The organism is Delftia lacustris (assembly GCF_040267515.1).
Lineage (GTDB): Bacteria > Pseudomonadota > Gammaproteobacteria > Burkholderiales > Burkholderiaceae_C > Comamonas > Comamonas tsuruhatensis.
Genome location: NZ_CP141274.1, coordinates 2763949 through 2820517 on the forward strand (window position 1 = coordinate 2763949; position 56569 = coordinate 2820517).

Genomic DNA, 56569 nt, shown 5'->3' on the forward strand with positions numbered 1-56569 from the left:
ACGATGTTGAGCGCGGCCACCGTGCGGCCCTCCATGTTGCGCAGCGGCACGGCCAGGGCCTGCACGGCCAGCTCATGCTCTTCCAGGGCCAGGCAGAAGTCCTGTCGGCGCACTTCGTCCAGCACGCCTTCGAGCGCTGCGCTGTCGGTGACCGTGTGGGCGGTCAGGCGCCGCAGATCGTGCGAGGCCAGCCATTGCCTGAGCTCGGCCGCAGGCAGGGCGGCCAGCAGCACGCGGCCGGTGGAGGTGGCGTGGGCGGGCAGGCGGCTGCCCAGGTGCAGGCCGTGGGCCATGAGGCGCTGGCCGCGCTCGTGCAGGGCGCTGCGCGCCACGATGACCACCTCGTGGCCATCGCGCACCACGCAGGAAAACGACAACTGGGTCTGCGCCGCCAGCCGGTAGAGCACGGGCTGGACGATGCGCGGCAGCCGCGCCGAGGCCAGGTAGCTGCCCGACAGCCGCAGCACCTTGGGCGCCAGCCAGAAATGGCTGCCGTCCGTCTCCAGATAACCCAGGTGCGCCAGCGTCAGCAGATGGCGGCGCGCGGCCGTGCGCGTGATGCCAGAGCGCTCGGCCGCCATGGTGGCGTTCAGGCGCTGGCGCTCGGTGTCGAAGCTCTCCAGCACGGCCAGGCCCTTGGCCAGTCCGGCGATGAAGTCATCGGGGTCGATGGGAAAGGGCTGGTTCATGGGCGGGGAGGGCGGGCATGCAGGTAGTGCGCGATTGTCGCGCAGATTGCGCGATCACCGCGCAACTCATGTGCCAGCCCCTCGTCTTTGCGCTGCCTCAAAACTAGTCTTGGGACCAGGCCATGGCATGAACCGGCCATGACATCGAACAACGCAACGGAGACAGATCAATGCGTACCCAAGTCGCCATCATCGGCGCAGGCCCTGCCGGCCTGCTTCTCGGCCAGCTGCTGTACCGCGCGGGCATAGACAACGTCATCATCGAGCAGCGCAGCGCCGACTACGTGCTGGGACGCATCCGCGCCGGCGTGCTGGAACAGGTCACCGTGGACCTGCTGGAGCAGGCCGGCGCCGATGCCCGCATGCGCGCCGAAGGCCTGCCGCACGACGGCATCGAGCTGCTGTTCGGCGGCCAGCGTCACCGCATCGACCTGCACGGCCTGACCGGCGGCAAGCGCGTCATGGTCTACGGCCAGACCGAGGTCACGCGCGACCTGATGGAAGTGCGCGCCGCCGAGGGCCTGACCACGGTCTACGAGGCCAGCAACGTGCAGCCCGTGGGCTTCGATGGCGACAGCCCCGTCGTGCGCTACGAAAAGGACGGCCAGGTCCATGAGCTGCAATGCGACTTCATCGCGGGCTGCGACGGCTTTCACGGCATCTGCCGCGCCAGCGTGCCCCAGGACAAGGTGCGCACCTTCGAGAAGGTCTACCCCTTCGGCTGGCTGGGCCTGCTGTCGGACACGCCGCCCGTCTCGCACGAACTGATCTACGCCCAGACCGAGCGCGGCTTCGCACTGTGCAGCCAGCGCAGCGCCACGCGCAGCCGCTACTACCTGCAGGTGCCGCTGACCGAAAAGGTCGAGGACTGGAGCGACGAAGCCTTCTGGAACGAACTGCGCCTGCGCCTGGACCCCGAGGCACGCGAGCGCCTGGTGACCGGCCCCTCGCTGGAAAAGAGCATTGCCCCGCTGCGCAGCTTCGTGACCGAGCCCATGCGCTTCGGCCGCCTGTTCCTGGCCGGCGACGCGGCCCACATCGTGCCGCCCACGGGCGCCAAGGGCCTGAACCTGGCCGCCTCGGACGTGGGCTACCTGTCCAGCGCCTTCGCGCAGTACTACCGCGACAAGGCGCCCGAAGGCATCGACGGCTACTCCGAGCAATGCCTGCGCCGCGTCTGGAAGGCCGAGCGCTTTTCGTGGTGGATGACCTCGCTCATGCACCGCTTCCCCGATGCGGGCGGCTTCGACACCAAGGTGCAGGAGGCGGAGCTGGACTACATCGTCAACTCCCGGGCAGGCTCGACCTCGCTGGCGGAGAACTATGTGGGGTTGCCGCTGGTGTGAGCCCAGGGCAATAGCGAGGGGCAGCGCCTGCATTGATGCGCGTCTGTCGCCACAGCATTGCGCAAATTTGCAGCCCGCCTCGCCCGGACGGGTGCGGGCGAGGAGTAAGCTTGTCGGGTTATGGCGCACATCACGTTTCCCCCTCCCTATATCGCCCCCCAGAATGCAGCGCAGTCGCTGCGCGACGCAGGCTATGCGGTGCTGCGCCCCGATGAATTCGCGGCCTGGGCAGGCGTGTCATTGACCGAGCTGCATGCGCTCGATGCCGACTGGGCCCAGCTGCCGCCCGATGCCTTTCTGAAGGACGGCGGGCGCTACCGGCGCCGCCGCCATTCCTGCTTCATCGCCGGGCAGGACGGGCTGCAGCAGGTGGAGCACCGCGCGCACTGGCAGCCGGTGGAATACAACGCCCTGCATGGCGGCATGCTGCGCATGTTCGATCCCATGCGCGACGCCACGGCGCAAAGCGCCACCTGGAGCCGGCTGCTGCTGGCGCTGGCGGGCCTGTCCGACCAGGTGTTCTGCGCCCAGGGCGATGATGTGCAGCACGAGCGCTGGTTCATCGAGTCCCACCAGTTCCGCATCGACACCACGGACGGCATTGGCCGGCCCACCCCCGAAGGCGCGCACCGCGACGGCGTGGACCTGGTGGCCGTGATCCTGGTCGGGCGCGAGGGCGTGAAGGGCGGCGAGACGCGCATCTTCGAGGCCACGGGCCCCAGCGGCCAGCGCTTCACGCTGACCGAGCCCTGGTCGGTGATGCTGCTGGACGATGCCCGCATGATCCACGAGACCACGCCCATACAGCCCGAGCAGCCGGGCGGTGTGCGCGATACCCTGGTGCTGACCTATCGCCGCCAGGGTTTCCAGGGCTCGGAGCTGACGCGTCGCCGCAAGGATTGATGCAGCTCAAGACGCTGGCGCATGATGGGCGCACACTTTGGTTCATCGACCCGGCCGCCCCCGATTCCTGAGGGCGGCCAAGCACAAAGGAGAAAACGCATGTTCAAGCACATCCTGGTTCCCGTGGACGGCTCCAACAGCTCGATGCTGGCGGTCCACAAGGGCGTGGAGCTGGCCAAGGTCTTTGGCAGCACGCTGACGGCGGTCTACGTGGTGGACCCCTATCCGTTCACGGGCGTGGGCGCCGACTTCGCCTACGGCCAGTCGCAGTACCTGAGCGCGGCCACGGCCGAGGCCAACACCACGCTGGACGCCGTCAAGAAGATCACCGACGAGGCCGGCATCACCGCCACCACCGTGGTGGGCGAAGGCCATGCGGTGCACGAAGGCATCGTGCGCGTGCTCGAGAGCACGGGCGCCGACCTGATCATCATGGGCTCGCAAGGCCGCCGTGGCCTGGAAAAGCTGATGCTGGGCAGCGTGACCCAGCGCGTGCTGGGCGCCGTGCGCGTGCCGGTGCTGGTGGTGCGCGAGTAATCACCGGACCGCTCGGCCCTTCGCCGGGTGAAACGTCAACGGCTCCTTCGGGAGCCGTTTTTATTGGTGCGCTGCAGGGGGAGAGGGCGATCAGCGATTGAGCAGCCGTGCCAGCCAGCCCTTTTTCTTGCGCTGCAGTTCCAGCTCCTGCAGCACTTCGTTCTTGAGCCTTTCCTTCTCGGCGGCAGGACTGGACTCGCGCGCCATGCGCAGATAGGCCTTGGCCGAGTCCACGTAGCCGGTGTCTTCGTTGCGGATGTGGTTGAACAGCCAGCGCGAGAGCATGCCGTGCAGCTCGGCGGCCACGTCCTCGCCGGCATCGAAGCGGGTCTGCATCTCGATCACGCGGCGGGTGAACAGCTCGTGCACCTTCTTGTGCGGGCCGGCGAACATGTAGCCGGCGCTCTCGATCAGGCTTTCCTCGAACACGAAGTGCGAGACGGTGTAGTCGATCATCTCGCCGATGACATCGCCCAGGGCCTCGCGGTCGGGCGAGGACCGCAGCTCGTAGAGCTTGTTGATGTAGTCGACGATGCGGCGGTGCTGCCTGTCGATCTCTGCAATTCCGGTGTCCAGCTCGGGGACCCAGACCAGCAATGCCATGGCGTTCTCCAGGAATTCGATGATTTCCGGAGAAGTATTCACGGGACTGTCACATCGCCCCTTGATGCAGATCAGTCTGATCTGCATCAAGGAGACGCGGCGTCACTCGATCTTGGCGCCCGAGGACTCGACGATCTGCTTGGACTGCTTGAAGTCGGCCTGGAACATCTTGTCGAAGTCGGCCACGGTCATGGACTGGGGCTCGGCGCCCTGGGTCTGGATGGCGTCGCGCACTTCGGGCATGGCCAGCAGCTTGTTCACTTCGGCGTTGACCTTGGTCACGATGGCCGTGGGCGTGCCCTTGGGCATGAACAGGCCGTACCAGGTGCTGACGTCAAAGCCCTTGAGGCCCGATTCGGCCAGCGTGGGCGTGTCGGGCAGCGAGGACGAGCGCTTGGCCGAGGTCACGGCGATGGCGCGCAGCTTGCCGGCCTTGATCTGGGCTATGGCCGAGGGCACGGAGGACACCAGCAGGTCCACGTTGCCGGCCAGCGCATCCATCAGGGCCGGGTTGGAGCCCTTGTAGGGCACGTGCACCAGCTGGATGCCCGCCGCCTTCTCCAGCAGCACGCCCGAGAGGTGGATGCTGGTGCCATTGCCCGGCGAGCCGTAGGTCACCTTGCCCGGGTGCTGCTTGGCAGCGGCCACGATGTCGGCCAGGGTCTTGTAGGGCGAGTTCACGCTGGTGGCGATCACGATGGGCGTGTAGGCCACGTGGGCCACGGGCACCAGGTCCTTGACGGGGTTCCAGGGCAGGTTCTTGTAGAGGTAGGGGCCCAGGACCACGTTGTCCTTCTGGCCCATGACCATGTCGTAGCCCGTGGGCGCCGCCTTGGCGGCCTCGGTGATGCCGATGGTGCCGCCTGCGCCCGCGCGGTTGTCGGGCACCACGGTCCACTTGCTGACTTCGGTGAGCTTGTTGGACACCACGCGCGCGAGGATGTCGGTGCCGCCGCCGGGCGGGAAGGGCACGATCATGCGCACGGGCTTGTTCGGATAGTCGGCAGCCGCACCTTGGGCGGCTGCGGAAAAGCTCAGGCCCATGGCGGCGGCCACGGCGGTGCAGGTGATCAGTTGGCGGAACATGAAAGAAGAAACTCCAGGGTCTGATGGGGCGGTGCAACCTTCTCGCAGCGGACCGGCAGCACCGGGCCGCCCATGCGGTGGGTTGTCGATGATCGGGGAGGGTGGTTCCGCCATCTTGCATTGGGAAACCCGCTATTTGGGCGGATTTCCGCAATCTGTGCCACAGGGGCTTCCACCAAGGAGCAGCTTGTGCCTGCTCCAGAGGGAAGCGGGCTATTTTATGCCGCCTTGGTGCCTGGCCGCAGGCCAGGCGCTCAGCCCTGCGCCAACTGCCTGTCCAGCACGCGCACCGTCTCGTACAGCACCCGGGTGCCGTCCAGCAGCTGGGACGGCTCTATCCATTCCTCGGGCGCGTGGCTGCGGCCGTGGAGGCAGGGGATGAAGATCATGCCCATGGGGCCGGTGGGCGCCATGTAGACGGCGTCATGGCCGGCGCCGCTGGGCATGCGCATGTGGGCGTAGCCCAGGTTGTCGCAGGCCTGCTCCACGCCCTGCATGACCAGGCCAGCGCAGTCCGTGGGCTGGGAGCGGCTCACGTCGGCCATCTCGGCACGCACGCGCAGGGCGGCCAGGCCGGGCAGGACTTCGGCCAGCAGTTCCTCGGGGAAGCGCTCCAGCACGCCGGCGTGGTCGCTGCGCACTTCCATCATCATCTCGACCAGGCCGGGCACGGCATTGGAGGCATTGGGCGTGAGCGAGAGCCGGCCCACGGTGGCCACCACATAGTGGGGCTGGCCATTGAGCGCAGCGGCCTTGCGGTTGGCCGCATCGATGATGCGCGCCGCGCCCACCAGCGCGTCCTGTCGGATGTCCATGGGCGTGGTGCCTGCGTGGTCGGCCTGGCCGTGCACGGTGAAGCCCACGCGGCGTATGCCCACGATGTTCGTCACCACGCCAATGGGCAGGCCGCGCTGCTCCAGCACCGGGCCCTGCTCTATGTGCAGCTCCACAAAGGCGGCCGTGCCGCCGGCGCTGCGCAGCGGGCGGTCCAGCGCCTCGGGCCGTGCGCCGATGCGCCGCATGCCTTCGGCCAGGGTTTCGCCTTGCGGGTTGCGTGCCGCCAGCATGGCGGCGTCCAGCTTGCCCGACAGCGCGCGGCTGCCTATGCAGGAGATGCCGTAGTCGCTGGGCTCCTCGGACAGGAAGTCGATCACCTCGAACGGGTGCTGCAGGGCGATGCCGTTTTCATGCAGGCAGTGCGCCACCTCGATGCCGGCCAGCACGCCGATGATGCCGTCGAAGCGCCCGCCCATCATCACGGTGTCGCAGTGCGAGCCGGTGGAGATGGGGGCGCGTTCTGCGCTGCCCGCAGCGGCCTGGGCAGCCGGCAGGCGGCCGACCAGATTGCCGCCTTCATCCAGATGCACCTGCATGCCCGCGGCCGCGAACTCGGCGCGCAGCCAGGCGCGGGCCTGGTCGAACTCGGGCGAGAAGGCGCGGCGGGTCCAGGGCCGGTCGGGCAGGGTGAAGGTGGACAGGGTCTGGACACGGCGCCAAAGGCGCTCGGCATTGATGGGGGGCAGGGCGGTCATGGGTCTCGGTGAGTTCTGCGGCAGGCGCGCGAGCCGCGCAGGCGGCGCAGGCAGGCTGGGCGAAGCGGGGATTGTCGCGCGCAAAGGCGGTGCTCATGCAGACGTGCGCAGGCTCCTGAGCAACCGCTCCAGCGTGTCGAAGCTCACGGGCTTGACCAGGTGGTGGTCCATGCCGGCCTCGCGCGATCGTCTCAGGTCATCCTCCTGCCCCCAGCCCGTGAGGGCGATCAGCAGGACCTGGTCGCGGCCCTGACGGGCGCGGATGCGGCGCGCAACTTCCAGGCCGTCCATGCCGGGCAGGCCGATGTCCAGCAGCACGACGTCGGGCCTGAAGGCGTCGTGCATGGCCAGCGCGCCGGGGCCGTCGCGGGCGATCTCGACCTCGGCTCCCAGCAGCCCTAGCAGCATGGACAGGGTGTCGGCGGCGTCCGCGTTGTCATCGACCACCAGGATGCGGCCGAAGGCTGGCGCGTCCCCGGACTGCGCGCCTGCGGCCGGGCCGGGCAGGGAGGGCACATCGGCGGGTGCATGGGCGGATGCATCGGCAGGTGCATGGGCCGGCAAGGGCAGGCGCAGCCGCAATTCACTGCCCTGGCCCGGACCTTCGCTGAGCGCCTGCACGCTGCCGCCGTGCATCTCCACCAGGCTGCGCACCAGGGTCAGGCCGATGCCCAGGCCCCCCTGGCCCTGGCGGCCGCCGCGGTCCACCTGCATGAACATGTCGAAGATCCTGTCCAGCAGCGCGGCGGGGATGCCTATGCCGTCGTCACGCACGGAGATCACGGCCTGCGCACCCTCTGCCCAGGCCGCCAGCACGACGTGGCCGCCGGGATCGGTGTACTTGGCGGCATTGTTGAGAAGGTTGGTGACCATTTGCGCCAGCCGCACGGGGTCGGCCGGCAGCAGCAGGGTCTCGGCGGGCAGCTCCAGCCGAAGCTGGTGGCCGCCGGATTCCATGACCGCATGGCTGGCCGCCGCCACGCCTTGCAGCACGTTGTTCAGGTCCACCACCTCCTTGCGCAGCTGGACCTTGCCCGTGGTGATGCGCGAGACCTCCAGCAGGTCGTCCACCATGCGCACCATGTGGTTGACCTGGCGCTCCAGCATCTCCTGGCTGCGGCGCGCGCTGTCGTCGCCATGGACGGTGCGCTTGAGGATTTGCAGGCCGTGGCTGATGGGTGCCAGCGGATTGCGCAGCTCGTGGGCCAGGGTTGCCAGGAACTCGTCCTTGCGCCGGTCGGCCTCCCTGAGGTGCTGCTCGGCGCGCTTGAGTTCGGTGATGTCCTGGATGACGGAGCAGGTGCCCACGAGCTGCCCGCCGTCATCGCGCAGCGGAGCGGCGCTGACGCGCATCCACCATTCGCGGCCCTCGTCGTCGGTGTGCAGCATCTCCAGCCCCGGCATGACCACCTCGCCGCGCAGCGCGCGCCTGCCGGGCCAGTTCTCGGGCGGTATGGGCCGGCCCTTGTCGTCCCAGCCGCGCCAGCGCTGCACGCGGTCGGCAAGGGTGGACGGGATGGCGCGCGGGACGAATCGGTCCATGAGCGCATTGCTGAGCACCATGGTGCCGCCCATGTCGGACACGCCCACGCCCGCCGGCATCTGGTCGATGATGGCGCGCAGCCTTTTCTCGTTGGCGCGCAGGGCGGCATGGGCCTGCTCGCGCACGCGCTCGAGCTGCAGCAGCGAGGCGACGCGCGCCAGCAGCTCGCGCGCCGAAAAGGGCTTGACCAGGTAGTCGTCCGCGCCTGCGCGCAGGCCTTCGACCTGGGCCTCCTGGCCTGCACGCGCGGACAGCATGATGACGGGGATGGAGCGCGTGGCCTCGTCGCTGCGCAGCGCATGCAGCAACTCGAAGCCGTCGAGCACGGGCATCATCACGTCGGCAATCACGAGATCGGGCCGCTGGCGCCGGATGCAGTCCAGCGCGGCCCGGCCGTCGCCGGCCACCTCCACCTCGTACAGCGGACGCAGCAACTGGCCGATATAGCCGCGCATGTCGGCGTTGTCGTCGGCGCAGACGATGCGCGGCCGGGGGCCTTGCGGTTCGGCCCCAGCCGGCACGCCGTGCGGGGCGTGCGGGGCGTGCGGGGCGTGCGTGGGCGATTCGCCCGGCACCCACTGCCGCGTCTCGTCCACGAGCTGGCGTGCGGCCGGGGCGCCCGCGCCGTGCCCCGGCGGCGGCGGGGTTGACGGTGACGCGATGGGGTTCACCTGTTCGGCCGGCAGGTGCGCGCTGCCCTTGGGCAGACGCACGGTGAAGCGGCTGCCCTCGCCCTCCGTGCTGGTGACCGTGATGGTGCCGCCATGCAGCCGCACCAGTTCCTGCACCAGGGCCAGGCCGATGCCCGTGCCCTCGTGCGTGCGGGCGGGCTTGCCCGGAATGCGGTGAAAGCGCTGGAAAAGATGGGGCAGGTGCTGGGGCGCAATGCCCGAGCCGGTGTCGCTGACGGACAGCTCCACCGCAGGGCCCGCGTCGTGCAGCGCCACGGCGATCTCGCCCTGCAAGGTGAACTTGAAGGCGTTGGACAGCAGGTTGAGCACGATCTTTTCGTACATGTCCTGGTCCACGTAGACCGGCCCTTGCAGTGGCGGGCAGTCCACGCGCAGCCGCAGGCCCGCCTGCTCCATGGCCGAGCGGAACACGCTGGCCAGCTCGGCCGTGGCGCGGGCCAGGTCCGTGGGCTCGTAGCTGGCCTGCATGCGCCCGGCCTCGATGCGCGCGAAGTCCAGCAGGGCGTTGACCAGCTTTTGCAGGCGCAGCGCGTTGCGGTGGACCATCTGCGCCTGATCGGGCGGCAGGTGGCCGCCGTGCTCGCGCAGGGCGTCGTCCAGCGGTCCCAGGATCAGCGTCAGCGGCGTGCGCAGCTCGTGGCTGACGTTGGAGAAGAACATGGTCTTGGCATGGTCCACCTCGGCCAGGGCCCGGGCGCGCCGCGCTTCCTGCTCATAGGCCACGGCGTGCGCGACAACGCCGCCCGTGTGGCTTGCCACCATATCGAGGAAGGCGCAGTACTCCGCATCCAGCGGGCGGCGCGGGCTGACGCCCAGCACCAGCACGCCCGAGGCCTGGCCGTCGCCCGACCAGCGAACGGGCACGATGCGCGCCAGGCGCGAGGGTTCGGGCCAGGGGCCGCCAGGCAGGGTCAGGCCCAGCTGCGCCAGGTCCACGTTGGCCGGCTGGCCCGATTGCACGGCCTGGGCCAGCGGCCAGGGCGCGGGGTCGGCCGCCAGGTCGGTGTCCATGCCGGTGGAGCACAGCAGCTGGAAGGCCGGGGGAGCGGTGTCTGCGCTGCCTGCATCCGGGGCGGCCTGACATTCGTAGATGATGGCGAAGGGCACGTCGTAGGGGTTTTCATCCAGCACGGCGCAGACCTTTTCGCCCGCGTCCTTGGCACTGCGCATGTCCAGCGTGCGGATGCCCAGGCGGTGCAGCGTCTCCAGGCGCCGCCGGCTGACGATTTTCTCGGTGGTGTCGGTGCAGGGACAGAACACGCCCTGCACGGTGATGCCGTCATCGGCCAGGATGGGGCCGTAGGTGAAGGTGACGAAGACCTCTTCCTGCGGCAGCTCGCGGTCGAAGAAGTAGCGCGCATCGGTGGACCAGGTGGCCTGGCCCGTGCGCAGCACGCCCTCCAGCATGGGGCCGATGTCGTCCCAGATCTCGCTCCAGCATTGTGCGCCGGCCTGTCCCAGCGCCTTGGGGTGCTTGCTGGTGCCCAGGAAGGGAATGTAGGCGTCGTTGTAGATCAGCCGGAAGTCATCGCCCCACCAGATGATGATGGGAAAGCGCGAGCCCAGCATCAGGCTGGCGGCGTTGCGCAGGCTTTGCGGCCAGCTCTGCGGCGAGCCCAGGGGCGTGCCCTCCCAGTCGTGGGCGCGCACGCGTGCCGCCATTTCGCCGCGCTGCGGCAGGAATCCAAAACCGTCTTCTGAATTCACGGGTTCTCCCACGGGATTGCCGACTTCGCGGGCCGGCCTGTGTCGTTGATCCAGGCGCCAGGGCCGCGGGGGCGGCGCAGCTATCGCGAGGCGGATTGCGCTGCAGGTGCGGCGCCTCGCCTGCGGGCGCCCTTGCGGGTAGCGCAATGCGCTGCTTTCCGGCCCCGGCCGCAGCCCGATTGCCTGCCGCCGCCGCTGTCCTTGTCCACGGTGGCCCACAGGCGCCTTTCTGCCTCTTCATGGCCTGCGCCGCGCGATTCGTGGCTGTGCACTATGTGCCGGGCCTGGCGTTTTCGCTCATGGGTATCGGTGGATTTGTCTCCTCGGGGCATGTCACTCTCCCTTGCGGGTCTGTTCCTGCTCGGGCGCGGGCGGCAATTCTATGGGGGGCGCCGTGGTGGGCGGATCTATCGGCTCGGGTCCGCGCGGGCGGCCGGGCTGGCGGTTGGGATCGTCGGGTGCCACGGGGTCGTTGGGCGTGGTCGGCACCTGGGGAATATTGGGTGCGTGGGGCAGGGGGTGGTTCATGGCTGCTGCTGTCCTGAGGGGAAGGGTTGATACAAGTGCGCAAGCGGGCTCAGCGTGGCGCGGTGGTGGCGGGTGCGGTGGCCGGATCGGCCTGCGGCGGCGTCATGGACGGCGCGGCCGGCGAGGCAGGGGAGGTGGGTTCTGTCGCTGGCGTTCCGGTGGCGCTGGGCGCATCCAGCCGCCCCCTGGGTGCCATGAAGTTGAACATCAGCACCAGGATCAGTGCGACGGCGGCCGTGAGGGCGGCGATGCGCAGCGGCCAGCGGCCATCGCGGATGTGGTTGTTCTCGCTGCGCTGGCGTTCGAGGGGGGCGTGCACTCTGCGGGGAGGGGTGTCCATGGCGGTCTCCTTCAATCCATGAGCCTTCACCTTAGGCCGGACGGCGGCCTGCAACTGTCGGACAAGGCAGGACCTGGGGGAGCGACAAGCCGCTGCACGGCAGTGGGGCTTGGCAGGACACACCGCCACGGGCAGCGGCGCCAAGGGCCATCGCAAGGCCGCGGCCGCGACGGCAGGTGCCGTGTCAGCCGTGGCGCCTGCGCCGGTCGGCCGGCGCTATGCGCAGCAGCTGGCGGTACTTGGTGACGGTGCGGCGGGCCACGACCAGGCCCTGGGCGCCCAGCTGGCGTGCGATATCGACGTCGGACAGGGGCCGGGCATCGGATTCGGCCGCGATGATGTCGCCGATCAGCTCGCGGATGGCCGTGGCCGAGCAGGCGCTGCCGCTGGCACTGAGCATGGGGCGCGAGAAGAAGTGCTTGAGCTCGAACACGCCCGTGGGCGTGGCCATGTACTTGTTGTTGGTCACGCGCGAGACGGTGGATTCGTGCACACCCACTTCCTCGGCAATTTCGCGCAGCACCAGCGGCTTCATGGCCATGGCGCCGAACTCCAGGAACAGCTCCTGCTTTCGCACGATGGCCCGGGCCACGTCCAGGATGGTGGAAAAGCGCTGCTCCACATTGCGCACGGTCCAGCGCGCGTCCTGCAGATGGTCGGCCAGCTGGGCCTGGCCCGTGCAGCGGTGGCGCTGGAACAGCTGCTCGTAGACGCTGTTCAGTCGCACGCGCGGCACGACGGCGGGGTTCAGTTGCACATTCCAGCCGCTCGGTCCCCTGCGCACGATCACGTCGGGAACGATGTAGTCCACGCGCGTGGAGCCGAAGCTCCAGCCAGGCCTGGGGTTGAGGCGCCGTATGGCATCCATGGCCTGCACGATCTGGGCCGCCGGCACCTGCAGCGCCTTGGCCAGCCGCGGCACGTCGCGCGCGGCCAGCGCGTCCATGTGGTGCTGCAGCAGGGTCTGCGACAGCTGGCGCAGCGTGGCGTCGGCCATCTGCGGGCATTGCAGCAACAGGCATTCGCCCACGCTGCGCGCGGCCACGCCCGCCGGATCCAGCGATTGCACCAGTCGCAGGGCGATGAGCATTTCCTGCGCATCGGGCGCCGGGCTGAGCGCCAGCAGGCCGGCCAGCTCCTGCAGGTCCGTGCGCAGATAGCCGTCGTCGTCCAGCGATTCCACGATGGCGCGCGCCATGCACAGGTCGCGCGGCGTCATGGCCGTCACGTTGAGCTGGCCGTGCAGGTGCATGGCCAGCGTGGTTTCGCAGGCAGCCGTGTCCATGGCGGAGCCCTCCGCTTCAACGGCCTGGCGCGCGCCCAGGTGCATGTCGGCCACCCACAGGTCGCGGTCATCTGCGGGCTCGGCATCTTCCAGGAATGGGTTGTCCTCCATCTTGCTGCGCACCATCGCGGCAAAGTCCAGCGAGGACATCTGCAGCATGCGCACCGCGTGCTGCAAGCGCGGGGAAAGCGTCTGGGACTGGCGTATGTCCGCCTTGAGGTGCATGGAACCCATCTCGTCTCCTTGTTGCGATGGCCACAAGGACGCAACGTTCATGCCCCGATCAGCGTGGCGAATCGTCTGGATACACTTTGGGCACGAAACCTGCTGCGTACTTGCTGCGCAGAAGGCACAGGGGCCCGGGGTTCGGCCGTCGCTGCGGGTATCGGCTTTGCAACAGCAGGGCCGCTCAAGGCGCCTGCGGTAAAAATTTCCGCTCGGGCGCAAGGTTTTCTGCAAACTTTGCCATGTACCAATCCACCGGTTTTCACACGGTCCCGCCGCCGGGAACCCTCAATGCAGTCCCGCAAGGCGGGGCGCGCGGCGCCGCACGCGGGCCATCCATGTCCATGCGCCTGAGACGGGTCCTGTTGCTTCTGGCCTTGCTGGTGCTTGTGCTGGCCGCCTCGTCCTGGCTGCTGTTGCGCGCCTATCAATCCGGGCACGCGGCGCAGGAGCAGGCCGTTCGCATCGCCAGCATGGCCGCGGCCCGCCTGCTGGACAGGCAGGAGCCACACGCTGCCAATGCCGAGCAGGCGCTGGCTGCCGTCCAACCGCTGCTGGAGGCGGGATGGTCCGGCTTTCTGGTGGACAGCGCGGGCCGTGCGGTGCCGGCCGGCACGGCTGCGGCAACGGGTCAGCCTGCCTTGCCCGCTGATTTCAGCGAGCGCCTGGCTTCCAGCCTGGCGCACGGCTGGCTGGATGTGCCCGATGCGCAGGGCGGCACCCTGCGCGTTTTCTTCAGCAGGACGGCCCAGGGCTGGACCTGGGTGAGCTGGGTTCCCTGTTCCGCGCTGGATCCGGCGTGTTCCCCGCTCCTGAGGGGCGTGATCTGGGCGGCGATCGTGTTGTTTGCGCTGGCCGGCCTGGGCCTGGCGGGGCTGGCCCTGCGTGGCAGGGCGGACCCGATGAGGCCGGCCCGGCGCAGCCAGGCCGGCGGCGCACCGGGGGAGCGGGACAACGAAGCCGGCGAGGCCCATATCCAGAACGAGCGCCTGCAGGTGGTCGGCCGGCTGGCAGGCCGCTTCTCCCATGAGTTCAACAACCAGCTCGGCGTTCTGAGCAACAGCGCCTATCTGATTGAGCGTCGTTCGGAGGACCCGAACCTGCGCCTGCCTGCACAGGCCATGCTGCGTTCGGTGGACACGGCCAGCCGGTTGACGCAGCAGCTGCTGCGCTTCGGGCCGCGCCACAGCACGCATGCGCTGGTGGTGGATCTGTACCGCTGGTTGCCGGGGGTGCGGGGCACGCTGGCCGTGGTGCTGGGAAAGCGCGTGGCGCTGGAGGTGGCTGAGCCCGCCGAGGCCAGCCCGCCGGGCCAGCCGGCCGCGCGCCTGGGCGTGTATGTGGACCCTGACGAGCTGGAGCTGGCGCTGATCAGCATTTTCCTGTCCGTGCGCGAGGCCTTGCCCGATGGCGCCCGCGTGCGCATGGCGGCACATCCCGTGGGCGGACATCTTGCGGCATCGGCCGCCAAGGGCGAGCAGGTGGAGATCCGCATCGAGGCCGTGGCCCACTGGCAGGGCGCCGGGCCGGGGCCGGAGGGGGTGGGTCCGGGCGAATCGGGCGCTGCGGCCGCAGCCAGCGCCGAGGCGCCGCAGCGGCCGCAGGAATCCCGCCCCGGCGTGCGCTTGAGCGACGCCGATGCAGATGCCTCCTGCGGCCTGGCCCTGGCGCGCCGGCTGTGCCTGGCTGGCGGTGGCGTGGCGTGGGCCGAGGGCGGCAGCGGGGGAGGCGACGGCGATGGAGACAGCGGCGGCCTGGCCGTCTCTCTGGTGCTGCCGCGCGTGCCCATGGCGGCGCAGGATTGTCTTGCGCAAAGCCTGGACTGAGCTGGCATTCGCGGCCCTGGAAACAGGACTGCGCGCCGGGGCGCGCAGTCAGCAAGCAGGAAAGTCGAAAAAGAGAGGAGGGCCGAGCCCGGTCAGCGTGCGAGGCGCGCGATCAGCAGCCCCGCCGCCAGCGCCGTGGCAATGGAGCGCAGCGGTTTCTTGCACACGGCGCTGCCCTGGCGGGAGAGGTCGGTGCTGCCAGCGGTACTTTTGGTCTGGAAGGGATCTTTGCTCATGGAGGCTCCTTTCCTGCAAGTCAATGGCCCGTGGCCGGGCCGCCTCAGTGGCGCATGCGCGGTTTGCACAGGTTGAAGATGGCCAGCAGCGCAACGGCGCTGGCCATGGAAATGAAGATGGACATGGATGTGGCAGGCACCTGCGCCTGCGCATCCATGGCCGAGGGCGCCAGCAGCGGCGCCAGCAGCCAGCCGCCCAGCAAGGCGCCGATGGCGCCTATTGCCACGTTGAGCAAAATGCCTTGCTGGGCCTGGGTGTTCGTGACCATGCTGGTGATCCAGCCGATCAGCCCGCCCACCATCAGCCAGATGAGGAAATCCATGGCATCGCCTTTGACAAAAGTTGCAGTTGAATATCAATGGCAATCGGCGTGCCTGCCCGTCGCAAGCGACTCAGCGCTCCGGTCGCGGGGTGCCGTTGCCCTGGGCCGGCGCGGGGCGGATTTGTGCCCGCTCGGCTTCGCGGCCTGAAGGTGTCTGGGCGTCCAGGCCCCGGTCGGGCGACTCGCTGACCTGGGGCAGATCGGCGGCGTGTTCTATCAATTCCTCGATGATGAAGCGGCCGTAGAGCTGGGCGCGCTCGGCGCCGGCGGCCTTGAGGGCATCGGCGGCGTTGTGTGCGGCCTCGTCGCTGTCCACCCGTACCACCAGCCAGTGGTAGCCGCGCTCGGCCAGGGCCTGGTGGGCCTTGACCAGATTGAGTTCCTGGCCCACGGCGGCCACGGGACTGGCCTGTCGCAGGTCTTGGTCGATCTGGGCCAGCATTTCCCGGTCGGTGTAGCGCCGTACGTCCTGCTCGGGCAGGTTCAGCGCCTGCAGCGCCGCCATGCCGTCATCGGCCTGCGCAGCCGTGGGAAAAGAGACCACCATGTGGCCCACGGGCTTGAAGACACCGTAGGCGCGGGCAGGAGAGGAGTCCATGGGCTTGTCCTTGGTTGCTCAAAGGTGCTTGCAGGGTGGCAAGCAGCGTGCCCGCAAGGCAACGGCAGCAGGTGCTGTGCGCGTCTGCGCACGTGTCAGCCGGGTTCGGCGTCCGTCCTGTCCTTTTTGCCGCCCGCATAGTCCTTGAGCCGGTTGTACAGCGTCTTGAGGCTGATGCCGAGCACGGCGGCCGTGCGTTCCTTCTGGTACTTGCACTGCTTGAGCGTGGCCTGGATCAGCAGCCGCTCGGCCTGCGCCATGGTCATGCCGATGGGCAGCTGTATGGTGGCCGGCTCCATATCGGGCAGGTCGTAGGCGTCGCCTGCCGCGCCGTGGTCGGCGAACGGATGCACGGCGACAGGCGCAGCCTGCGCAGTGGGCGGCAATTGCGGGGCGTTGGCGGCCAGCTGTGCAGGCACGGATGTGTGCACGGATGCGTGCAATGACCCCGGCATGGGGGCGGGCTGGGCAATGGCCACCGGTGGGCGGGGCAGCCATTCGGTGCCTACCTGCGGGCCGGGCTCCATGACGTAGGCACGCTGCACGGCATTGCGCAGCTCGCGCACATTGCCGGGCCAGCTGTGCTGCGCCAACTGCCTCAGGGCCGACGCCGTGAACTGCTTGGTCTGCCCCTCTCGCTGCGAGATGGCCTGCAGCAAGTGCTGGGCCAGCAGCGGGACGTCGGACAGGCGCTCGCGCAGCGGCGGCAGCTCGATGGGAAAGACGTTCAGCCGGTACAGCAGGTCCTCGCGCAGCCTGCCGCTGGCCACGGCCTCGAAGGGGCAGCGGTTGGTGGCGGCGATCACGCGCACATCGGTCTGCAGCGTCTGGGTGGAGCCCACGCGCATGAAGCGGCCGGTCTCCAGCACGCGCAGCAGCTTGACCTGCAGCTCCATGGGCATTTCCGTGATCTCGTCCAGGAACAGCGTGCCCGTGGCCGCGCGCTCGAAAAAGCCCTGGTGCTGGCGGTCGGCGCCCGTGAAGCTGCCCTTTTCGTGGCCGAAGATCTCGCTTTCGATGAGATGCGGCGAAATGGCGCCGCAGTTCACGGCAAGAAACGGGCGGCTGCGCCGCTGGCTCAAGTCGTGCAGGGTCTGCGCCACGACCTCCTTGCCGGTGCCGCTCTCCCCCGTGAGGAACACCGTGACCGAGGTGCCTGCCACGCGCTCCATCTGCTGGTACAGGCGCTGCATGGGAGGCGATTGGCCCAGGAGCCGGCCAAAGCGTCCTTCCTGCGCGCAGTAGCTGCCAGCGGGTGCGCAATGGTCTTGTGCCGTGATCTGATCGGAGGCCGGGCCTGCGCCGTTGCGGCTGTGCGCGCCCGACAGGCCCGGCGTGGGGATGAGAAAGCGCGAAAGAATGTCCTCGAGCCGGCCTATGCCCACGGGCTTGACCAGATAGTCCATGGCGCCTCGGCGCAGGGCTTCGATGGAGGAGTCCAGGCTGGCATGGCCGGTCACCAGCACGATCTGCGAGTCCTGCGGCACTTGCCGGTCGCCGAACAGGTCCATGCCGTTGCCATCGGGCAGCTGCAGGTCCAGCAGAACCAGGCTGGGCGGCTGCATGGCCATCTGGCGGCGCGCATCGCGCAGGGTGTGGGCCACGGCGACCGAAAAGCGGTCCACGCCCACCAGTTCGCGCATGGTGGCTGCCGAGTCCGCGTCGTCATCGACGATCAGCACGTGGTTCATTCCATGGCCTCCAGAGCTGCTGGCCGCAGCCTGTTTTGACAAAAATTCATGATCCGGCAGTTTAGGGGCTGGGATGTATGCATCTGTGTCAGTCCACAGGCACAGTGCTTGCCGGGTGGTCCGGTCCCCGCCGCCGTCGCCGCAAAGAGAGGATCAAGCGGATCAGGCGGGCCGGCGGCTGGCGCCCTGGCCACGGCGGGGCGGGGTCCTGCGGGGCCGGGGCTGGGGCTCCAGCAGGCCCAGGAACAGGCATTCCTTGGCGCTCAGCCCGCGCGTGCGCCGTGCGGGTGCAGCGGTCGCGGCGGGCGGGCATTGCCCGGGCTGCTCGCACAGGGCCAGTACCCGGGGATGGATGTAGAACTTGCGGCAAACCGTACAGGTATTGCCCAGGCGCCGCGCCACCTCGGCGATGACGTCCGTGAAGGTGAGCGCGCCCGGATGGCGGCTGCCCGCCGGTGACGCTGCGGCGGCCATGGCCAGCTCCAGCGCGTACACGCTGGCATGCCAGGTACGGAAGTCCTTGGCACTGAAGTCCGGTCCGTCTGCCTCGTCTGCCCCGGCCTGGCTGCAGATCCTGCGGATGTAGTCGTTCACGTGCTCGGAGCGTACATGGTGAACATCTCCCTCGTCGTCCACGAACTGGAAAAGCCGCTGCCCCGGCAGGTCCTGGCAGCGCTTGACGACGCGGGCCACGGCCCGGTCGGACACGCGGGCCTGCTGGGCGACGCCGCTCTTGCCCTTGAAGCTCAGCGTCAGCTCGCCGGCGCGCACCTGGGCGTGGCGGTTCCTGAGCGTGGTCAGGCCGAAGGATCCATTGGCTTCTGAATACTCGTCGTTGCCAACGCGCAGCGCCGTGCAGTCCAGCAGCCAGACGATGGTGGCCACCACGGTTTCGAGCTGCGGCCGCCCCGGCCTGAGGTCCCGCGCCACGGCACGCCGAATGGCGGGCAGATGCCGGCCGAACTCGCGCATGCGGTCGAACTTGACCTGCTTGCGCTGCTCCTGCCACTGCGGGTGATAGCGGTATTGCTTGCGCCCGCGGGCATCGCGGCCCGTGGCCTGCAGGTGGCCCCGGGCGTCAGGGCAGATCCATACATCCACATAGGCCGGTGGAATGGCCAATTTGCGGATGCGCTCCAGCGCCTGGGCGTCGCGCACGGGCCTGCCGTCCTGGTCCACATAGGAAAAGCCTTTGCCACGCCGCACGCGGCGCCAGCCGGGCATGCGGTCGTTGACATGGATGAGGTCTGCAGTCAGTGCAACCCCTGCGGCGGCGGCGGCGGAGGTGCGATGGGGGGATCGGAATAGGGCGAAGGCGCCGGAGCCGGCGGAGGATCACCCACGGGTGGCACCAGCGGCTCGGTCGGCGGCGGATTGACCGGCGGAGCGACGGGAGGTGTGGCAGGCGGTGTGGGTGGCGCAGCGATCATGGAACGGTTTCTCCTGTGATGGTGGCGGGCCGCAGCGGCCATGCAGCCGCTGCAGCAATCGCCATGCCCGGACCCCTGCACGGGGCCGAAGCGTTGACATTTGGTAGCAATGATTCGCAAAAACCGGTGGCCTGCGGCCTCAGGCCAGCGTCCTCAGCGTGGGCTCGCGGTCCCAGAAGCGTTTCTTGGCGCCTTCGACAAAGGGCTTGGGCGTGTCGATGGGAAACACGCCCTCGTCCGGCGTGATGCCCGCGGTCTGCAGGATGTGCCCCGTGGCCTTGCAGGCCGCAATGGCCTTGAGGTGGCCGAAGGCATCGCGGAACCAGTCCTGCGCGGCCGCTTCCCGGGCCAGGGCTTCGCCGCGCTGCGGCGTGAGGATGGACACCACGGCGTCGAACTGCGCCGAGGGCGATCCGGCCAGCTGGCCGTCTGCAGGCAGGTGGCTGCCGTCGTCCAGCGTGGCGCCGCCGATCTTGGGCGCAATGATCTTCACGCTGGCCTTTTGCGCCACCAGGGCCTTGTGGAAGGCGGCAATGTGCCGGGCGCTGGAGCCTTCATCCACCAGGATGGCCACGCAGCGGCCCTGCAGCGTGGGTTTCATGCGGTCGATGATGCGCGTGGCCGGGCTGGGCGGCAGCTTTCGCGGGGGCACGGCTGGCTTGGCGGCAGGCGGCAGCTGGGGCAGGCCCAGGCCGTCGGCCACGCGCTTTGCCAGGTCGGCGTCTATCACCTGCAGGTGGCCCACCACGGCCAGTCGCACATGCGGCGTCTGCACCTTGGACAGCTCGAACACCAGGGCGCTGGCGATGTGGGCCTGCTCCACCGCGCTCTGGCTGGCGTAGAACATGCGCGCCTGGCTGTAGTGGTCGGCAAAGCTTTCGGGGCGGATGCGGCCCTTGGCGCCGTCCCCGTCATCCTGGGCAAAGTGCCTGAAGCCGCGCGCCGCCGAGGCGCGCGGACTGTCGGCCTGCAGGCTGGAGGGCTCGTAGGCCACGCGGCCCTTGGGCACCTGGGTCTGCATATGGCCGTCGCGCTGGTCGTGGGCAAACGGGCATTTGGGCGCGTTGATGGGCAGCTGCGTGAAGTTGGGCCCGCCCAGGCGCGACAGCTGGGTGTCCAGGTAGGAGAAAAGGCGGCCCTGCAGCAGCGGATCGTTGCTGAAGTCGATGCCCGGGGGCAGGTTGGCCGGGCAGAAGGCGACCTGCTCGGTCTCGGCAAAGAAGTTGTCGGGCCAGCGGTCCAGCACGAAGCGGCCGATCTTGCGCAGCGGTATTTCCTCTTCCGGAATGATCTTGGTGGGGTCCAGATGGTCATAGGGCAGGGCGTCGGCCTGTTCCTGCGAGAACAGCTGCACGCACAGCTCCCAGGCCGGATAGTCGCCCGCCTCGATGGCCTCGAACAGGTCGCGGCGGTGGTAGTCGTTGTCGGCGGCCTGCAGCTTCAGGGCCTCGTCCCAGACCGTGGACTGGATGCCCAGCTCGGGCCGCCAGTGGAATTTCACGAAGGTGCTTTTGCCTTGCGCATTGACCAGCCGGAAACTGTGCACGCCAAAGCCCTCGATCATGCGCAGGCTGCGCGCGATGGTGCGGTCGCTCATGATCCACATGACCATGTGCATGGACTCGGGCATGAGGGAGATGAAGTCCCAGAACGTGTCGTGCGCCGTGGCGGCCTGTGGAAAGCCCCGGTCCGGCTCCATCTTCACGGCATGGACCAGGTCGGGGAATTTCATGGCGTCCTGGATGAAGAACACCGGAATGTTGTTGCCGACCAGATCCCAGTTGCCCTCTTCGGTATAGAACTTGATGGCGAAGCCGCGCACGTCCCGCGGGGTGTCCACCGAGCCTGCGCCGCCGGCCACGGTGGAAAAGCGCACGAAGACCGGCACCTGCTTGCCGGTTTCGGTCAGCACCTTGGCGGTGGTGTACTGCTCCAGTGAATCGGTCAGCTGGAAATAACCGTGGACACCTGTGCCGCGTGCATGGACGATCCGCTCCGGAATGCGCTCATGGTCGAAATGCGTGATTTTCTCGCGCAATATGAAATCTTCCAGCAGCGTGGGTCCCTTTGGCCCTTGCTTCAATGAATTCTGGTTGTCCGCAACCGGTATGCCCTGCTGCGTCGTCAATACAGGATGAGAGGCTTCGGCCTGCTGCTGGAGTTCTCCGCCGTGGCCAACGGGGCATTGGGATGGGGATTTCTTTTCAGCTGGGGCTTTCTTGGCCATGATGCACTCCTTGGGAATGAACGCCATGTTCTTTTGACGCGGATATTTTCAAGCGGAGCAACGGTATGTTTTTCAGTTGCCGCAATGGGAAAATAAAAAAAGGGCCCGGAGGACCCTTTTTTCAGGTCATGCAACCTGCGGCTCAACGCTGCTGGTGGCTGTCCTGCTTTTGCTGCTGACCCGGCTGGTTGCGCTGGGGGTTGCTCTGCTGTTGCTGATGGTTGGGATTATTGGGATTGCTTTGCTGCTGCTGCTGCCCCGGATTGTTTTGTTGCTGCTGCTGGTTCTGCTTGTTCTTGTCGTTCTGCTGGTTGCTGGCCGTGTTGCCTTGAGGGTTATTGGTCTGTTGCGTCATTTCCATACTCCTTAAGTAAACAGCGATGCCGTCATCACTGCAATTTCATTGTGCTGCCTGAAAAATCCACGGCGTGTAGGAAATTCGGAAGATTACTTTTGGTAAATCATTGGAATTTGCTATGAATATCATGGAATCCATTTTTGCGGCAAAAATGCATGTATTTTTTATCATGAAATGCCATTTGTAGATTATGCAAAACGGCAATGGTCCGTTTCATTTGGATGTTGAACGTTTTGCAGGCGCCTTGGACGCTGGCTTTCGGGGCTTGGGTGTTGTCCGGGTCGCGGGCGCTTTTGCAGCTTTTGCAGCTTTTGCCGCCGCCCCGGTATTTTTTTCCTTGGCCGCGGAGGCGGGGGCCCCGCTGCCTGCCTTGCCCAGGCTGCTCCTGAGCAGGGCGGTCAGATCCAGCACGGCTGCGTTGGCGGGTGCGGCGGGCGCGTCCTGCTGCCTTTGCACACTTTGCACGTCGCCCGCATGGGCCTTGGCCTGCACCAGCTGGTGGATTTCCTCGCTGAAGGAGTTGCGGAACTGGTCGGCGTCCCAGGCCTGGCTCATGTCCTTGATCAGTGCCAGGGCCATGGTCATTTCGGCGGCCTTGATGCCTGCGGCCCTTGCGTCCAGCGGCGGCAGGTCCAGCTGCTCGAAGGAACGGATCTCGCCGCCCCAGCGCAGCAGGTTCAGCACCAGCGCCCGGCCGCAGGGGATCAGGATGGCCAGGTGCTGCTTGGCCTGGATGACGACCTTGGCCACGCCCACCTTGTTGCTCTTGCGCAGCGCCTCGCGCAGCAGTGCGTAGACCTTCCCGCCCCGGTGCAGGGGGGCGGTGTAGTAGGGCCGCTCCAGGTAGATGAAGGGGATATCGTCGGCATCGACAAAGGCCTCGATCTCTATGGTCTGCGTGGTCTTGGGAAAGGCGGCGGCAATCTCTTCGGCGCTCAGCACCACGTAGCGGCCTTCTTCGAATTCCACGCCCTTGACGATGTCGGCCGAGGCCACCTCCTTGCCTGTGACTTTGTTGATGCGCTTGTAGCCCACGGGCTGCATGTTGCGCTTGTCCAGCCAGTCGAAGTCGATGTCCGTGCTGGCCGTGGCCGCATACAGGCCTATCGGGATGTGGACCAGGCCAAAGCTGATGGCCCCCTTCCACAGGCTGCGCGAGGAGACGGCCGGGGCCGTGCGGGGAGATGTGGCTTTCCTGGTCATCGTTGTGCTTTCCTCGTTGGCGGCGCTTCGCGGGCCGGTGCCTCGAAGCCCAGCGCCTTCATGGCGCGGCCCAGGCTGGTGGCCGCCGTGCCGTAGTGCTCCCAGGGCGAGTTGCCCAGGCGCAGGCGCTGGTCCACCGAGCGAATGGTCCAGTGCGCGCCGCCCGTGAGCCTGTCGAGCTCGTTCCAGCCCACGGGCACGGAGATGCCCATGCCGGGCCGCGCACGCGCTGTCCACGCGCAGGCCGTGGTGGCGCCAAAGCCGTTGCGCAGGTAGTCCACGAAGATTTTTCCCACGCGGTTGCGTGGCCCGCTCTTGGCCATGAAGCGCTGGGGCACGGTGCTGGCCAGGTGCTGGACCACGGCCTGGGAGAAGGCCTTGACCGTGTCCCAGTCCAGCAGCCGCTTGATCGGCACGACCACATGCAGGCCCTTGCCTCCGCTGGTCTTGAGGAAGGCCGGCAGCTCCAGCTCCTGCAGCAGCACATGCAGCAAGGTGGCCGCTTCCTGCACCTGCGTCCAGGGCACGCCCTCGCCGGGGTCCAGGTCGAAGGTCATGCGGTCGGGCCGGTCGATGCGGTCCCGGCGGGCATTCCAGGTGTGCCATTCGATGGTGTTCATCTGCGCAGCCGCCACCAGGCCTTCACGCCGCGCCACCTCCATCAGCGGCGCATGGCCGGGATCGAGTTCGGGCGCCAGGGCGGCAATGCCCTGCAGCGGCGTCTGGTCCATGTGTTTCTGGAAGAACAGCTCGCCCTCGATGCCCTCCGGCGCGCGCACCATGGCCACGGGCCGGGCCTTGAGGTGGGTGATCATGAAGGGGGCCACCGTGGCGTAGTAGCGCGCCAGCTCCATCTTGGTGATGCCGGTGGAGGGGTCGATGACACGCTCGGCATGTGTGATGGCGATCGTGGCGGGCAGGCGCGCCGCCTTGGCCATGCGGGGCGGGGCGGCTTTGTGGCGGGTTGCGGTGCGGGGTGAAGATGCGGTCGATGGCACGTGCTGTGGCTCCTCTTTTGCGATGCGGCGCGCAGGCTTGTCCGTGCGCAGTCCCTGGAATACGGCGTGGCGGATGCGGCCGTCCGCGGTCCATTGCGCGAACGAGACTTCGGCCAGCAGGGTGGGGCGCACCCAGTGCACCTGGCTGCCAAGGCCCCGGGTGTCTGCCAGCGGGGATGTGCCGGTGGCCAGGCCGTCCAGGCGCTGGCGCAGGTCGGCCAGGGTGCGTGCGTTGAAACCCGTGCCGACCTTGCCGGCCGCGTGCAGCTGCCCGTCCTCGCCATGCACGGCGAGGACCAGGGCCCCCAGGCCGGTGCGCGAGCCCTGGGGATCGGTATAGCCGGCGATCACGAACTCCTGGCGGTGGCCGCACTTGAGCTTGATCCAGTCCATGCTGCGCCGCGAGACGTAGGCGCTGCCGCGCCGCTTGCCGATCACGCCCTCCAGGCCCAGCCGGCAGGCGGCGGCCATCAGGTCGGCGGGCGGGGCGTCAAAGGCCTGGCTGAACCGAACGCGGTCCGACGGCGCCTTGTGCAGCAGCTCCTGCAACCGCTGGCGGCGCTGTTCCACGGGCTGCTGGCGCAGGTCCTGGCCGTCGTGCCACAGCAGGTCGAAGGCGAAGAAGACCAGCAGGTCGGTGTGCTCGCCGTCGAAGGCGTTCTGCAGGGCCTGGAAGTCGGGGCGGTCGTCGCTGTCCAGCATCAGCACCTCGCCGTCGATCCAGCCTGTTTGCAAGGGCAGGGCAGCCAAGGCGCGGGCCAGGGCAGGCATTCTGGCGGTCCAGTCCTTGCCGTTGCGCGTGACAAGCCGCACGGTACCGCTGTCGATGCGCGCCAGCAGGCGGTAGCCGTCGAACTTGCTCTCGAAGATCCATTGCCCGGCCTCCGTGGGCGGGCGGTCCACCAAGGTCGCCAGCTGGGGGGCGATCTCCTGCGGCATGGTCGCGGTGCCGGCGTGCTGCTTTCGTGCTGGCGCTGGCGCTGTTGCTGTTGTTGTTTCTGTTTCTGTTTCTGTCGTTGCCGCTGCTGCAGGTTCCAGGGGAAGGCCCGCCACGCTGTCGGGCATGTCCTCGACCACGCTGAATTCGCCGGCGGCGCGTTCCAGCCCGTCATGCTCCTTGATCAGCAGCCACGCGGGTTTTTTGGCATCGTCCTTGCCGCGCATGCGCACCAGGGTCCAGCGGCCCTGCAGCTTGTGGCCGCGCAGCTCGAACTTGAGCTTGCCCTTGCGAAGGCCCTCGGCGGCGTCGCCTTGTGGCCACCAGGTGCCCCGGTCCCAGATGATGACCTTGCCCGCACCGTACTGGCCCGGCGGAATCTGGCCTTCGAAGCGGTTGTAGGCCATGGGGTGGTCTTCCACCTGCACGGCCATGCGCTTGTCGGCCGGGTCGTAGCTGGGGCCCTTGGGCACGGCCCAGCTTTTCATGCTGCCGTCCAGCTCCAGCCGGAAGTCGTAGTGCAGATGGCTGGCCCAGTGCTTTTGAATGACGAATTGCAGGACACCCGTGCCGGGCTGCCCTGCAATCGCGTCGCTGGAAGGTTCTGCCGAGGGCTCCGGCGTGCGCGTGAAGTCGCGCTTTTGCCGGTAGGCCGCCAGCGAAGCAGCAGCCTTGTCCTGCCCGCCGGCCGCAGCAGCCCGCCGCGGCTGCTGCGTGACCGGGTGGCTGCGGCGCGGTGCGGGCATGCGGCGCTCCTTCAGAACATCAGTGCAATCAAAATGATAATGGGAATGGGCACGCCCAGAAGAAAAAGCAGTATGGATCGCATGAATGGCCTCCGTTCAATGAATGGTTGGATGGTGTTGACTGCGATGCAAAATCAAATGGCATCGCGTTGGCGGCCACCCCAGGTGGCGCACAGGCTGCCCACAAAGGCGCCCAGCATCAGGGAAACAAACAGCCAGAGCATGGAATGGGCGGTGGCCTTTCGCGTTTCTTCAGCGGCCTGCTTGGCCTTTTGCTTGGCCTCTTCTGCCTTTTGCTCGGCCTGCTTTATCTGCATCTGTACGGAATCAAAGGTGCTTCGCACTTTCTTTTGCGCTTCTTCCACCGGAATATCGGAATTGCGCGCAATCAGCTGGGCCAGATATTGCTCATCGGCCGCAGAAAGCTGGCCGGTGCGCAGCGACTGGGCAAAGATCACGCCGGCCTCCCGCGTGGCGCTGGCCATGTCGGCAGGCGTTGTGCTGCCGGAGGTTGCCGCGGAATTGCGGAACAGGCTGCCGGTCCAGTAGGCCAGGCCCTGGGGCGAGGCATCGGCGCCCGAGGCACCGGCCATGGCTGCGGCACCGCCAGCAGCCGCACCGCCGGTGGCGCCGATCGCGCCACCCACCACGCTGGAGGCGCTGGTGGCCACGGTCTGCGCCGCCTTGAAGGCGCCGGACACCGCACCACCGGCCGCAGCGCCCATCAGGGCCACCATGGCCAGCGTGGCCAGCGCCCAGGACAGAAAGCCGTGGGCCGTGTCGCGGAAGTAGACCTCGTCCGTATGCACGCCTTGCCAGCGGGTGCGCAGCCGCCCGGCCAGGTACCCGCCCACGCCGGCGGAGGCCAGCTGGGTGAAGGCGATCCAGGCCACGGCCGTCCACCCCAGGGCGCCGGCATCCATGCCCTGGCCGGTCCATACCGAGACAGACGACAGGCCCAGGCCCGTGCCCAGAATGAACAGCAGCAGCGACAGCGAGGCCGCCGCCATGGCGCCCGCGAATATCGCCGCCCATGAAACACCGCTGACGGATGTATTGGCCGCAGGGACCACTGGCGTTGCCAGGGGATCGGAATAGGCAATGGACATGGCTGGATTTCCTGGAGTTGAGTGCCCCATTCTTGCCAGCCGCAATAAATGCCACTGTAGGAGGATTGGAAAAGCAGGACTGGCAAACGCAGACGAAAAACGTCATCCTTTGCCAGATGACGGTTTCCAAGGCAATGCGCGGCCTGGATATGGGAAATGATTCCTGCAACCGGTAAAACTTGCGGAATATTTTCCAGGGCGAATGGCTGGATTGTTTCCGGCAGCACGGCGATATGTTTCTGTCTGCTGCCGGGGTTTTCATTGCTGCATCGGGCCTGCCAGACCCGTACGTTCAGGGCTGGCGCACGTCGGCCACGACCTGCTCGCCAAAATCCGCGCGCTGCAGCCAGCCCAGCACCAGGGTGGCGGCCTGCTCGGGCGTGGACAGCTTGCCGCCCTCCTTGAGCTGGGCGAAGTTGCCTGCGTCGGGAAAGGCTGCGGCATCGGCGCTGCGCAGCTGCACCTGCATGTCGGTGTCGATGACGCCGGGCGCCAGCGAGCAGATGCGCGCGCCGTGGGGTTTGAGCGCCTCGTCCAGCGCCACGCTGCGGCTGAAATGGTCCATGCCGGCCTTGGCCGCGCAGTAGGAGGCCTGCGAGGCAATGGCGCGCCGCCCCAGGCCCGAAGAAATGTTGAGCACCTTGCGCGGCACGGCCGTCCAGCCTTCGGTGGCGGCCAGGAAGGCGGCCGTCAGCAGCATGGGCGCCTCCAGTCCCACGCGCATGGCCTGGGCGATGTCGGCGGGCCGCAGCTGCGACAGCGGCGCGATCTGCGGAATCACGCCCGCGTTGTTGATCAGGGTGACGCTGGCGTAGCGCGTGGCGTCCAGCCCGGCGAGCCATTCGCCCAGCCTGCGGGCCGCTGCCTCGGGCTCGCCCAGGTCCACGCTCCACTGCTGCAGCGGGGCGCCTGCCGTGGCGGCGGCCCGGTTCAGGTCTTCGCTGGTGGAGCGCGACAGCGTGACCAGCTCATGGCCGGCATCGAGCAGTTGCCGGGCCATGGCCAGGCCCATGCCGCGCGAAGCGCCCGTGAGAATCGTCAGGGAAAGGAGAGGCGATGCATTGTTCATGCGGGCGATGGTATCGCTTGTGCCCGTGCTGCCGGTGCTGCCTGCGCGGTCATTGCCCGGGCGGCGACGGGGTCCGAGGGCAGCAGCAGCTCGGCGCTGCGCGCCTGCCGCGTGCGCTCCAGCGCCTGCACGATGCGTTCGCAGGCGCGCTCGGCCGCCTCGCGCAGGCTGGCGCCCTGCAGCCAGTGGCCGGTGAGCGCGGCGCTGAACAAGTCGCCCGTTCCCTTGGGCACCGCATCCACGCGCGCGTGGGTGACCACATGCACGTCCTCGCGCGTGACCAGCGCCACGCGCATGCGCAGTGCATGCTCGCCGCCCAGCTTGGGCGCCGCGCTGGTCACGGCCACCCACTGCGTGCGGCCGGTCAGCAGGCTGCGCGCGGCCTGGACCACATCGTCCATGCCGTGCACAGGGCGCGCGGTCAGCCGTTCCAGCTCGAAATGGTTGGGTGTCAGCCCGTCGGCCAGGGGCAGCAGGTGGCGCTGGTAGGCCTCGACCATGGCGGGGTCCACGTAGATGCCGCTGTCGTGGTCGCCGATCACCGGGTCCACCACCACGCGCAGGCCGGGGCGCTGCTGCAGCAGGCCCGCCACCCAGTCCGCCAGCAGCCCGGCCTGTTCCGGCCCGCCCAGGTAGCCGGCCAGCACGGCCTGCAGTTGCCTGAGCGCGCCGCGCGCGCCCAGGTCCTGCAGATAGCCCGCAAACCACTCGGCGGCAATTGCTCCGCCGTGGATGCTGGGATAGTGCGGCGTATTGCTGAACACCACCGTGGGCACGGCTGCCGCCGCCAGTCCCAGGGCCTGCAGCGTGGGCATGGCCACGTTGTTGCCAACGCGGCCGTAGACGACCTGGGACTGCACGGACACCACGTCGATGGCCAGGGGTTGCAGCATGTCATGGGGGGCGGGGGCGTTCATGGGCGTGGGGGAGCAATGAGAGGCAGGGACGTGTTTTATAACGCCTGCGCCCAGGCCGCAGACCCCACAATCGGCCGCGCAGGACCAGACCACTGTGCGATCTGCGTGTGAAAAGAAAAAGGCCCGCCAAAGGGCGGGCCCGTGGAGCGCTGGGCGCCTGTGCGTTGTCAGGCGCCCAGGTAGGCGCGGCGCACGGCGTCGTTGGTCAGCAGGTTGGCGCCGGTGTCCTCCAGCACCACCTTGCCGGTCTCCAGCACATAGCCGCGGTCGGCGATCTGCAGGGCGCGGTTGGCGTTCTGCTCGACCAGGAAGACCGTGACGCCAGCGGCGCGGATGGTCTGGATGATCTCGAAGATCTGCGCAATGATCAGCGGCGCCAGGCCCAGCGTGGGCTCGTCCAGCAGCAGCAGGCGGGGCTTGCTCATCAGCGCGCGGCCGATGGCCAGCATCTGCTGCTCGCCGCCCGACATGGTGCCGGCGCGCTGGTGGGCGCGCTCGCGCAGGCGCGGGAAGAGGCCGAACACATGTTCGATGCCGGCCTCGATCTGCGGCTTGTCCAGGAAGAATCCGCCCATCTTCAGGTTGTCGGTGACCGTGAGGTCCGAGAAGATGCGCCGCCCTTCTGGCGAGACCGCAATGCCCTTGCGCATGATGTGGTGCGAAGGAAGCTGGGTGATGTCCTCGCCCTCGAACGAGATGCGGCCCGAGCTGGCGCGCGGGTTGCCGCACACCGTCATCAGCAGCGAGGTCTTGCCGGCGCCGTTGGAGCCGATCAGCGAGACGATCTCGCCCTGGTTGACGTGCAGGCTGACGCTGTCGACCGCGCAGATGGCGCCGTAGTGGGTGGAGATGTTCTCCAGTTGCAGCATGGCAGGCATCAGGCTTCTCCCAGATAGGCCTTGATGACCCGTTCATCGTTGCGAATGGCATCCGGCAGGCCCATGGCGATGGGCTTGCCGTACTCCATGACCAGGATGCGCTCGGACACGCCCATGACCAGGCCCATGTCGTGCTCGATCAGCAGCACGGCAATGCCGTACTGGCGGCGCAGCTGGTCGATCAGGCCCTGCAGGTCCTTTTTCTCCTGCGGGTTCAGGCCGGCGGCGGGTTCGTCGAGCATGAGCACGCGCGGCTTGGTGATCATGCAGCGCGCGATCTCCAGGCGGCGCTGGTGGCCGTAGGCCAGGTTGCCGGCCTCGCGGTTGACGAACTCGCGCAGGCCCATCACGTCCAGCCAGTGCAGGGCGCTCTCGATCTTTTCCTCTTCGCTGCGGCGGTAGCCCGCCGTGTTGAACAGGCCCGACAGCAGGTTGACGCCCGAGCGGCGGTGCTGTGCCACCAGCAGGTTTTCCAGCACCGTCATGGACTTGAACAGGCGCACGTTCTGGAAGGTGCGCACCACGCCGTGGTTGGCCACGTGGTGGCTGCTGCGCCCCTCGATGGCGCTGCCGTCCAGCGCGATGGAGCCGCTGCTGGGCTGGTAGAAACCGCTGATGCAGTTGAACACCGTGGTCTTGCCGGCGCCGTTGGGGCCGATGATGGCAAACACTTCCTGCGGACGCACGTTGAAGCCCACGTGGTCCACGGCCAGCAGGCCGCCGAAGCGCATGCACAGGTCTTTGACTTCTAGCAAATACTCGCTCATTGCCGGCCCTTGCTGCTATCTGTTGTCCCAAAAATCATGGTGTCGGCATGCCTCATGAGCGTACCTCCACATGGCGACGGCGCATGGGCAGCAGGCCCTGCGGGCGCCAGACCATCATCAGCACCATCACCAGGCCGAAGATCAGCATGCGGTACTCGGAGAACTCGCGCGCCAGCTCGGGCAGCACCGTCAGCAAGATGGCCGCGATGATCACGCCCAGCTGCGAGCCCATGCCGCCCAGCACCACGATGGACAGGATCAGCGCCGACTCGATGAAGGTGAAGGACTCGGGGTTGACGATGCCTTGGCGCGCCGCGAAGAAGGCGCCGCCGAAGCCGGCGAACATGGCGCCCAGCGTGAAGGCCGACAGCTTGATCTTCATGGGGTTCAGGCCCAGGGAGCGGCAGGCGATCTCGTCCTCGCGCAGTGCCTCCCAGGCGCGGCCTATGGGCATGCGCACCAGGCGGTTGGAGATCCACAGCGTGACCACGGCCAGCAGCAGTGCCATCAGGTACAGGAAGATCACCATGTGCAGCGAGCTGAACTCCAGCCCCAGGAACTGGTGGAACGTCGTGCCGCCCTCGGTGGAGGGGGTGCGCGTCATCTCCAGGCCCAGCACCGTGGGCTTGGGGATGCTGGAGATGCCGTCCGGCCCGCCCGTGATGCTGGTCAGGTTGACCAGCAGCAGGCGGATGATCTCGCCAAAGCCCAGGGTCACGATGGCCAGGTAGTCACCGCGCAGCCGCAGCACCGGAAAGCCCAGCACGAAGCCGAACATCGCGGCAGCGGCACCGGCCAGCGGCAGCGCTTCCCAGAAGGACCAGCCGGCCCAGTGGAAGAGCAGCGCATAGGTGTAGGCGCCCACGGCGTAGAAGCCCACGAAGCCCAGGTCCAGCAGGCCGGCAAAGCCCACGACGATGTTCAGGCCCAGGCCCAGCATCACGTAGATCATGGCCAGCGTGGCGATGTCCACCGCGTTGCGGCCCGCAAAGAAGGGCCAGGACACGGCGATCAGCAGGGCCGCCAGCATCAGGCCGTTGCGGTGGCTGGGGCGCGCCTGCGGCAGCGAGGGCAGCGAGACCTTGGGCATCTTCGCCGCGATCAGCGGGCGCAGCAGCTGCACCAGGAAGACCAGGGCGCAGGCCCAGGCCACCACCGTCCAGTCGGGGTTGATGATGGTGCGGGTGCCGGCGCGTTCCAGGTGCAGGCCGAAGATGGGCGTGACGACCACGGCCGTCATCACCGTGGCGATCAGGGCGTCGCGCAGGTTCAAAGTGGGTTTGGTTTTCATCAGACCTTCTCCACTTCAGGTTTGCCCAGCAGGCCCGTGGGGCGGAACAGCAGGATCAGCACCAGCAGGCCGAAGGCCACGATGTCCTTGTACTCGGACGAGATGTAGGCTGCCGCAAAGGTTTCGGCCACGCCCAGCAGCACGCCGCCAAGCATGGCGCCGGGGATGGAGCCGATGCCGCCCAGCACCGCGGCCGTGAAGGCCTTGATGCCGGCCAGAAAGCCGATGAACGGGTTGAGCTTGCCCACGGCCAGCGCGATCAGCACCCCGCCCACGGCCGCCAGCATGGCGCCCAGCACGAAGGTGAACGAGATCACGCGGTTGGTGTCGATGCCCAGCAGGCTGGCCATGTGCATGTCCTGGGCGCAGGCGCGCGAGGCGCGGCCCATGCGCGAGTGGCGGATGTACAGCGTCAGCAGCACCATGAGCACGATGGCCACCACGATGATCAGGATGCGCGAGTAGGGCACATAGATCTCGAAGCCGCCTTCGGCACCGAAGCGCAGCGCGCCCGGCAGCAGCGAGGGCACGGCCATGTCGCGCGCACCCTGGCCCAGGGCCACCCAGTTCTGCAGGAAGATGGACATGCCGATGGCCGAGATCAGGGCCACCAGGCGGGGACTGCGGCGCAGCGGCTTGTAGGCCACCTGCTCCACCACCAGGCCATAGACGCCGGTGACGAAGACCGAGACCACCAGCATCAGGCCGATGATGGCCCACACCGGCAGGCCGCTTTGCGTGCCTATGGCCGACAGCGTGACCAGGCCGATGTAGGCCCCGATCATGTAGATGTCGCCGTGGGCGAAGTTGATCATCCCGATGATGCCGTAGACCATCGTGTAGCCGATGGCGATCAGGGCATAGATGGCGCCCAGGGACAGTCCGTTGAACAGCTGCTGTATCAGCTGAGGTAAGAGTTCTGACATGGTGTAATGCCGCCCCAAAACAGGAAAAGGCCTAAAAGGCCAGGATGCAGACGACCGGGACACGCCGAATGCGTGCCCCGGTCAGTCAGACGGAGGGGGATTACTTGGCAACGACCGACTTGCTGCCGTCCTTGTGCCATTCGAACACCTGGAAGTCGAAGGACTTCAGGTCGCCCTGCTTGTTCCAGCCCACCGAGCCCAGAACGGTCTCGAAGTTGGACTTGTGCAGGTGGTCAGCCACCTTGGCGGGGCTGTCGCCCACGGCCTTGATGCTGTCCAGCAGCACTTGCGTGGCGGCAAATGCGGTCAGTTGGAAGGCGCCCGAAGGATTGCGCTTCTTGTCCTTGAAGGCCTTGACCACGGCGGCGTTCTTGGGGTTGGCCGAGAAGTCTGCGGGCAGGGTCACCAGCATGCCTTCGACGGCGTTGCCGGCGATGGCGTTGACTTCGGGGTTGCCCACGCCTTCGGGGCCCATCATGCGGACCTTCAGGCCCTGCTCGGAAGCCTGGCGCAGCAGCAGGCCCATTTCGGGGTGGTAGCCACCGTAGTAGATGAAGTCCACGCCGGCGCTCTTGAGCTTGGTGATGACGGCGGAGTAGTCGCTGTCGCCGGCGTTGATGCCTTCGAACAGGGCCACTTCCACGCCGGCCTTCTTCAGGTCGTCGCGCACGGAGGATGCAATGCCCTGGCCATACGACTGCTTGTCGTGCAGCACGGCAACCTTCTTGGGCTTGGCCTTTTCCAGGATGAACTTGGCGGCGGCCGGGCCCTGCTGGTCATCGCGGCCGATGGTGCGGAAGATGAAGTGGTAGTTCTTGCCGTCGGTCAGGGCGGGGGACGTCGCCGAGGGGGTCACCACGACCACGCCTTCGTTGTTGTAGATCGGGGCTGCGGCAATCGATGCGCCCGAGCAGACGGGGCCGATCACGTAGCCGATCTTGGCGTTGACCACGCGGTTGGCGGCCACGGGACCTTGCTTGGGTTCGCAGGCGTCATCGACGGACACCAGCTCGATCTTCTTGCCGTTGACGCCGCCGGCCGCATTGGCCATTTCCACGGCGGTGTTCACGCCTTCCTTGACCATGTCGCCGTACTGCGTCAGCGGGCCGGTGGTGGGAACCACCATGGCGATCTTGATTTGCGCATGCGCTGTGGAGAACAGGGCGGCGCCAGCCAAACCCAGGGCGGCGACGACGGTGTGCATGCGGAACGGAATGCTCATGAGTACTTCCTTCAACTTTGGGTAAAGCGTTCTGAAAAACGCGGTGGCTCCTGTAGGGGCTAGCCGCGCAAAGAAGCACAGGTTAATCGCCTGGTTACCAATGGCAACAGGGTATCCCGGGGCTGGCGCGGCAACAGGCTTTTCGCTAAGGCTCCCATCGCGGCCTGCGCCGTCGGGCGGGGGCTGTTTTGGCCGAAGAAAACGGCTGATGCCGACGATGCACCCTGACGGTGCTTCATGAAGTCAATATGACCAACTGCAAGAAGGGGAAACACGTACGCTGAATGTTGCATTGCAGCAACGTACGCGGTGGCGATGATTTGCGTGTTCCTGCGATGGATCAGAACGGCGCGGCGGATTCGAAACGCAGCGTCTCGCCAGACAGGGGATGCGCCAGCTCCAGCAGCTGCGCATGCAGCAGCAGGCGCGGCGACAGCGCCTGCACGGCGGCATCGGCATAGAGCGCATCGCCCAGGATGGGATGGCCCAGCGCGGCCATGTGCACGCGCAGCTGGTGGGTGCGCCCCGTCACGGGCTGCAGCTGCACCCGCGTGGTGATTGCGTCCCGGACTTCGGTGGCTTGCGCGCCTGGCAGGGCGCGCCACAGGGTCTGGCTGGGCTTGCCCTGCACGGCATCGATGATGCGCAGCGGGCGCCGCTCCCAGTCGGCTGCAATCGGCAGGTCGATGCTCTGCCATGCGCCGGCTTGCCGCGCGGTGGGGCTGCCTGCCACCACGGCCACATAGCGCTTGTGCACGCGGCGCTGCGCAAAGGCCTCGCTCAGCAGGCGCTGGCTGGCCAGGCTGCGCGCCATGATCACCAGGCCCGAGGTGGCCTGGTCCAGCCGGTGCACGACCAGCGCATCGGGCCAGCGCTGCAGGGCGCGGGCGCTCAGGCAGTCCTGCTTGTCTGGGCCGCGCCCGGGCACGCACAGCAGGCCGCTGGGCTTGTCCAGCACCAGCAGTTCGGCATCTTCGTGCAGGCAGATGACGCCTGCGCCGTCACCTGCACTGGCGCCGCCATCGCGTTGCTCAGGGGTCAAGCCGTTCCCCGCTCATTCAGCAGCCTGTGCACCGTGGCGCACAGCTCTTCCACGTCGTTGGGCTTGTGGACCAGGGCCCTGGCGCCTGCAGCCAATGCGGCCTGCTCGATCTCGGTGGTGATGTAGCCCGAGGCCAGCGCGATGGGCAGCTGCGGCTGGATGGACAGGGCCTCATGCACCAGGTCGATGCCGCTGTAGCCGGGCATGTTGTAGTCGGTGACCAGCAGGTCGCAGTCCTGGGGCGCGGCGCGCAGCGCCTCGATGGCCTCGTGCGGATCGGTGAAGCCGCTGACCTGGTAGCCGCGCCGGCGCAGCAGGCGCTGCACCAGAAAGACCAGGGCCTGGTCATCGTCCACGTACATCACATGCTGCTGCGCGGCCTGCGGGTCGGGCAGCAGGGCGAACTGCGGGCCGGTCGGGGTTTCCGCGGCCGCCAGGGGCTCGGGTGCGCTGGGCAGCGCCTGGGCGGCGAGGGGCTCGGCCGGTGCAGAGTCGGCCGGCGTCAGGGGGTCGGCCGGAGGAAAGTACAGCGTGAAGCGGCTGCCCTGGCCGGGGATGCTGTACACGTCCACGGCGCCGCCGTGGTTGCGCATGACACCGTGTACCACGGGCAGGCCCAGGCCCGTTCCCTGGCCCACGGGCTTGGTGGTGAAGAAGGGCTCGAAGATGCGCTGCAGCGTGCGTGCGTCCATGCCGGGGCCGTTGTCCTGCACCGACAGCGCCACATAGCTGACGGGCGGCAGGCCCAGGCGTTCGCACAGGCGCTGGTCCGGGCGCACCAGGTCGGCATCCATCTGGATCAGGCCGCGCCGCTCGCCCAGGGCGTGCATGGCATTGGTGCACAGGTTGAACAGGGCCTGCTCCACCTGCATGGCGTCGGCCAGCATGGGCGGCATCTGCGGCGGCACGTGCACCTGCAGCTCCACGGCGGGCGGCAGGGTCACGCGCAGCAGCCGCGCCGTGTCGCCCATGACCTCGCGCGCCTGCACAGGCTTGCGCTGCGGCGGTTCATTGCGGCTGAACGTCAGGATCTGGCGCACCAGATCGCGCGCGCGGCGGCCGGCCTTTTCGATCTCCTGCAGGCTTTCGATGGCTGCGGCATTGCCGCCGCAGTCGGCCTTGGCCAGCTCCACATTGCCCAGGATGGCGCCCACGATGTTGTTGAAGTCGTGGGCAATGCCGCCGGCCATGGTGCCCAGGGCCTGCATCTTGTGCGATTCGCGCAGCTGGTCTTCCAGCTCGTTGCGCTGGGCCTCGGCCTTCTTGCGGCTGGTGAGGTCGCGCGCGAACACGGTGGTGGTCTCGCCGCCGCTGTGGTGCTCGAAGGAGACGCTGACCTCGACCGGGATTTCGCGGCCGCTGGCCGTGCGTGCCGTCATCTCGCCCAGCACGGCCTGCGTGGTCAGCGGCGCAAAGGACAGGGCCTGGGCCGCATCGGGCAGGAAACGCTCCAGCGGACTGCCCAGCGCGTCGTGCGGCGGACACAGAAACAGGGCGGCAGCCGTGGGATTGAAGACGGTGATGCGCTGCTCGTGGTCCAGGCAGATGATGGCGTCCAGGGCCGAGTTGATGACCGATTCGAGCCGCCGCTCGCTCAGGAACAGCTGGTGGTTGCGCTGCTGCAGCGCCAGGCGCTCGGCCAGCAGCGGACCCTGGTCGACCACGGCGCACAGGTACTGCGCAATGGGCGGGCCGCTTTGCTGCGGGATGGCGATGCAGGCCACATGCAGGTCGGCGCGCAGCTGGTGCTGCTCGGTGATGTCGAAGCAGACCTCGTGGGCCTCGGTGCGGCCCAGCTCGCGTGCCGCAACGAAGGTCTCGCGCACGCGCTCGGCGTCGTCAGGGTGCACGAAGGGCGCGAAATTGACCAGCAGCCGGTCATGCTCGGTGGGCTGGAAGGCGCTGTGCGCCATGGCGTTGGCCTGCACCACCATGTCGTGCTCGTCCACCACCAGCAGGGGCAGGGGAATGCTGGCAAACAGGGCTTCGAAGCGCTCGGAGGCGCTTTCGGCCACGGCCTGGCTGTAGTCCAGCACGCGGTTCTGGATCTCCAGCTCGCGCTGGTAGTTGCGCAGCTCGGCGACCAGGGCCTGCAGCGGATCGTCTTCGGGCTGGAAGGAGGGGAAACGTTCGACGGGGGGCAGGTCGGCGCCGGGCGCCAGCAAGGCATGCAGGGGCAGGTGCTCGTCGTCGCGAGGCTGGTCGGAAGGGTCTTGGCTGCTCATCGCGTGCTGGCGCTGGGGAAAGCGGCATCTGCCGCACAAATCCTGGTTGCCCGCGCCTGGCGTCCGGCAGATGGACCGGGGCCCGGCGCGGGCAGGGCCGCAGTGTACGCGCGCCGGCCGGGGCGCCACAAGCGCCCCTTTGGGTGGCAGGTGCTTCAGCTCAGGTAAGCGTCGACCGGGATGCAGCTGCAGTAGAGGTTGCGGTCGCCGTAGACGTTGTCCACCCGGCCCACGGGACACCAGTACTTGGACTGGCGCAGGGCAGCCACGGGGTAGGAGGCGGCCTCGCGGCTGTACGGGTGGGTCCATTCCGAAGCCAGCAGGGTCTCGGCCGTGTGCGGCGCGTTCTTGAGCGGGTTGTCGTCCTGGGGCAGGCGGCCCTGCTCGATGGCGCGGATTTCCTCGCGGATGGCGATCATGGCGTCCACGAAGCGGTCCAGCTCGTACAGGCTTTCGCTTTCGGTGGGCTCCACCATCAGCGTGTTGGGCACGGGGAAGGACAGCGTGGGCGCATGGAAGCCGTAGTCGATCAGGCGCTTGGCCACGTCCTCGGCCATGACGCCCGTGCTTTCCTTGAACGGGCGCAGGTCCAGGATGCACTCGTGCGCCACATGGCCGTGCTCGCCCGCGTACAGCGTGGGGTAGTGGTCGCGCAGCCGGGCGCTGATGTAGTTGGCGCTGAGGATGGCGGTCTCGGTGGCCAGGGTCAGGCCCTGGGCGCCCATCATGCGGATGTACATCCAGCTGATGGGCAGCACGGCCGCATTGCCCAGCGGCGCGGCACTGATGGCACCCGTGCCTCCCGCAAGGCCCGTGGTGGCATGGCCGGGCAGGAAGGGCACGAGATCCTCGACCACGCAGACCGGGCCCACGCCCGGGCCGCCGCCGCCGTGCGGGATGCAGAAGGTCTTGTGCAGGTTCAGGTGGCTGACATCGCCGCCGAAGCTGCCCGGCGCGGCCAGGCCCACCAGGGCGTTCATGTTGGCGCCGTCCACGTAGACGCGGCCGCCGTGGTCATGCACCAGCTTGCACAGCTCCTTGACCTGGGTCTCAAACACGCCGTGCGTGCTGGGGTAGGTGATCATGATGCAGGCCAGGTTGGCACTGTGCTGCTCGCACTTGGCCGCCAGGTCCGCCATGTCGACGTTGCCGTTGGCGTCGCAGGCGGTGACCACCACCTGCATGCCCACCATCTGCGCGCTGGCGGGGTTGGTGCCGTGGGCGCTGCTGGGAATCAGGCAGACGTTGCGGTGCGACTGGCCCCGGCTCGCATGCCAGCCCTTGATGGCCAGCAGGCCCGCGTACTCGCCCTGGCTGCCGGCATTGGGCTGCAGGCTGATGCCGGCGTAGCCCGTGGCCTGGCATAGCCAGTCGCGCAGCTGCTTGTCCAGTTCCGCATAGCCCTGCTGCTGGTCGGCCGGGGCAAAGGGGTGCACCTGGGCGAATTCGGGCCAGGTGATGGGAATCATCTCGCTGGTGGCGTTGAGCTTCATGGTGCAGGAGCCCAGCGGGATCATGCTGCGGTCCAGCGCCAGGTCCTTGTCCGACAGCTGGCGGATGTAGCGCAGCATGGCGGTCTCGGAGCGGTGGGTGTTGAACACCGGGTGCGTGAGGAAGGCGCTGCTGCGGCGCAGTCCGTCGGGAATCAGCGGCTCCACGCCCTTTTCGAAGGCGGTGAAGCTGGGCAGGGCCTGGCCGTCCCGGGCGAAGATCTTCCACAGCAGCTCGACATCGGCGCGCGTGGTGGTCTCGTCCAGCGAGATGCACAGGTATTCCTTGAAATACACGCGCAGGTTGGCGCCCAGGGACACGGCACGCTCCACGATGGCCTGGGTGGCCGCGCCCGTGTGCAGGCTCAGCGTGTCGAAGCTGGGCGCCTCGCGCAGCGGCGCGCCCAGCTCGGCCAGGCCGCGCGCCAGGATGGCCGTGTACGAGGCCACGCGGCGGGCGATGCGCTCCAGGCCCTCGGGGCCGTGGTAGACGGCGTACATGCTGGCCACCACGGCGGGCAGCACCTGGGCCGTGCAAATGTTGGAGGTGGCCTTTTCGCGGCGGATGTGCTGCTCGCGCGTCTGCAGTGCCAGGCGGTAGGCGGGCTTGCCGTGCACGTCCACGCTCACGCCGACCAGGCGGCCGGGCAGGGAGCGCTTGAACTCGTCGCGGCAGGCCATGAAGGCGGCGTGCGGGCCGCCGGCGCCCATGGGCATGCCAAAGCGCTGGGTGGTGCCCACCACGATGTCGGCACCCCATTCGCCGGGCGGCGTGATCAGGGTCAGCGCCAGCAGGTCGGTGGCCACGATGAAGGCGGCCTGCTTGCCATGGGCCTTGTCCACGTCGGCGCGCAGATCGTCGATGCGGCCGCTGGTGGCAGGGTACTGGGCCAGCACGGCGAAGTAGTCGCCCTCCATCAGCTGGTTCCATTCCTCCAGCGAGTTGGCCAGCAGCACCTCGATGCCCAGCGGCGCGGCGCGCGTCTGTATCACCTCGATGGTCTGGGGGTGGGCATCGCCGGCCACCACGAAACGGTTGCTCTTGCTTTTGACGGAGCGCTTGGCCAGCGTCATGGCCTCGGCGGCCGCCGTGGCCTCGTCCAGCATGGAGGCGTTGGCAATCGGCATGGCCGTCAGGTCGCAGACCATGGTCTGGAAGTTGACCAGGGCCTCCATGCGGCCTTGCGAGATCTCGGCCTGGTAGGGCGTGTAGGCCGTGTACCAGGCGGGGTTCTCGAGAATGTTGCGCAGGATGACGCCGGGCGTGTGCGTGCCGTAGTAGCCCTGGCCGATGAAGCTTTTGAGCAACTGGTTGCGGCCTGCCAGCGCCTTGAGTTCGGCCAGCGCCTGGGCCTCGGTGGCCGCTGGCGGCAGCGCCATGGGCTGGTGGCGCCGGATGGAGGGCGGGACGATGGCGTCGATCAGCGCATCGCGCGATGCCGCGCCGATGGCGCTGAGCATGTGGGCATCGTCTTCGGGCGCGATGCCGATATGGCGGGCCACGAATTCGGTGGCGTTCTCGAGGGCGGCAAGGGGCTGGGTGGAGGACATCAGCATGGAGGGACCTGTCTCAAAAGCTGAAAAGCGCCAGGGCGGGCCCTGGCGCCCGTCCTGGCCGGAAAGTGGCGTCAGTTGCTCTGGGCAAAGGCCGTGTAGGCGGCTTCGTCAAGCAGCGCGGCCAGCTGGCCTGCGTCGCTGAGCTTGACCTTGAAGAACCAGCCTTCGCCCAGCGGGTCGCTGTTGGCCAGGGAGGGGTCGTCGCGCAGGGCCTCGTTGACTTCGACGATCTCGCCGCTGACGGGCATGTAGACATCGGCGGCGGCCTTGACGGACTCGACCACGCCGGCCACATCGCCCTGGTTGAAGCTGGTGCCCACGGCGGGCAGGTCGACGAACACCACGTCGCCCAGCGCGTCCTGCGCGTGGAGGGTGATGCCGACGATGGCCGCGTCAGGGTTGGCGGCGTTGATCCACTCGTGGTCCTTGGAATACTGGATGCTCATGGCTTGCTCCGATAGAAACTGAAAAAACCTGTGAAAGGCGGTTTGAGAAAGGTCAGTGCGCACTGTAGCGGCATGCGATGGCAGGAAAAACGAATCCGCCGAACTCGATCCACGCCAAGCGCGCAGGCTGTCCTCAACCGCGGTGATAGCGGGGCGCCACGAAGGGCGTGGCCTGCACCTGCATGGGCACGGCCTTGCCGCGCACCATGGCCTGCAGCGTGGTGCCGATGGCGGCGCTGCCCGGCTCCACATAGGCCAGTGCCACGGGCTGGTTCAGCGTGGGCGACAGCAGGCCGCTGGTGACCTGGCCGACCTTGCGGCCGCTGGCATCCAGCAGTTCCGTGCCTTCGCGCACGGGCACGCGCTCCAGGGCCACCAGGCCCACGCGCTTGCGCGTGAGCAGCTCGGGCGACTGCAGCTGGGCCAGCACGGTGGCTGCGCCGGGAAAGCCGCCTTCGCGCTCGCCACCTGCGCGGCGGACCTTCTGCACGGCCCAGTTCAGGGCGGCCTCGGCCGGGGTGGTGGTCGTGTCCAGATCGTTGCCGTACAGGCACAGGCCGGCTTCCAGGCGCAGCGAATTGCGCGCGCCCAGGCCCACGGGCCTGACTTCGGGCTGGGCCAGCAGGGCACGGGCAAAGGCCTCGGCGTGGCTGGCGGGCAAGGAGATCTCGAAGCCGTCCTCGCCGGTGTAGCCGCTGCGCGTGATGTACAGCTCGGCCCCCTCCCAGTCGAAGTGGCCGCCTGTCATGAACACCAGGCCGGCCGTATCCGGCAGCAGGCGCTCCATGGCGGCTGCGGCCTGCGGGCCCTGCAGCGCCAGCAGGCCCCGGTCGAACTGGGGCTCGATTCCGCAGCGCTGGCCGATGCGGGCCTGGATGTGCGCCAGGTCTTCGTGCTTGCAGGCGCCGTTGACGATCAGGAACAGGTCGTCCTCGCGGCGCACGAACATCAGGTCGTCCAGAATGCCGCCCGCGTCGTTGAGCAGCAGGCCGTAGCGCTGGCGGTGTTCGCCCAGGCCCAGCACGTCCATGGGCATCAGCGACTCCAGCGCGGCCCCGGCGTCGGCACCGCGCACGCTGATCTGGCCCATGTGCGAGACATCGAACAGGCCTGCCGCCTCGCGCGTGTGCAGATGCTCGGCCATCAGCCCCTGCGGGTATTGCACGGGCATGGAGTAGCCGGCAAACGGCACCATGCGCGCGCCCAGTTCCTGGTGCAGGTCGAACAGCGGGGTCTTGAGCAGATCGGTGGTGGAGGCAGCGGACAAGGAGGGCTCTCTTTCAGGCAAGGAACAAGGCATAACGCCATCCCGGTCCTCCGGGATGTGCTGCCCTGCTGTCCGCTTTACCTGAGAGATTCACCCGCACCTTCCATGCGTGGGGCTTGCTCCTTCGGTGGATGGGGCACACCGCCGTGCCCTGCATCTCTCTCCAGCTAGGAACGCCTGCGGCCGTGGCGGCAGGCGGTGCCAGTCCTTTTGCCTGAGCGTTCGGGAAACCCTGCGCCTTCGGCGGTGCCGCTGCCTGTGACCATTGCGGCCGGGCGGGCACTCTCTCCTGACCGGCGCATTCTAGCTGCGGCCAGCGTCCGCGCGGCTTCGGGATTTCCGCGGGCCGACTGCAACTCCATGCGCTTGCCTGCATGGATGCATTTGCAAATTGCATAACTGTCTAAAAAATCTCCTACATTGAGGTGCATCGATATATGAAATCTCGTGAGCGAGAAGGAAGAAGCGCACATGCAGCAGACGCTGGGAGACACATTGGCCTGGCCGGCACGTTACCTGCCGAACAAGGAAGCCCTGGTCGCGTGGGAGGGCGGCGAGCGCCGCGCCTGGACCTACGCCCAGCTCGATGCCGAAGTCAACCGCCACGCCCACGGCCTGGCCGAGCTGGGCATAGGCCATGGCGACGTGGTCGCGGCCTTTCTCTACAACACGCCGGCCTTTGTCTTCACCATGCTGGCGGCCGCGCGCCTGGGCGCCATCTTCAATCCCATCAACTACCGGCTGGCGGCGCAGGAGCTGGCCTTCATCCTCAAGGACGGCGCAGCGCGCGCCCTTGTGTTCGAGCACGAGGGCGGCGAGGTGGCCGCACGCGCCCAGGCCCTGCTCAAGGCCGAAGGTGGCGGCACTGGCACGGGCATCGAGCACTGGATCTTTGCCGACGATGCCCCGGCCGACCCGCTGCCGGCCTGGGCCACGCAGCGCCTGTCCGCCCTGGCCAGTGGCCGCAGCAGCGCGCCGCCCCAGGCCCATGTGCGCGAGAGCGACCCCTGCATCCTCATGTACACCAGCGGCACCACGGGCCGGCCCAAGGGCGTGCTGCATACGCACCGCAGCAAGCTGGCGCACAACGCCCTCATGCACCAGACCATGCAGTTCACGCGCGACGACGTGGGCCTGGCCATGGCGCCGCTCAACCACACGGCCGAGCTGCACACCAGCTTTTTGCCGCGCCTGCAGGCCGGTGCCACCCAGGTGCTGCTGCGCCGCTTCGACGTGACCGAGGCCTGGCGCCTGATCCGCGAAGAGCGCGTGAGCTTCTTCTTCGCGGCGCCCACCATGGTCACCATGCTGCTGGCCGACCCCATTGCCTCGCCTGAGCAGGCGCCCGCGCTGCGGCTGGTGGAGTACGGCGGCGCCTCCATGGCGCCGCACCTGATCCGCGAATGGACACGCAAGGTCGGCAGCGACCTGGTCCAGGTCTACGGCACCACCGAGATGGGGCCCTGCATGTCCATCCTCCTGCCGCGCGAGCAACTCTCGCACGCGGGCTCGGCCGGGCTGCCCTCCATGGGCCATGACCTCATCGTGGCCCGCCTGCGCGAAGACAACGCCCCCACCGACCCGGCCGAGGCCTGCCTGCCCGGCGAGGTGGGCGAGATCCTGGTGCGCGGCCCCTGCATGATGGCCGGCTACCTCAACCGCCCCGACGCCAACACCCGCGCCCTGGCGCACGGCTGGTACCACACGGGCGACCTGGGCCACATCGACGACGACGGCTATCTCTGGATCCGCGACCGCATCGACTACATGATCAATTCGGGTGCCGAGAACGTCTATCCGCGTGAGGTGGAAGACGCGCTGGTCGAACACGCCGACGTGCTCGAGGTCGCCGTCATCGGCGAGGCCGACGAGCGCTGGGGCCAGATCGTCGCCGCCCACGTGGTTGCCAAGCCGGGCGCCACACCCACGGCCGAGGCGCTGGACGCCTTCCTGGTCCACGGCGACCGCCTGGCCGCCTACAAGCGCCCGCGCCGCTACCACTTCCGCGAGGCCCTGCCCAAGACGGCCAGCGGGAAGATACAGAAGCAGTTGCTGAGGGTGGGGGTGACGGCCTGAGGCTGCGGCCTGCGCTTACTCCTGCACTTGCTCCTGCTCTCACTCCTGTGTTTGCCCCTGCGCAGCACAGCACTGCGCCATCGAGTTGCGCAGCCACCGATGCATGGCATCCCCCTGCTTGCGCACATGCCAGGCCTGCTGGTAGGCGAACTCGGGCAGCTCCAGCGGCGGAGCGAAACGGCGCAGCGTTTTGTGGCGGCGCAGGTCACCAATGGCGCGGCTGCCCACGGTCAGCACGAGGTCGGTGCCTGCCAGCACCTCCAGCGCCGCGCTCCAGTGGGGCAGGGCCAGCACCACGCGGCGGCTCAGGCCTTGGGCGGCCAGCGCCCGTTCGATCTCCTCGCTGGCGTCGGGCCGCATGGCCAGCATGACGTGCGGGCGCTGCAGCCAGTCCGGCAGTGACAGCCCGCCGCGTGCCGGCAGCACGGCCTGGTCGGCCACGCTCACGAACTGTTCCTGGAACAGATCCTGCACCTCGATGCCTTCGGGCAGGTCGGGTGCGTCGGGGAAGGGCCCCAGGGCCAGGTCCAGTTCGCCATCGGCCAGCTGGGCCAGCATCACCTCGCGCGTGGACTGGCTGATGGCCAGGTCCAGCCCGGGTGCGTGCTGGCGCAGATGCCGCATCAGCGGCGGGAGCACGATGCGCGATGCGTAGTCCGACAGCGCCAGCCGCAGCCGTCCGCGTGCGTGGGCCGGGTCGAACTCCGCCTGTGCCAGCAAGCCGTTGAGGCTGCCCAGCGCATCCGCCAGCGGTTGCACCAGGCCTTGTGCGCGTGCCGTCAGCGCCATGCGGCCGCCGCGCCGCACCAGCAACGGGTCGCCCAGATGTTCGCGCAGCTGCGCCAGCGAATGGCTCATGGCCGGCTGGCTCTTGTGCAGACGCAGGGCCGCACGCGTCACATGTTTTTCGGCCAGCAGGGCGTGCAGGGCCAGCAGCAGGTTGAGGTCGATACGGCGCAGTTCATCCATGCCATGAATATAGACCGTGCACACAAACGATTTCCATCAACGTGCTGGATGCGAGAGCATGCAGGCATCGATTGACAGAAGAAGAAAGGTCTTGCCGCATGACAGGTAAAAGCACATTCACCGCCCTTGCTCCCGTGGCCCTGGCGCTGCTGGCGGGGGCCATCCTGCCATTCCAGGCCGCCAGCAATGCTCTGGTGGGCCGTCTGCTGGGCCACCCGCTGTGGGGCGCGCTGGTCTCGCTGGCCGTGAGCGTCATGGTCGTGGTGCCTGCACTGTGGGTGCTGCGCGCGCCCGCTCCGGCCATGGCCCAGGCGGCAGCGGGGCCATGGTGGCTATGGATAGGCGGCGTGCTGGGTGCCATCTATGTGGCCAGTGCGGCGGCCGTTACACCCAAGCTGGGCGCAGGCGGCTTCCTGGTTTGCGTGGTGGCGGGGCAGATCGTGGTCTCGGTGCTGGTGGACCACTTCGGCCTGATGGGCCTGGGCGCACGGCCGGTCAATGCGACGCGCCTGGCCGGCGTGGCCTTGATCCTGGGTGGCGTGCTGCTGGTGGTGCAGGGCGGGACGGCCCGTGCAGCGGCGGCCCCATGAGCGCCACGAGCACGCACTGCTTCAGGGGCAAAGGCCCCGGCCTTGCCCGCGTCAGGCGGGCATGCCCGGCGGCACGGCGGCCGGCCTTGCCGCTGGCGGACATTCCTGGCAGGCATCTGCCGTGCCGGGCGGGAGCCGGCCCAGCCGGATGACAAAGCAGGCCCCGCCTCCGGCAGCCGGCTGGAAGAACGCGTCGCCTGCGTGCAGCCTGGCGATGCGCCTGACCACGGACAGGCCCAGGCCATGCCCGTTGACGTGCCGGGTGGCGCTTGCGCGTTCATAGGGCTCGAAAACCTGTCTTGCCGCTTCGGGCGCAAGGCCCGGTCCCTGGTCGCTGACGGAAATCAGCAGGTCACCGGACGCATCGCAGCGGGCGGCCAGGGTGATGTCGCCCGCCTTGGCATATTTGATGGCGTTGCCGACAAGGTTGGAGATGGCGATGCGCACCAGGACAGGGTCGCATTGCCATTGCTGCGGGCCTTGTTCCAGATCCAGTTTCAGGCGATGCCGCCGGGACCAGCCGACGAGCTCTGCAGACTCCTCCAGGAGTTCATCCAATGGCGTCTGCTCCAGTTGCAGCCGGAACGCGCCCGCGTCCAGCCGGTCGTTGATCAGGCAGGTGTCCACCAGGGTCATCAGCCGGCGCGAAGCCCTGCGTATCTGGGACGCCTGCTCGATGAGGGAGTCCGCATCCGTCGTCGGGAACGTCTGCAGCTCGGTCGCGGCGCCGTCCACGATGGTGAGCGGGGTGCGGAACTCGTGGTTGATCATGTTGAAGAACTGGCGCTGCTCCAGCCGCATCTCCCGCTCGCTGTGCAAGGCCGTCTGCAGGGCCTGCTGGGCCGTTTGCAGCTGTGCGGTGCGCTGCAGGACCTTGGACTCCAGCTCGCGCTCGGCCGCCTGGGCGCGTGACAGGGCCTGCATCCGCTCACTGCGCAGGGCGCGCTCCGCCACCCGCGTGCGGTTGGTCACCGCCATTCCCAGCAGGATGGCCTCGGAAACACGCCCGGCAAACCACAGCATCTGGGCCGATGGCAGAGCGACATCGGGCAGCAGGCCCTGGGTTCTCAGCAGGTTCAGGATGCCCAGGGCGGATGGCACGGCAAACGCCAGCGCGCCCGGCAGGTATTGCCACTGCCTTCGAACCACCAGCAGGTACAGCACGAAGACCGCACCGAACGATGTGGACACCAGGGCCGTGAACACCACGGCACGCGAGATCTGCGCATAGCCACCCAACAGTGCCATGCCCAGTGCGATGGCATTCAGCCAGGCCACCACGCTGAAGAGGTGCGCAGCCCAGATCCAATGGCGGCGGAACTCGAACAATTGGCTGAAAAACACCGTCGCCACCACACAGAAGCTGCAGTAGGCGATGGACAGCGCATGCTGGGGCTGGTCGGCGCCGGGCAGCCACAGGCCTTCGGGCCGGTAACGGAAAGCAGCGTAGGCAAAACCGGCTGCCAGGAGCGCGGCGCAAAGAATGTAGAGCCTTTCCCTGAGCCAGCACCACAGGATCAGGCTCATCAGCGTGATGGCCAGGGCCGAGCCCATGTACGCGTAAAGCAGCATGGCGGCCGGCGCCATGCTCCTGCCGGGAAAGACCGCGATGCCCTGGGCTGCCTGGGGGTTGGGCAGCAAGCGGGTGAGCAGTGCCAGAAGCGCTGCGGCTGCCAGGGCTTGCGCCAGCCATCGCATTGCAGAATCCGTTGGCCAGTGCCTCCGGCGGCCTTCGGTGGGATTGTCTTGGGTGTGGATCAAGGGGCCGATTGGTTGATGTGGCGAGCGCCCATGCATGCCCGACGTCAGGGTCAGTGCATGTCGTGCACGTTTGCGGGAGGCATTGTGCACCGGCCGCCGTTGCGGGAAAGCGCTGCCGGGTGTCTGCGGATGCCTGCCGGGTGCCCCAATGCAACAGGCCGCCCCACTGCGGATAAGCGGGGCGGCCTGTAACGGGTTCCTGAGGGGATCACGCATCCGGGCGCTGGCGGTAGTCGGCGGGGCTGGGTGAATGGTTTTGCTGCGCCGGTAAGCGTGCTCCCATGCAGACAAGTGTGCGCGTTTGGCCTCAGAAAATGCTGCTTTATTTCTTCAAAACAGGCGTTGCTACAGAAAATTATTCTGCACCTGCCTGTTTTGCAGTAGATTGCCGGCCATGGACATCCTCGACAGAAAGATTCTTTCCGCCCTGCAGGCCAACGCGCGCGCCAGCCTGCAGGAAATCGGCGCGGCCGTGGGCCTGAGCGCCTCGCCCTGCTGGGCACGCATCAAGAAGCTGGAAGAGGCGGGGGTGATCGAGGGCTATACCGTGCGCCTGAACCCGCTGGCGCTGGGCCTGGGCGATACGGTGCTGGTGCAGGTCACGCTGGACAGCCATTCGGACAACACGCTGGAGAAATTCGGCGAGATGCTGGCGACCATTCCCGAGGTGGTGGAGGCGCACCTGGTCTCGGGCGAGTACGACTACCTGCTGCGCGTCGTCGTCAAGGACACGCGCGACTACGAGCGCCTGCTGCGCGAGAAGCTCTACAAGATCAAGGGCATACGCCACAGCCAGTCCAGCTTTGTGCTGCGCACGCTGAAGAAGGCGGACCTGCCGCTGGGGGTCTGAAGTCCATGCCTTCTGGCCAGGCGCCGCCGCCCGCTCCCTACCGCGAACACTCCCCGCCGCCCGCCCTGCAGCCGCACTTCCAGTGCCTGTGGAGCAGCACCGTGGCCCCGGACTATGCCGGCGGTTTTCTCGTGGTGCCCGATGGCTGCGTGGACATCGTCTGCAAAGGCGGGCGGCTGCTGGCCGTGGGGCCTGACAGGGTGGCTGCGCGGCCTGCGCTCGTGCCGGGGTCCGAGGTATGGGGGGCGCGCTTCGGCCCCGGTGCGGCCAGCGCCTGGCTGGGCCTGCCCATGGACGAGATCGTGGGGCAGGCGGTGGAACTGGGCGATCTGCTGGGGCCGCGCGCGCGGGAGTGGTTGCATCGCTTCAACGATGCGCAGCCGGGCGCAGGGCAGGCCGTGTTCATCCATGGACTGGTGCAAATGGGCCGCGACGCCCCGGAGCCCGACCGGCAGGCCATGCAGCTGTTCGGTGTGGCGGCTGCAGCCGGGCGGGACGAATCCGGTGTGCTGGCCGCCATGCGCGCGCAGCTGGACATGTCCGAGCGCAGCCTGCGCCGCCTGTGCCACGCGCAGTTTGGCTACGGCCCCAAGACGTTGGAGCGCGTGCTGCGCTTTCAGCGCCTGCTGGCCCTGGCACGGTCTGACCGGCAGGCAGGTCTTGCGGCCCTGGCGGCGGAGGCCGGCTATGCGGACCAGGCGCATCTGTCGCGCGAGGTGAGGGCGCTGTGCGGCATCACGCCCCGCGCTGCCCTGCAGCAACTGCTGGATTGAGCGGCCCGGCTGGCCGTTTTGTTCAAGATGCCATGCCCCTGCGTGGCCGATGATGGCGGCCTACCGACATTCAATGGAGCATCACATGGGCATCAGGGGCAACAACCACCAGATCGACAACATCGAATTCAACGTGGCCGACATCGCACGCAGCAAGGCGTTCTACGGCGAGGCCTTCGGCTGGACCTTCACCGACTACGGGCCGAGCTACACCGAGTTCAGCGACGGCCGGCTGACGGGCGGCTTCACCACGGGCGAGGAGGTGCGGCCCGGCGGCCCGCTGGTCATCCTCTACGCCGACGATCTGGCCGAGGCGCAGCGCCGCGTGCAGGCGGCCGGTGCCGTGATCAGCCGCGCGGTGTTCGCGTTCCCGGGGGGGCGCAGGTTCCACTTCACCGATCCGGATGGCTACGAGCTGGCCGTGTGGTCGGCCGATGCCTGAAAGACGACAGCCCGCATCTGCGGGCTGTTTTCATGGGGACCGGGCGGGGCGTCAATCGACGTTGGAGCCCAGCTGCATGTCCTTGTACTTCACGATGTGCGTGCCCTTGACCAGGCGGTAGCCGCCCCAGATCAGCAGGAACAGCGGCAGGCCGATATAGGTGGCGACCACGCCGGTCCAGTCGATGCGGTCTGCCATGAAGGCCTCGTAGTTCTGGCCCAGCGTGATCACCATGCACAGCACGAAGGCGAATATGGGGCCGAACGGGAACCACGATGCACGGTAGGGCAGCCGGTTCAGGTCCAGGCCCTGGGCCTCGTAGCCCTTGCGGAAGCGGTAGTGGCTGATGGCGATGCCCAGCCAGGCGATGAAGCCCGTCATGCCCGACAGATTCAGCAGCCAGATGTAGACCAGCTGGGGGCTGAAGATGTTGGTCAGAAAGCACAGCGCAGCCACGACCGTGGTGGCCAGCAGGGCCATCGTGGGCACGCCGCGCTTGTTGACGTACGAGAACATGCGCGGCGCCATGCGCTGGCAGGCCAGCGTGTAGAGCATGCGCGTGGAGGCGTACATGCCGGAGTTGCCGGCCGACAGCACCGAGGTCAGCACCACGGCGTTCATCACGGCGGCGGCCGACAGCAGGCCCGCGCGCTCGAAGACCAGGGTGAAGGGGCTGACGCTGATGTCGCCCAGGTCGTTCTTGAGCAGTTGCGGATCGGTGTAGGGGATCAGCAGGCTGATGACCAGGATGGCCAGGACGTAGAACAGCAAAATGCGCCAGAACACCTGGCGCACGGCGCGGGGCACGTTCTTGGCGGGGTTCTCGGATTCGCCAGCGGCAATGCCGATCAGCTCCGTGCCCTGGAAGGAAAAGCCCACGATCATGGCCACGCCGATCAGCGCCGAGAAACCGCCTGCAAAGGGCGCATCGCCCTGGCTCCACAGGGCAAAGTTGCCCCAGATGCCTTCAGGCGCGCCGCCCCGCACGATGCCCAGGATCATGAGCACGCCCACGCCGATGAAGAGGATGACAGTGGTCACCTTGATGGCGGCGAACCAGTACTCGGCCTCGCCGAAGCCTTTGACCGAGATGGCGTTGAGGCCGAACATGATGGCCAGGAACAGGGCGCTCCACAGCATGCCGTTGCCGTCGGGGAACCAGTAGGCCATGACCAGCTGGGCGGCCACCAGGTCCACGGCAATGGTGACGGCCCAGTTGTACCAGTAGTTCCAGCCCAGCGCGAAGCCGAAGCCTTCGTCCACATAGCGCGCGCCGTAGGTGGCGAACGAGCCCGAGACGGGCAGGTTCGCGGCCATTTCGCCGAGGCTGGTCATGAGGAAGTAGACCATCAGGCCCACGATCATGTAGGCCAGCAGGGCGCCGCCGGGGCCGGCCTGCGAGATGGTGGCGCCCGAGGCAACGAAGAGGCCGGTGCCGATGGAGCCGCCGATGGCGATCATGGACAGATGCCGCGCCTTGAGTTCGCGCCTGAGTGCGGTGGGAGCGGCGTTCTTGGAGTTGTCTGCTGCCATGGATGTGTCGATGGTTGGATCAGATCCCGCGTGGCCGCTGGCCGGCGCGGGGGCAGGAATGCAAAACAGGTAAAAACAAAAGAGCCGCGCTGTCGCGGCCCCATCAAGGTGCATGCACCACGAAAAGGCGTGATTGTCCGAGAACGCAGCCATCGTGGAAAGGCAGCAGTTTAATCTCCCTTCACCCGCATAAGCCGATCTGAATCAGCACCCACTGTGTGTGCGGCGCCACGCCAGCTCGGCTGGCCGCTGCCGCCTCACCACTGTGTCTGCGCCAGCAGCAGTTGTGCCAGTGCCTTGATGCGCGGCGAAGCCTGGCGCGTGCGCGGGTAGACCAGGGACAGCTCGCGGGCGCGGCCTTCGTGCTGGGGCAGCAGCCGCACCAGCCTGCCCGCCTGCAGGTGCTCGCGCACCGCGAACTCCATGACCTGGGCCACGCCCAGGCCGCCCAGCGAGCCTTCCACCAGCGGGTCGCCGCTGTCGAAGGTCACGGTCTGCGGCGCAGGCCAGTCCAGCATCTCGCCATTGCCCGCCAGGAACTGCCAGGGCACGCGCCGGCCCAGGTAGTGGTTGTAGACGGCCATGCAGCTGTGCTGTGCCAGCTCCTGCAGCGTCTGCGGCGTGCCGCGCGCCGCCAGGTAGGCGGGCGAGGCCACGGTCACCCAGCGCAGCGGCGGCAGGGCGCGGGCGATCATGCGGCTGTCTGCCAGCGGGCCGATGCGCACGGCCGCGTCAAAGCCTTCTTCCACCATGTCCACCATGCGGTCGGTGAAGCTGGTGTCGATCTGCAATTGCGGATGCTCGCGCAGCAACTGCCCCAGCAGCGGCACCAGCACGATGCGGCCCAGCATGGACGGCGCCGTCATGCGCAGCACGCCGCTGGGCGCGCAGCGCCGGTCGCTGACCAGCTGGCGCGCCTCCTCCAGCCCGGCGATCAGCGGGGCGCAGCGGTCCACCAGCGCGCAGCCGTCTGGCGTGAGCGACACGCTGCGCGTATTGCGGTGCAGCAGCCGCGTGCCCAGGTCTTTCTCCAGCTGCGCCACGGCGCGCGATATGCGGGACTGGCTGGTGCCCAGCAGGCTTGCCGCCTGGGTGAAGCTGCGGCTTTCGGCCACCTTGATGAGCAATTGAACGGCGTTGAGGTCCATGGCGATGGCAAGTTTGATTGATTCGATTTTGCATAAGAAAAATGAATATCTGATGTTTATCTTCAGAAATGCATTAATTAGGATCGCTCCCATGCTTGTGAACGACTCCCCCGCTGGCGCCCTGCGCCACCCGCGCGCCGCGCTGGCGCTGCTGTCCCTGTCCCAGTTGCTGATTGCGCTGGATGCCACCATCGTCTTCGTCGCGCTCGACGCCATGGGCCAGCAGCTGCAGATGGATGCGCACCACCTGCAATGGGTGGTCAGTGCCTACAGCGTGGCCTTTGGCGGCTGCCTGCTGCTGGGCGGGCGCTGTGCGGACCTGCTGGGCAAGCGGCGCATGTATGTGGCGGGGATGGCGCTGTTCGGCCTGGCCTCGCTGGCCGGCGGCTTCGCCTCCCAGCCCTGGCAACTGGTGCTGGGCCGCGCAGGGCAGGGCGTGGCAGGGGCGTTGCTGTTTCCGGCCACGCTGTCGCTGATCAATACCTTGTATGCGGCCGGGCCCGAGCGCAACCGCGCCCTGGCCGTGTGGAGCATGGCGTCGGCCGGCGGGCTGGCGGCCGGCGCGCTGCTGGGCGGCGTGCTCACGCAGGCGCTGGGCTGGAACTGGGTGCTGTGGGTGCTGGTGCCCGTGGCCTGGCCGTGTGCCATGGCGGCGCTGCGCTTTCTGCCGCCCTCGGCCCGTACCGGGCGTGCCGCACCGGGCCAGGGCTTTGATCTGGCCGGTTGCCTGAGCGTGACCGTGGGCAGCAGCCTGCTGGTGACGGCTCTGGTGCAAGGCCCTGAATGGGGCTTTGCCAGCGCCGCCACGCTGGGGACGCTGGCCGTGGCGATCGCGGCGTTGGCGCTGTTCTGGCGCATCGAGGCCCGCATCGCCTCGCCGCTGATGCCGCTGTCCCTGCTGCGCGTGCCCAGCCTGCGCTCGGCCATGCTGCTGACCATGATCTTCATGAGCAGCTTTGGCGTGCAGTACTACTTTCTGGCGCTGTACTTCCAGCAGATCTACGGCTGGAGCCCGCTGCAGGCCGGCCTGGCCTTCCTGCTGCCCACGGCGGTCTGCACGCTGGGCATCCGCTGGGCCGAACACTGGCTGCACCGCTCCACGCCGCGCACCGTGCTCATGGGCGGCTGGGCCGCAGGCACCCTCGGCCTGGCCTACATGGCCTGGGCGCTGCCGCTGGGTGGCAGCTATGTCTGGCTGGTGCCCGGCTTCGTGGTGCTCAGCCTGGGCCAGGGCGCGTGCTGGACCGCCATGTGGGTGGTGGCCGGCCAGGGCGTGGTGGCTGCGCAGCAGGGCGTGGCCTCGGGCATTGCGGCCACGGCCCAGCAGGTGGGCGCAGCAATGGGGCTGGCCTTGCTGGTGATGGTGGCCACGGCGCCGCTGGCCGGCATCACGGCGCCCGATGCGCTGCGCGAGGCCACGGCCCGGGGGCTGCAGCAGGCCGAATGGGGTGCCGCGCTGATCGCGCTGCTGGGGTGGGTGGTGTCGGCGGCCATGCGCCGCGCACCGGCAATCCAGTCCGTGCCGGGCGCGGAGCAGCCTGCCTGCTCGCCTTGAGGTCACTGGCCCGCAGTTACCATCTGCGGCTGCTTTGCACACCCCTCACCACCAACCCACATGGCAGAAACGAGCATCTCCAGCGACTGGGTCCGGCATTCGCTGCTGGGCGCAGGCCTGGAGCGCATCGAGGCCTACTTCGGCGGGCACGGCTACGCGCCCCACAGGCACGACACCTACGCGCTGGGCCTGACGCTGTCCGGCGTGCAGAGCTTTGCCTACCGCCGCAGCCAGCGGCACAGCCTGCCGGGCGGTGCCATGGTGCTGCATCCCGATGAATTGCATGACGGCCACGCGGGCACCGACGCGGGCTTTCGCTACCGCATGGTCTATGTGGAGCCGGCCCTGATCCAGCAGATGCTGGGCGGCAGGCCCTTGCCTTTCGTCGAGGGAGGACTTTCGGCTGATCCCCGGCTCAAGGCTGCGCTGCTGCCCTTGCTGCAATGCCTGGGCGAGGACCTTGAGCCGCTGGCACGCGACGATTCCCTCTACGACCTGGCGCTGGCCCTGGAGGCCGTGGCCGGGCGGCGCAAGCTCAGGCGTCTGCCGGACCTGGTGGCCGTGGAGCGGGCACGCGCCTGCATCCATGATTCGCTGGAGCAGGGCGTAACCCTGGAGGCGCTGTCCCAGGCCAGCGGCCTGGACCGCTGGCGGCTGTGCCGGGATTTCCGCGCGCTCTACGGCACCAGCCCCTACCGCTACCTGAGCATGCGCCGGCTGGACACCGTGCGGCGCCTACTGCTGGCGGGGCAGCCCGTGGCCGAGGCTGCCCTGCAGGCCGGGTTCTTCGACCAGAGCCACATGGCACGCCAGTTCGCCATGGCCTATGGCGTGCCGCCCGCACGCTGGCTCAGGCGCCTGGGCGCGGCCTGAGCTGCACGATCGTGCAAGACCGCAGGGAAGGCGCTTCCTAGCATAGAGGCTTCACACGCTTTCATAAGGTCTGCCCATGACGTTCCCCGTTGAAAACCGCCCCTACGAGGCCATCAACTTCCCCGACAAATTCAGCCGCTTCACCGGCCAGTGGAGCCCCCGCGTCGTCGCCGAGATGAACGACTACCAGTTCAAGATCGTGCGCGTGCAGGGCGAGTTCATCTGGCACTCGCATGCCGAAACGGATGAAGCCTTCCTGGTGCTGGACGGCGAGCTGCGCATCGACTTCCGTGATGGCCATGTGCTGCTGCGCCAGGGCGAGCTCTACGTGGTCCCCAAAGGCACGGAGCACAGGCCCAGCGCCGAGCGGGAAGCCCGCCTCATGCTGATCGAGCCGCGCGGTGTGCTGAACACCGGGGAGGAAGGCGGCGAGAGGACGGCGTTGAACGATGTGTGGGTTTAGCCAGCCCGTAGCCATCCCATGAACAAAGGGCGCCGCAGCGCCCCTTGTTTCCTGGAGTGCGGGGCGTTCAGCCCAGCAGCAGCGCGTCGTCTGCCAGCTTTTCGCCGCGCACTTTCTCGAACATGTGCAGCAGGTCGGGCACGTCCATGCGGGCGCGTTCCTCGCCGCTGACGTCGAGCACCACCTGGCCCTGGTGCAGCATCACCGTGCGCTCGCCCACGTCCAGCGCCTGGCGCATGCTGTGGGTGACCATCATGGTGGTGAGCTTGGCCTCGGAGACGATGCGCGCCGTCAGCTGCAGCACGAAGTCGGCCGTGCGCGGGTCGAGCGCGGCGGTGTGCTCGTCCAGCAGCAGGATGCGCGAAGGCTGCAGCGCCGCCATCAGCAGGCTCACGGCCTGGCGCTGGCCGCCCGACAGCAGGCCGATGCGGTCGGTCAGGCGGTTTTCCAGGCCCAGGCCCAGGATGGACAGGCGTTCGCGGAAGTTGTCGCGCATCTCTGCCTTGACGGCGCGGCTCAGGCGGCGGAAGGTGCCGCGGCGCTGGGCCAGGGCCATGTTTTCCTCGATGGTCAGGTCCTCGCAGGTGCCCGCCATGGGGTCCTGGAAGACGCGGGCCACGCGCTCGGAACGTGCCCACACGGGCAGGCGCGTCATGTCCTGGCCGGCGATCTCGATGCGGCCCTTGTCCACGGACAGGTCGCCCGAGACGGCGTTCAGGAAGGTGGACTTGCCGGCGCCGTTGGAGCCGATGACGGTGACGAACTGGCCGTCGGGAATGTCCAGCGACATGCCGCGCAGCGCCCGCGTTTCGATGGGCGTGCCGGGGTTGAAGGTGATTTCGAGTTGTTGTGCGCTCAGCATGAGTGCAATCTCCGGTATTTCTTCGTTCAGTCGCTCAAGGCGTGGTGCTTGAACTGACGCGGTCCAAACTCAGGGACGCCGAGCAAGGGCCGCCCCGCAGCGATGGCGTCGTTCCCCTCCCTCGCGCAGCGAGTAGAGAGGGGGAAGCGGCATAGCCGCTCAGGGGGTGTCATTTCCTTTGCGCAAATTTGCGCTTCAGTTGGGGGATCACCAGGGCGACGGTCACCAGCAGCGCGGTGACAAGGTTCAGATCCTGGGCCTTGAGGCCGATGAAATCGCTGTTGAGGGCCGCTGCAATGAAGAAGCGGTACACGATGGCGCCCACCACCACTGCCAGCGTGGCCCAGACGATGCGGCGCGAGGGCAGGATGGACTCGCCCACGATCACGGCAGCCAAGCCGATGACGATGGTGCCGATGCCCATGGAAATGTCCGAGCCGCCCTGGGTCTGCACGAACAGCGCGCCGGCCAGGCCGACCAGGCCGTTGGAGATCGCCATGCCCAGCAGGATCATGGCGCCGGTGTTCACGCCCTGCGAACGGGCCATGCGGGCGTTGGAGCCCGTGGCGCGGATGGCCAGGCCCCGCTCGGTGGCGAAGAACCAGTCCAGGCCCAGCTTGGCCAGCACGACGATGACGAACAGGATCAGCGGGCGCATCACATAGTCGGCCACGCTGTCGGGCTGCAGCAGGGTGAACAGCGTGGTCTCGTTGATCAGCGGCACGTTGGGGCCGCCCATGATGCGCAGGTTGACCGAATACAGGCCGATCATCATCAGGATGGAGGCCAGCAGGTCCATGATCTTCAGGCGCACATTGAGCCAGCCCGTGATCAGGCCCGCGACGGCGCCAGCGGCCGTGCCGGCCAGCGTGGCCAGCC

At 67.8% G+C, this 56569-nt stretch carries 48 protein-coding genes and 2 riboswitches (2 of these 50 running past the window's edge); of the genes, 12 read left to right on the plus strand and 36 right to left on the minus strand.

Annotation, left to right across the window (positions count from 1 at the left end; translation table 11 throughout):
- On the minus strand, positions 1-689 hold the 5' portion of the coding sequence (locus tag U6958_RS14010; RefSeq protein WP_016446366.1) for an IclR family transcriptional regulator C-terminal domain-containing protein. 94 nt of this gene lie to the left of the window's left edge; only the first 689 of its 783 coding nucleotides appear in the window; its start codon is at positions 687-689; its stop codon lies beyond the left edge, outside the window.
- A gap of 170 nt (positions 690-859) precedes the next feature.
- Here U6958_RS14010 and pobA point away from each other — a divergent pair, with 170 nt between their 5' ends.
- The 3 genes from pobA to U6958_RS14025 all read left to right on the plus strand — a co-directional run bounded on the left by pobA (position 860) and on the right by U6958_RS14025 (position 3475).
- Positions 860-2035, plus strand: a complete 1176-nt coding sequence (gene pobA / locus U6958_RS14015; protein WP_013801914.1) for a 4-hydroxybenzoate 3-monooxygenase — start codon at positions 860-862, stop codon at positions 2033-2035.
- A 120-nt stretch (positions 2036-2155) separates the two neighbouring features.
- Positions 2156-2938, plus strand: coding sequence for a 2OG-Fe dioxygenase family protein (locus U6958_RS14020; protein WP_043791151.1), 783 nt, complete (start codon positions 2156-2158; stop codon positions 2936-2938).
- A 99-nt stretch (positions 2939-3037) separates the two neighbouring features.
- A complete protein-coding gene (locus U6958_RS14025) occupies positions 3038-3475 on the plus strand; it encodes a universal stress protein (protein WP_016446360.1) in 438 nt (145 codons plus the stop codon).
- 90 nt (positions 3476-3565) lie between these two features.
- Here U6958_RS14025 and U6958_RS14030 read toward each other — a convergent pair whose 3' ends face one another.
- The 7 genes from U6958_RS14030 to rpoN form a co-directional block, all read right to left on the minus strand.
- The gene (locus tag U6958_RS14030) at positions 3566-4120 is read right to left on the minus strand and encodes a bacteriohemerythrin (RefSeq protein WP_223275325.1); all 555 of its coding nucleotides are present in this window, start codon (positions 4118-4120) and stop codon (positions 3566-3568) included.
- A gap of 60 nt (positions 4121-4180) precedes the next feature.
- Positions 4181-5164, minus strand: a complete 984-nt coding sequence (locus tag U6958_RS14035; protein ID WP_074922915.1) for a tripartite tricarboxylate transporter substrate binding protein — start codon at positions 5162-5164, stop codon at positions 4181-4183.
- 254 nt (positions 5165-5418) lie between these two features.
- A complete protein-coding gene (locus U6958_RS14040; protein ID WP_074922916.1) occupies positions 5419-6696 on the minus strand; it encodes a Zn-dependent hydrolase in 1278 nt (425 codons plus the stop codon).
- A gap of 93 nt (positions 6697-6789) precedes the next feature.
- Positions 6790-10638 carry an ATP-binding protein gene (locus tag U6958_RS14045; protein ID WP_208607070.1) on the minus strand — a complete coding sequence of 1283 codons (3849 nt, stop codon included), beginning with the start codon at positions 10636-10638 and terminating at the stop codon, positions 6790-6792.
- Between the two features lie 333 nt (positions 10639-10971).
- On the minus strand, positions 10972-11166 hold the full coding sequence (locus U6958_RS14050; RefSeq protein WP_016446355.1) for a hypothetical protein: 195 nt from the start codon (positions 11164-11166) through the stop codon (positions 10972-10974).
- Between the two features lie 49 nt (positions 11167-11215).
- Complete coding sequence (locus U6958_RS14055; protein WP_046241286.1) at positions 11216-11506, minus strand: hypothetical protein; 291 nt, start codon at positions 11504-11506, stop codon at positions 11216-11218.
- A 184-nt stretch (positions 11507-11690) separates the two neighbouring features.
- Entirely contained in the window at positions 11691-13025 is a 1335-nt protein-coding gene (gene rpoN / locus U6958_RS14060) for an RNA polymerase factor sigma-54 (RefSeq protein ID WP_074922917.1), read from the minus strand.
- Between the two features lie 233 nt (positions 13026-13258).
- Between rpoN and U6958_RS14065 the strand changes: the two genes are divergently transcribed.
- The gene (locus U6958_RS14065) at positions 13259-14842 is read left to right on the plus strand and encodes a hypothetical protein (RefSeq protein ID WP_074922918.1); all 1584 of its coding nucleotides are present in this window, start codon (positions 13259-13261) and stop codon (positions 14840-14842) included.
- Positions 14843-14934: 92 nt separating this feature from the next.
- Here U6958_RS14065 and U6958_RS14070 read toward each other — a convergent pair whose 3' ends face one another.
- The 22 genes from U6958_RS14070 to gcvT form a co-directional block, all read right to left on the minus strand.
- The gene (locus U6958_RS14070) at positions 14935-15078 is read right to left on the minus strand and encodes a hypothetical protein (protein WP_167368417.1); all 144 of its coding nucleotides are present in this window, start codon (positions 15076-15078) and stop codon (positions 14935-14937) included.
- A gap of 44 nt (positions 15079-15122) precedes the next feature.
- Positions 15123-15401, minus strand: coding sequence for a GlsB/YeaQ/YmgE family stress response membrane protein (locus U6958_RS14075; protein WP_016446350.1), 279 nt, complete (start codon positions 15399-15401; stop codon positions 15123-15125).
- Between the two features lie 70 nt (positions 15402-15471).
- Positions 15472-15999, minus strand: coding sequence for a hypothetical protein (locus U6958_RS14080; RefSeq protein ID WP_074922919.1), 528 nt, complete (start codon positions 15997-15999; stop codon positions 15472-15474).
- 95 nt (positions 16000-16094) lie between these two features.
- A complete protein-coding gene (locus U6958_RS14085; RefSeq protein ID WP_074922920.1) occupies positions 16095-17690 on the minus strand; it encodes a sigma-54 dependent transcriptional regulator in 1596 nt (531 codons plus the stop codon).
- Positions 17691-17852: 162 nt separating this feature from the next.
- Positions 17853-18914 carry a DNA topoisomerase IB gene (locus U6958_RS14090; protein WP_074922921.1) on the minus strand — a complete coding sequence of 354 codons (1062 nt, stop codon included), beginning with the start codon at positions 18912-18914 and terminating at the stop codon, positions 17853-17855.
- 345 nt (positions 18915-19259) lie between these two features.
- Positions 19260-21347, minus strand: coding sequence for a catalase (locus U6958_RS14095; RefSeq protein WP_083393634.1), 2088 nt, complete (start codon positions 21345-21347; stop codon positions 19260-19262).
- 142 nt (positions 21348-21489) lie between these two features.
- Positions 21490-21702 (minus strand): 1,4-beta-xylanase, encoded by a 213-nt coding sequence (locus U6958_RS14100; protein WP_074922923.1) that lies wholly within the window; start codon positions 21700-21702, stop codon positions 21490-21492.
- A gap of 216 nt (positions 21703-21918) precedes the next feature.
- A complete protein-coding gene (locus U6958_RS14105) occupies positions 21919-22908 on the minus strand; it encodes a Ku protein (RefSeq protein WP_016451498.1) in 990 nt (329 codons plus the stop codon).
- Positions 22905-25589 carry a DNA ligase D gene (ligD, locus tag U6958_RS14110; protein ID WP_074922924.1) on the minus strand — a complete coding sequence of 895 codons (2685 nt, stop codon included), beginning with the start codon at positions 25587-25589 and terminating at the stop codon, positions 22905-22907. Before ligD ends, U6958_RS14105 begins: the two co-directional genes overlap by 4 nt.
- Before the next feature lie 134 nt (positions 25590-25723).
- Positions 25724-26698 (minus strand): hypothetical protein, encoded by a 975-nt coding sequence (locus U6958_RS14115; RefSeq protein ID WP_074922925.1) that lies wholly within the window; start codon positions 26696-26698, stop codon positions 25724-25726.
- A 292-nt stretch (positions 26699-26990) separates the two neighbouring features.
- Entirely contained in the window at positions 26991-27767 is a 777-nt protein-coding gene (locus U6958_RS14120; protein WP_046240202.1) for an SDR family NAD(P)-dependent oxidoreductase, read from the minus strand.
- On the minus strand, positions 27764-28684 hold the full coding sequence (gene pdxK / locus U6958_RS14125; RefSeq protein WP_074922926.1) for a pyridoxine/pyridoxal/pyridoxamine kinase: 921 nt from the start codon (positions 28682-28684) through the stop codon (positions 27764-27766). The genes U6958_RS14120 and pdxK overlap by 4 nt, the downstream gene beginning before the upstream one ends.
- A gap of 167 nt (positions 28685-28851) precedes the next feature.
- Entirely contained in the window at positions 28852-29553 is a 702-nt protein-coding gene (locus U6958_RS14130; RefSeq protein ID WP_026062223.1) for an ABC transporter ATP-binding protein, read from the minus strand.
- A gap of 8 nt (positions 29554-29561) precedes the next feature.
- Positions 29562-30329, minus strand: a complete 768-nt coding sequence (gene livG, locus U6958_RS14135) for a high-affinity branched-chain amino acid ABC transporter ATP-binding protein LivG (RefSeq protein ID WP_016446336.1) — start codon at positions 30327-30329, stop codon at positions 29562-29564.
- 52 nt (positions 30330-30381) lie between these two features.
- Positions 30382-31620: a high-affinity branched-chain amino acid ABC transporter permease LivM gene (locus U6958_RS14140; RefSeq protein ID WP_016451503.1), complete on the minus strand. Its 1239-nt coding sequence runs from the start codon at positions 31618-31620 to the stop codon at positions 30382-30384.
- Complete coding sequence (livH, locus tag U6958_RS14145) at positions 31620-32546, minus strand: high-affinity branched-chain amino acid ABC transporter permease LivH (RefSeq protein WP_016446334.1); 927 nt, start codon at positions 32544-32546, stop codon at positions 31620-31622. The genes U6958_RS14140 and livH overlap by 1 nt, the downstream gene beginning before the upstream one ends.
- Positions 32547-32646: 100 nt before the next feature.
- The gene (locus U6958_RS14150) at positions 32647-33768 is read right to left on the minus strand and encodes a branched-chain amino acid ABC transporter substrate-binding protein (protein ID WP_074922927.1); all 1122 of its coding nucleotides are present in this window, start codon (positions 33766-33768) and stop codon (positions 32647-32649) included.
- A gap of 340 nt (positions 33769-34108) precedes the next feature.
- Positions 34109-34810 carry an RluA family pseudouridine synthase gene (locus tag U6958_RS14155; protein ID WP_016446332.1) on the minus strand — a complete coding sequence of 234 codons (702 nt, stop codon included), beginning with the start codon at positions 34808-34810 and terminating at the stop codon, positions 34109-34111.
- Positions 34807-37035, minus strand: a complete 2229-nt coding sequence (locus U6958_RS14160; RefSeq protein WP_017404836.1) for a PAS domain-containing sensor histidine kinase — start codon at positions 37033-37035, stop codon at positions 34807-34809. Before U6958_RS14160 ends, U6958_RS14155 begins: the two co-directional genes overlap by 4 nt.
- Before the next feature lie 155 nt (positions 37036-37190).
- Entirely contained in the window at positions 37191-40082 is a 2892-nt protein-coding gene (gene gcvP, locus U6958_RS14165) for an aminomethyl-transferring glycine dehydrogenase (protein WP_074922928.1), read from the minus strand.
- Between the two features lie 71 nt (positions 40083-40153).
- Positions 40154-40528 carry a glycine cleavage system protein GcvH gene (gene gcvH, locus U6958_RS14170; protein WP_012206130.1) on the minus strand — a complete coding sequence of 125 codons (375 nt, stop codon included), beginning with the start codon at positions 40526-40528 and terminating at the stop codon, positions 40154-40156.
- A gap of 133 nt (positions 40529-40661) precedes the next feature.
- Complete coding sequence (gcvT, locus tag U6958_RS14175) at positions 40662-41828, minus strand: glycine cleavage system aminomethyltransferase GcvT (RefSeq protein ID WP_074922929.1); 1167 nt, start codon at positions 41826-41828, stop codon at positions 40662-40664.
- Positions 41829-41853: 25 nt separating this feature from the next.
- Positions 41854-41972: riboswitch (glycine riboswitch) on the minus strand.
- A 15-nt stretch (positions 41973-41987) separates the two neighbouring features.
- A riboswitch (glycine riboswitch) is annotated at positions 41988-42097 on the minus strand.
- Positions 42098-42266: 169 nt separating this feature from the next.
- Between gcvT and U6958_RS14180 the strand changes: the two genes are divergently transcribed.
- Complete coding sequence (locus tag U6958_RS14180) at positions 42267-43871, plus strand: fatty acid--CoA ligase (protein WP_074922930.1); 1605 nt, start codon at positions 42267-42269, stop codon at positions 43869-43871.
- Positions 43872-43910: 39 nt separating this feature from the next.
- On the opposite strand, the gene U6958_RS14185 is transcribed toward U6958_RS14180, so the two are convergent.
- Positions 43911-44840 carry a LysR family transcriptional regulator gene (locus U6958_RS14185; protein ID WP_034366154.1) on the minus strand — a complete coding sequence of 310 codons (930 nt, stop codon included), beginning with the start codon at positions 44838-44840 and terminating at the stop codon, positions 43911-43913.
- Between the two features lie 98 nt (positions 44841-44938).
- On the opposite strand from U6958_RS14185, the gene U6958_RS14190 reads away from it, so the two are divergent.
- Positions 44939-45430 (plus strand): DMT family transporter, encoded by a 492-nt coding sequence (locus U6958_RS14190; RefSeq protein WP_016446326.1) that lies wholly within the window; start codon positions 44939-44941, stop codon positions 45428-45430.
- 51 nt (positions 45431-45481) lie between these two features.
- Here U6958_RS14190 and U6958_RS14195 read toward each other — a convergent pair whose 3' ends face one another.
- The gene (locus U6958_RS14195; protein WP_074922931.1) at positions 45482-47128 is read right to left on the minus strand and encodes a sensor histidine kinase; all 1647 of its coding nucleotides are present in this window, start codon (positions 47126-47128) and stop codon (positions 45482-45484) included.
- A 457-nt stretch (positions 47129-47585) separates the two neighbouring features.
- On the opposite strand from U6958_RS14195, the gene U6958_RS14200 reads away from it, so the two are divergent.
- The 3 genes from U6958_RS14200 to U6958_RS14210 all read left to right on the plus strand — a co-directional run bounded on the left by U6958_RS14200 (position 47586) and on the right by U6958_RS14210 (position 49256).
- Positions 47586-48041 carry an Lrp/AsnC family transcriptional regulator gene (locus U6958_RS14200; protein WP_012206124.1) on the plus strand — a complete coding sequence of 152 codons (456 nt, stop codon included), beginning with the start codon at positions 47586-47588 and terminating at the stop codon, positions 48039-48041.
- A gap of 5 nt (positions 48042-48046) precedes the next feature.
- The gene (locus U6958_RS14205; RefSeq protein WP_074922932.1) at positions 48047-48814 is read left to right on the plus strand and encodes a helix-turn-helix domain-containing protein; all 768 of its coding nucleotides are present in this window, start codon (positions 48047-48049) and stop codon (positions 48812-48814) included.
- An 85-nt stretch (positions 48815-48899) separates the two neighbouring features.
- A complete protein-coding gene (locus tag U6958_RS14210; RefSeq protein WP_074922933.1) occupies positions 48900-49256 on the plus strand; it encodes a VOC family protein in 357 nt (118 codons plus the stop codon).
- A 51-nt stretch (positions 49257-49307) separates the two neighbouring features.
- Here U6958_RS14210 and U6958_RS14215 read toward each other — a convergent pair whose 3' ends face one another.
- Positions 49308-50789 (minus strand): amino acid permease, encoded by a 1482-nt coding sequence (locus U6958_RS14215; RefSeq protein ID WP_047216913.1) that lies wholly within the window; start codon positions 50787-50789, stop codon positions 49308-49310.
- Between the two features lie 257 nt (positions 50790-51046).
- Positions 51047-51937: a LysR family transcriptional regulator gene (locus tag U6958_RS14220; protein WP_016446320.1), complete on the minus strand. Its 891-nt coding sequence runs from the start codon at positions 51935-51937 to the stop codon at positions 51047-51049.
- A 91-nt stretch (positions 51938-52028) separates the two neighbouring features.
- Here U6958_RS14220 and U6958_RS14225 point away from each other — a divergent pair, with 91 nt between their 5' ends.
- From U6958_RS14225 to U6958_RS14235, 3 genes are all read left to right on the plus strand, one after another.
- A complete protein-coding gene (locus U6958_RS14225; RefSeq protein ID WP_074922934.1) occupies positions 52029-53492 on the plus strand; it encodes an MFS transporter in 1464 nt (487 codons plus the stop codon).
- A 60-nt stretch (positions 53493-53552) separates the two neighbouring features.
- Positions 53553-54365 carry an AraC family transcriptional regulator gene (locus tag U6958_RS14230; RefSeq protein ID WP_016446318.1) on the plus strand — a complete coding sequence of 271 codons (813 nt, stop codon included), beginning with the start codon at positions 53553-53555 and terminating at the stop codon, positions 54363-54365.
- Between the two features lie 76 nt (positions 54366-54441).
- Positions 54442-54828 (plus strand): cupin domain-containing protein, encoded by a 387-nt coding sequence (locus tag U6958_RS14235; protein ID WP_074922935.1) that lies wholly within the window; start codon positions 54442-54444, stop codon positions 54826-54828.
- 67 nt (positions 54829-54895) lie between these two features.
- On the opposite strand, the gene U6958_RS14240 is transcribed toward U6958_RS14235, so the two are convergent.
- Together U6958_RS14240 and U6958_RS14245 are read right to left on the minus strand one after the other, a co-directional pair.
- Positions 54896-55690, minus strand: coding sequence for an ABC transporter ATP-binding protein (locus U6958_RS14240; RefSeq protein ID WP_012206116.1), 795 nt, complete (start codon positions 55688-55690; stop codon positions 54896-54898).
- 169 nt (positions 55691-55859) lie between these two features.
- Positions 55860-56569, minus strand: partial view of an ABC transporter permease gene (locus tag U6958_RS14245; protein ID WP_016446315.1) — the 3' portion only. Its footprint extends 175 nt past the window's final position; only the last 710 of its 885 coding nucleotides appear in the window; its start codon lies off the right edge, out of view; the stop codon is at positions 55860-55862.

Bases quoted from the DNA above. Each gene is read 5' to 3' on its own strand.
- U6958_RS14105 (WP_016451498.1), bottom strand. From the start codon at position 22,908: ATGACCAGGAAAGCCACATCTCCCCGCACGGCCCCGGCCGTCTCCTCG.
- U6958_RS14140 (WP_016451503.1), bottom strand. From the start codon at position 31,620: ATGAAAACCAAACCCACTTTGAACCTGCGCGACGCCCTGATCGCCACG.
- gcvT (WP_074922929.1), bottom strand. From the start codon at position 41,828: ATGCCTTGTTCCTTGCCTGAAAGAGAGCCCTCCTTGTCCGCTGCCTCC.
- gcvH (WP_012206130.1), bottom strand. From the start codon at position 40,528: ATGAGCATCCAGTATTCCAAGGACCACGAGTGGATCAACGCCGCCAAC.
- U6958_RS14055 (WP_046241286.1), bottom strand. From the start codon at position 11,506: ATGGACACCCCTCCCCGCAGAGTGCACGCCCCCCTCGAACGCCAGCGC.
- U6958_RS14080 (WP_074922919.1), bottom strand. From the start codon at position 15,999: ATGGACTCCTCTCCTGCCCGCGCCTACGGTGTCTTCAAGCCCGTGGGC.
- U6958_RS14220 (WP_016446320.1), bottom strand. From the start codon at position 51,937: ATGGACCTCAACGCCGTTCAATTGCTCATCAAGGTGGCCGAAAGCCGC.
- gcvP (WP_074922928.1), bottom strand. From the start codon at position 40,082: ATGCTGATGTCCTCCACCCAGCCCCTTGCCGCCCTCGAGAACGCCACC.
- U6958_RS14160 (WP_017404836.1), bottom strand. From the start codon at position 37,035: ATGAGCAGCCAAGACCCTTCCGACCAGCCTCGCGACGACGAGCACCTG.
- U6958_RS14190 (WP_016446326.1), top strand. From the start codon at position 44,939: ATGACAGGTAAAAGCACATTCACCGCCCTTGCTCCCGTGGCCCTGGCG.
- U6958_RS14085 (WP_074922920.1), bottom strand. From the start codon at position 17,690: ATGAACCACGTGCTGATCGTCGATGACGACGCGGACTCGGCAGCCACC.
- U6958_RS14095 (WP_083393634.1), bottom strand. From the start codon at position 21,347: ATGGCCAAGAAAGCCCCAGCTGAAAAGAAATCCCCATCCCAATGCCCC.
- U6958_RS14040 (WP_074922916.1), bottom strand. From the start codon at position 6,696: ATGACCGCCCTGCCCCCCATCAATGCCGAGCGCCTTTGGCGCCGTGTC.
- pdxK (WP_074922926.1), bottom strand. From the start codon at position 28,684: ATGAACGCCCCCGCCCCCCATGACATGCTGCAACCCCTGGCCATCGAC.
- U6958_RS14215 (WP_047216913.1), bottom strand. From the start codon at position 50,789: ATGGCAGCAGACAACTCCAAGAACGCCGCTCCCACCGCACTCAGGCGC.
- U6958_RS14115 (WP_074922925.1), bottom strand. From the start codon at position 26,698: ATGTCCATTGCCTATTCCGATCCCCTGGCAACGCCAGTGGTCCCTGCG.
- U6958_RS14185 (WP_034366154.1), bottom strand. From the start codon at position 44,840: ATGGATGAACTGCGCCGTATCGACCTCAACCTGCTGCTGGCCCTGCAC.
- U6958_RS14020 (WP_043791151.1), top strand. From the start codon at position 2,156: ATGGCGCACATCACGTTTCCCCCTCCCTATATCGCCCCCCAGAATGCA.
- U6958_RS14200 (WP_012206124.1), top strand. From the start codon at position 47,586: ATGGACATCCTCGACAGAAAGATTCTTTCCGCCCTGCAGGCCAACGCG.
- U6958_RS14065 (WP_074922918.1), top strand. From the start codon at position 13,259: ATGTACCAATCCACCGGTTTTCACACGGTCCCGCCGCCGGGAACCCTC.
- U6958_RS14090 (WP_074922921.1), bottom strand. From the start codon at position 18,914: ATGCCCGGCTGGCGCCGCGTGCGGCGTGGCAAAGGCTTTTCCTATGTG.
- U6958_RS14240 (WP_012206116.1), bottom strand. From the start codon at position 55,690: ATGCTGAGCGCACAACAACTCGAAATCACCTTCAACCCCGGCACGCCC.
- U6958_RS14210 (WP_074922933.1), top strand. From the start codon at position 48,900: ATGGGCATCAGGGGCAACAACCACCAGATCGACAACATCGAATTCAAC.
- U6958_RS14070 (WP_167368417.1), bottom strand. From the start codon at position 15,078: ATGAGCAAAGATCCCTTCCAGACCAAAAGTACCGCTGGCAGCACCGAC.
- U6958_RS14150 (WP_074922927.1), bottom strand. From the start codon at position 33,768: ATGAGCATTCCGTTCCGCATGCACACCGTCGTCGCCGCCCTGGGTTTG.
- livH (WP_016446334.1), bottom strand. From the start codon at position 32,546: ATGTCAGAACTCTTACCTCAGCTGATACAGCAGCTGTTCAACGGACTG.
- pobA (WP_013801914.1), top strand. From the start codon at position 860: ATGCGTACCCAAGTCGCCATCATCGGCGCAGGCCCTGCCGGCCTGCTT.
- U6958_RS14195 (WP_074922931.1), bottom strand. From the start codon at position 47,128: ATGCGATGGCTGGCGCAAGCCCTGGCAGCCGCAGCGCTTCTGGCACTG.
- U6958_RS14100 (WP_074922923.1), bottom strand. From the start codon at position 21,702: ATGACGCAACAGACCAATAACCCTCAAGGCAACACGGCCAGCAACCAG.
- U6958_RS14025 (WP_016446360.1), top strand. From the start codon at position 3,038: ATGTTCAAGCACATCCTGGTTCCCGTGGACGGCTCCAACAGCTCGATG.
- U6958_RS14230 (WP_016446318.1), top strand. From the start codon at position 53,553: ATGGCAGAAACGAGCATCTCCAGCGACTGGGTCCGGCATTCGCTGCTG.
- U6958_RS14130 (WP_026062223.1), bottom strand. From the start codon at position 29,553: ATGCTGCAACTGGAGAACATCTCCACCCACTACGGCGCCATCTGCGCG.
- rpoN (WP_074922917.1), bottom strand. From the start codon at position 13,025: ATGGGTTCCATGCACCTCAAGGCGGACATACGCCAGTCCCAGACGCTT.
- U6958_RS14180 (WP_074922930.1), top strand. From the start codon at position 42,267: ATGCAGCAGACGCTGGGAGACACATTGGCCTGGCCGGCACGTTACCTG.
- U6958_RS14235 (WP_074922935.1), top strand. From the start codon at position 54,442: ATGACGTTCCCCGTTGAAAACCGCCCCTACGAGGCCATCAACTTCCCC.
- U6958_RS14035 (WP_074922915.1), bottom strand. From the start codon at position 5,164: ATGTTCCGCCAACTGATCACCTGCACCGCCGTGGCCGCCGCCATGGGC.
- livG (WP_016446336.1), bottom strand. From the start codon at position 30,329: ATGAGCGAGTATTTGCTAGAAGTCAAAGACCTGTGCATGCGCTTCGGC.
- U6958_RS14075 (WP_016446350.1), bottom strand. From the start codon at position 15,401: ATGGATTTCCTCATCTGGCTGATGGTGGGCGGGCTGATCGGCTGGATC.
- U6958_RS14050 (WP_016446355.1), bottom strand. From the start codon at position 11,166: ATGAACCACCCCCTGCCCCACGCACCCAATATTCCCCAGGTGCCGACC.
- U6958_RS14120 (WP_046240202.1), bottom strand. From the start codon at position 27,767: ATGAACAATGCATCGCCTCTCCTTTCCCTGACGATTCTCACGGGCGCT.
- ligD (WP_074922924.1), bottom strand. From the start codon at position 25,589: ATGCCCGCACCGCGCCGCAGCCACCCGGTCACGCAGCAGCCGCGGCGG.
- U6958_RS14205 (WP_074922932.1), top strand. From the start codon at position 48,047: ATGCCTTCTGGCCAGGCGCCGCCGCCCGCTCCCTACCGCGAACACTCC.
- U6958_RS14225 (WP_074922934.1), top strand. From the start codon at position 52,029: ATGCTTGTGAACGACTCCCCCGCTGGCGCCCTGCGCCACCCGCGCGCC.